33 protein-coding genes and 2 pseudogenes are annotated in these 41,108 nt (G+C 38.0%); 23 read left to right on the top strand and 12 right to left on the bottom strand.

Annotated features, from left to right (window positions below; translation table 11 throughout):
• From H6F62_RS10935 to H6F62_RS10895, 9 genes are all read left to right on the top strand, one after another.
• A partial coding sequence (locus H6F62_RS10935) for a calcium-binding protein (protein ID WP_242025975.1) occupies nt 1-3,053 on the top strand: 3,053 nt, incomplete at its 5' end.
• Nucleotides 3,054-4,080: 1,027 nt separating this feature from the next.
• A complete protein-coding gene (locus H6F62_RS10930) occupies nt 4,081-4,572 on the top strand; it encodes a DUF2141 domain-containing protein (RefSeq protein ID WP_137907132.1) in 492 nt (163 codons plus the stop codon).
• A 651-nt stretch (nt 4,573-5,223) separates the two neighbouring features.
• Nucleotides 5,224-5,952 carry a serine O-acetyltransferase gene (gene cysE / locus H6F62_RS10925; protein ID WP_190372036.1) on the top strand — a complete coding sequence of 243 codons (729 nt, stop codon included), beginning with the start codon at nt 5,224-5,226 and terminating at the stop codon, nt 5,950-5,952.
• Between the two features lie 31 nt (nt 5,953-5,983).
• The gene (locus H6F62_RS10920) at nt 5,984-6,241 is read left to right on the top strand and encodes an Asr1405/Asl0597 family protein (RefSeq protein ID WP_035367753.1); all 258 of its coding nucleotides are present in this window, start codon (nt 5,984-5,986) and stop codon (nt 6,239-6,241) included.
• Nucleotides 6,242-6,451: 210 nt separating this feature from the next.
• Nucleotides 6,452-6,649 (top strand): DUF2949 domain-containing protein, encoded by a 198-nt coding sequence (locus tag H6F62_RS10915; protein WP_028083314.1) that lies wholly within the window; start codon nt 6,452-6,454, stop codon nt 6,647-6,649.
• 358 nt (nt 6,650-7,007) lie between these two features.
• Entirely contained in the window at nt 7,008-8,138 is a 1,131-nt protein-coding gene (gene nifV / locus H6F62_RS10910) for a homocitrate synthase (protein ID WP_190372035.1), read from the top strand.
• Entirely contained in the window at nt 8,128-8,415 is a 288-nt protein-coding gene (locus H6F62_RS10905; protein WP_028083316.1) for a nitrogen fixation protein NifZ, read from the top strand. The genes nifV and H6F62_RS10905 overlap by 11 nt, the downstream gene beginning before the upstream one ends.
• Nucleotides 8,390-8,593 (top strand): putative nitrogen fixation protein NifT, encoded by a 204-nt coding sequence (nifT, locus tag H6F62_RS10900; protein ID WP_190372034.1) that lies wholly within the window; start codon nt 8,390-8,392, stop codon nt 8,591-8,593. The genes H6F62_RS10905 and nifT overlap by 26 nt, the downstream gene beginning before the upstream one ends.
• Nucleotides 8,594-8,725: 132 nt before the next feature.
• Nucleotides 8,726-9,277, top strand: a complete 552-nt coding sequence (locus H6F62_RS10895) for a (2Fe-2S) ferredoxin domain-containing protein (protein ID WP_190372033.1) — start codon at nt 8,726-8,728, stop codon at nt 9,275-9,277.
• A 17-nt stretch (nt 9,278-9,294) separates the two neighbouring features.
• On the opposite strand, the gene H6F62_RS10890 is transcribed toward H6F62_RS10895, so the two are convergent.
• A complete protein-coding gene (locus H6F62_RS10890) occupies nt 9,295-11,067 on the bottom strand; it encodes a methyltransferase domain-containing protein (RefSeq protein WP_190372032.1) in 1,773 nt (590 codons plus the stop codon).
• A gap of 727 nt (nt 11,068-11,794) precedes the next feature.
• Here H6F62_RS10890 and H6F62_RS10885 point away from each other — a divergent pair.
• From H6F62_RS10885 to H6F62_RS10855, 7 genes and pseudogenes are all read left to right on the top strand, one after another.
• Nucleotides 11,795-12,589 (top strand): annotated as a pseudogene (locus tag H6F62_RS10885) (formylglycine-generating enzyme family protein); the annotation flags it as partial.
• 531 nt (nt 12,590-13,120) lie between these two features.
• Entirely contained in the window at nt 13,121-14,293 is a 1,173-nt protein-coding gene (locus H6F62_RS10880; protein ID WP_190372030.1) for a formylglycine-generating enzyme family protein, read from the top strand.
• Nucleotides 14,294-15,340: 1,047 nt separating this feature from the next.
• On the top strand, nt 15,341-16,930 hold the full coding sequence (locus tag H6F62_RS10875; protein WP_190372029.1) for an AAA family ATPase: 1,590 nt from the start codon (nt 15,341-15,343) through the stop codon (nt 16,928-16,930).
• 87 nt (nt 16,931-17,017) lie between these two features.
• The gene (locus tag H6F62_RS10870) at nt 17,018-17,392 is read left to right on the top strand and encodes a DUF1257 domain-containing protein (protein ID WP_190372028.1); all 375 of its coding nucleotides are present in this window, start codon (nt 17,018-17,020) and stop codon (nt 17,390-17,392) included.
• Between the two features lie 39 nt (nt 17,393-17,431).
• A complete protein-coding gene (locus H6F62_RS10865; protein ID WP_190372027.1) occupies nt 17,432-17,644 on the top strand; it encodes a DUF2997 domain-containing protein in 213 nt (70 codons plus the stop codon).
• Nucleotides 17,645-17,821: 177 nt separating this feature from the next.
• Nucleotides 17,822-18,373: a molecular chaperone GrpE gene (locus H6F62_RS10860; RefSeq protein ID WP_190372026.1), complete on the top strand. Its 552-nt coding sequence runs from the start codon at nt 17,822-17,824 to the stop codon at nt 18,371-18,373.
• A gap of 357 nt (nt 18,374-18,730) precedes the next feature.
• A complete protein-coding gene (locus H6F62_RS10855; RefSeq protein ID WP_190372025.1) occupies nt 18,731-20,317 on the top strand; it encodes an Hsp70 family protein in 1,587 nt (528 codons plus the stop codon).
• Between the two features lie 110 nt (nt 20,318-20,427).
• On the opposite strand, the gene H6F62_RS10850 is transcribed toward H6F62_RS10855, so the two are convergent.
• A complete protein-coding gene (locus tag H6F62_RS10850; protein ID WP_190372024.1) occupies nt 20,428-21,837 on the bottom strand; it encodes a 1-acyl-sn-glycerol-3-phosphate acyltransferase in 1,410 nt (469 codons plus the stop codon).
• A 131-nt stretch (nt 21,838-21,968) separates the two neighbouring features.
• Here H6F62_RS10850 and H6F62_RS10845 point away from each other — a divergent pair, with 131 nt between their 5' ends.
• From H6F62_RS10845 to H6F62_RS20960, 3 genes are all read left to right on the top strand, one after another.
• Nucleotides 21,969-23,777, top strand: a complete 1,809-nt coding sequence (locus H6F62_RS10845) for a proline--tRNA ligase (RefSeq protein WP_190372023.1) — start codon at nt 21,969-21,971, stop codon at nt 23,775-23,777.
• Nucleotides 23,778-24,014: 237 nt separating this feature from the next.
• Nucleotides 24,015-24,419, top strand: a complete 405-nt coding sequence (locus H6F62_RS10840; RefSeq protein WP_190372022.1) for a hypothetical protein — start codon at nt 24,015-24,017, stop codon at nt 24,417-24,419.
• A gap of 56 nt (nt 24,420-24,475) precedes the next feature.
• Nucleotides 24,476-27,064 carry an SUMF1/EgtB/PvdO family nonheme iron enzyme gene (locus H6F62_RS20960; RefSeq protein ID WP_347238707.1) on the top strand — a complete coding sequence of 863 codons (2,589 nt, stop codon included), beginning with the start codon at nt 24,476-24,478 and terminating at the stop codon, nt 27,062-27,064.
• A 243-nt stretch (nt 27,065-27,307) separates the two neighbouring features.
• Here H6F62_RS20960 and H6F62_RS10820 read toward each other — a convergent pair whose 3' ends face one another.
• Nucleotides 27,308-28,054 (bottom strand): Uma2 family endonuclease, encoded by a 747-nt coding sequence (locus H6F62_RS10820; protein ID WP_242025974.1) that lies wholly within the window; start codon nt 28,052-28,054, stop codon nt 27,308-27,310.
• A gap of 609 nt (nt 28,055-28,663) precedes the next feature.
• Between H6F62_RS10820 and H6F62_RS10815 the strand changes: the two genes are divergently transcribed.
• Nucleotides 28,664-29,275, top strand: a complete 612-nt coding sequence (locus H6F62_RS10815) for a GerMN domain-containing protein (protein ID WP_137907111.1) — start codon at nt 28,664-28,666, stop codon at nt 29,273-29,275.
• Nucleotides 29,276-29,344: 69 nt separating this feature from the next.
• Here H6F62_RS10815 and accB read toward each other — a convergent pair whose 3' ends face one another.
• Both accB and efp read right to left on the bottom strand, forming a co-directional pair.
• Nucleotides 29,345-29,854: an acetyl-CoA carboxylase biotin carboxyl carrier protein gene (accB, locus tag H6F62_RS10810; RefSeq protein WP_190372021.1), complete on the bottom strand. Its 510-nt coding sequence runs from the start codon at nt 29,852-29,854 to the stop codon at nt 29,345-29,347.
• 144 nt (nt 29,855-29,998) lie between these two features.
• Nucleotides 29,999-30,556 (bottom strand): elongation factor P, encoded by a 558-nt coding sequence (efp, locus tag H6F62_RS10805; protein WP_137907109.1) that lies wholly within the window; start codon nt 30,554-30,556, stop codon nt 29,999-30,001.
• 233 nt (nt 30,557-30,789) lie between these two features.
• Here efp and H6F62_RS10800 point away from each other — a divergent pair, with 233 nt between their 5' ends.
• Nucleotides 30,790-31,899 (top strand): peptidylprolyl isomerase, encoded by a 1,110-nt coding sequence (locus H6F62_RS10800; RefSeq protein WP_190372020.1) that lies wholly within the window; start codon nt 30,790-30,792, stop codon nt 31,897-31,899.
• A gap of 108 nt (nt 31,900-32,007) precedes the next feature.
• Here the strand turns inward: H6F62_RS10800 and H6F62_RS10795 are convergent, their stop codons facing one another.
• The 6 genes and pseudogenes from H6F62_RS10795 to H6F62_RS10775 all read right to left on the bottom strand — a co-directional run bounded on the left by H6F62_RS10795 (nt 32,008) and on the right by H6F62_RS10775 (nt 37,021).
• Nucleotides 32,008-32,613 carry a hypothetical protein gene (locus H6F62_RS10795; RefSeq protein ID WP_137907107.1) on the bottom strand — a complete coding sequence of 202 codons (606 nt, stop codon included), beginning with the start codon at nt 32,611-32,613 and terminating at the stop codon, nt 32,008-32,010.
• A gap of 436 nt (nt 32,614-33,049) precedes the next feature.
• A pseudogene (locus tag H6F62_RS20955) lies at nt 33,050-33,139 on the bottom strand (type II toxin-antitoxin system VapC family toxin); the annotation flags it as partial.
• A gap of 15 nt (nt 33,140-33,154) precedes the next feature.
• A complete protein-coding gene (locus H6F62_RS10790) occupies nt 33,155-33,970 on the bottom strand; it encodes a hypothetical protein (RefSeq protein ID WP_190372019.1) in 816 nt (271 codons plus the stop codon).
• A 179-nt stretch (nt 33,971-34,149) separates the two neighbouring features.
• Nucleotides 34,150-34,845, bottom strand: a complete 696-nt coding sequence (locus H6F62_RS10785; protein WP_190372018.1) for a hypothetical protein — start codon at nt 34,843-34,845, stop codon at nt 34,150-34,152.
• 328 nt (nt 34,846-35,173) lie between these two features.
• Nucleotides 35,174-36,016, bottom strand: coding sequence for a hypothetical protein (locus H6F62_RS10780; RefSeq protein ID WP_190372017.1), 843 nt, complete (start codon nt 36,014-36,016; stop codon nt 35,174-35,176).
• Between the two features lie 111 nt (nt 36,017-36,127).
• Nucleotides 36,128-37,021 carry an aspartoacylase gene (locus H6F62_RS10775; RefSeq protein WP_190372038.1) on the bottom strand — a complete coding sequence of 298 codons (894 nt, stop codon included), beginning with the start codon at nt 37,019-37,021 and terminating at the stop codon, nt 36,128-36,130.
• 104 nt (nt 37,022-37,125) lie between these two features.
• On the opposite strand from H6F62_RS10775, the gene H6F62_RS10770 reads away from it, so the two are divergent.
• Nucleotides 37,126-38,097, top strand: coding sequence for a LysR family transcriptional regulator (locus H6F62_RS10770; RefSeq protein ID WP_242025973.1), 972 nt, complete (start codon nt 37,126-37,128; stop codon nt 38,095-38,097).
• A gap of 101 nt (nt 38,098-38,198) precedes the next feature.
• Nucleotides 38,199-39,236, top strand: a complete 1,038-nt coding sequence (thiL, locus tag H6F62_RS10765; protein WP_190372016.1) for a thiamine-phosphate kinase — start codon at nt 38,199-38,201, stop codon at nt 39,234-39,236.
• Nucleotides 39,237-39,566: 330 nt separating this feature from the next.
• Here the strand turns inward: thiL and H6F62_RS10760 are convergent, their stop codons facing one another.
• A complete protein-coding gene (locus tag H6F62_RS10760) occupies nt 39,567-40,580 on the bottom strand; it encodes a type I glyceraldehyde-3-phosphate dehydrogenase (RefSeq protein ID WP_137907105.1) in 1,014 nt (337 codons plus the stop codon).
• Between the last annotated feature and the right edge of the window lie 528 nt (nt 40,581-41,108).

Here is a 41,108-nt window from a genome sequence, read left to right as displayed (position 1 = left end):
ATGGGTTGACGACAAAAGAGATCAAAGAAATCGAAAGAATTTACCTAGTAATAGGTTCAGGTAATGATAACATTGATATTTCTGCCACTGACAATAGTTATTACTATTATGGTGATGGTAACTATTGGTACTATAACGACACCAAAGTTTACGCAAATAATGGTAATGATACCGTCATTGGTGGTTCTGGTGGCGATGAAATCTATGGAGGAGCAGGTAATGATATCCTCACGGGCAACGCTGGCGATGATAAACTAGTTGGTGGAGAAGGTGAGGATATTCTCAACGGTGGTGCAGGAAATGATGAACTCTACGGTGAAGATGGTAATGATACCCTCAATGGTGGAGACGGAGATGATTATCTCTATGGCGGCAGTGGAACCGATACCCTAAAAGTTGATTATTCTGCCATTACCACCGTCGGAATTAGCACCACCGTTACCTCCCCAGGTAGTGGGACAATTTCTGCCGCAGGTAATACCGTCAACTATAGCAACATCGAGAAATTTAACATTACTGGTACAACCCAAGCAGATAATCTCATTGGTGGCAACTTAGATGATACCCTTAATGGTGGTGCGGGTACAGATACCTTAATTGGTGGTTTAGGTGATGATATCTACATTGTAGATAGTACCACGGACACGATTACAGAACAGGCCAACGCAGGTACAGATACCATTCAATCTAGTGTCACATTGACTATTGCTACCAACCTGGAAAACCTGACATTAACGGGAACAGCAGCAATTAACGGCACTGGAAACGCAGGTAATAACGTCCTCACTGGTAACAGTGCTAATAACAGCCTGAATGGAGGGGATGGTAATGATACCCTTAATGGTGGGGCGGGTAGAGATACCTTAATTGGTGGTTTAGGTGATGATATCTACATTGTAGATAGTACCACGGACACGATTACAGAACAGGCCAACGCAGGTACAGATACCATTCAATCCGGTGTCACCTTGACTATTGCTACCAACCTGGAAAACCTGACATTAACGGGAACAGCAGCAATTAACGGCACTGGAAACGCAGGTAATAACGTGATTACTGGTAATGGTGGTAATAACAGCCTTGATGGTGGTGCAGGTACAGATACGTTAATTGGTGGTAGTGGCAATGATATCTACATTGTAGATAGTACCACAGATACCATTACCGAAAATGCCAACGCAGGTACAGATACCATTCAATCCAGTGTTACTTACACTATTGCGGCTGCTAACGTGGAAAACCTGACATTAACGGGAACAGCAGCAAACGGTACTGGTAATGCTGTTAATAACGTCATCACTGGTAACGCTGGTAATAACATCCTTAATGGTGGTGCTGGTAATGACACTCTTGATGGTGGTGCGGGGACAGATACCTTAATTGGTGGTTTAGGTGATGATATCTACATTGTAGATAGTACCACAGACATCATTACCGAAAATGCCAACGAGGGTACAGATACCATTCAATCTAGTGTTACTTACACTATTGCGGCTGCTAACGTGGAAAACCTGACATTAACGGGAACAGCAGCAATTAACGGCACTGGAAACGCAGGTAATAACGTGATTACTGGTAATGGTGGTAATAACAGCCTTGATGGTGGTGCAGGTACAGATACGTTAATTGGTGGTAGTGGCAATGATATCTACATTGTAGATAGTACCACAGATACCATTACCGAAAATGCCAACGCAGGTACAGATACCATTCAATCCAGTGTTACTTACACTATTGCGGCTGCTAACGTGGAAAACCTGACATTAACGGGAACAGCAGCAAACGGGACTGGGAACGCAGGTAATAACGTGATTACTGGTAACGCTGGTAATAACATCCTTAATGGTGGTGCTGGTAATGACACTCTTGATGGTGGTGCGGGGACAGATACCTTAATTGGTGGTTTAGGTGATGATATCTACATTGTAGATAGTACCACAGATACCATTACCGAAAATGCCAACGAGGGTACAGATACCATTCAATCTAGTGTTACTTACACTATTGCGGCTGCTAACGTGGAAAACCTGACATTAACGGGAACAGCAGCAATTAACGGGACTGGTAACGGTGGTAATAACGTTATTACTGGTAATGGTGGTAATAATACCCTTGATGGTGGTGCGGGTACAGATACGTTAATTGGTGGTAGTGGCGATGATATTTACATCGTAGATAGCACCACTGATACTATTACAGAACAGGCCAACGGTGGTACAGATACCATTCAATCTAGTATCACCTATACTATTGCGGCTGCTAACGTGGAAAACCTGACATTAACGGGAACAGCAGCAATTAACGGGACTGGTAACGGTGATAATAACGTGATTACTGGTAATGGTGGTAATAACACCCTTGATGGTGGTGCGGGTACAGATACGTTAATTGGTGGTAGTGGCGATGATATTTACATCGTAGATAGCACCACTGATACTATTACAGAACTGGCTAACGCTGGTACAGATACCATTCAATCTAGTGTTACTTACACTATTTTGGCTGCTAACGTGGAAAACCTGACTTTAACGGGAACAGCAGCAATTAACGGGACTGGAAACACAGGTAATAACGTCATCATAGGTAACGGTGCTAATAACAGCCTGAATGGAGGTGCTGGGAATGATAGACTAACTGGAGGAGTTGGAAAAGATACCTTAACTGGAGGGTTAGGAACAGACCGTTTTGACTACCGCACTTTAAGCGATTCTGTTTTCAGTAACTTTGATGTGATTACTGACTTCAATGCTACTGCTGATTTATTCGTCGTTTCCACTGCCCGCAGCGGATTCTCTAATGCAGGAACAGTGACAGCACTTAATACAGCAGGTATTACAGCTAGGTTAACTACTACTGTGTTTACAGCTAACTCTGCTGCTCAATTCACTTTGGGTACGGGTACTAATACCCGTACCTTTGTCGCTATTAATGATGCTACCGCAGGATTTAGTGCCACTACGGATGCAATTATTGAAGTGACAGGTTTCACAGGGACTTTCGGATTGAATAACTTTACCACAGCTTTAGTTCAGGAAATCCTGGTTTTAACCTAATTGGTAGTAATTTAAGTGAAGGTAGAGACGTTTTATATAACGTCTCTGCTGCTCTCAAAATTCCCAGATTCAAGAGGATTTACGCAAGTGTCACAATAAAAAATCTACTGGTTGGTGCGTCACACTGCATGAGTCACATTTAATTTAAGTGAGGTACACTTTATGCGGGCAAGATGCCCGCACCACAAGAGATTAATTCTCAAAGATACAGCAAATTCAGCTTGAGTGAGGTACACTTTATGCGGGCAAGATGCCCGCACCACAAGAGATTAATTCTCAAAGATACAGCAAATTCAGCTTGAGTGAGGTACACTTTATGCGGGCAAGATGCCCGCACCACAAGAGATTAATTCTCAAAGATACAGCAAATTCAGCTTGAGTGAGGTACACTTTATGCGGGCAAGATGCCCGCACCACAAGAGATTAATTCTCAAAGATACAGCAAATTCAGCTTGAGTGAGGTACACTTTATGCGGGCAAGAAGCCCGCACCACAAGGGATTAATTCTCAAAGATACAGCAAATTCAGCTTGAGTGAGTTACACCATTAGCGGGCAAGAATCCCGCACCATAAGGGATTAATTCTCAAAGATACAGCAAATTCAGCTTGAGTGAGTTACACCATTAGCGGGCAAGAAGCCCGCACCATAAGGGATTAATTCTCAAAGATACAGCAAATTCAGCTTGAGTGAGTTACACCATTAGCGGGCAAGAAGCCCGCACCACAAGAGTTTTATCATTAATATCTGTACTTTGTGAATACCGGGAACTGCTGTATTTAATAATTTTTAACGGTGTTTTTAATTGATATTTGTGAAATTAATACCATTTGCCTACTTGTCAAGTAATTTTTATGTCACCACATCAGACTTTAATCCCCATGATTTTTAATATCTTCTTAGTTCCTGTTATACTTGTAAAAGTGATGTTTTTGTAGCTATTACAGAATCGTAAAATCTACATTGACAAGATGGCTGGATAAAATATTATAAAATATTAGTTCTATTTAATGGAGGGTAAATTAGTTAATGAAAGAACAGTTAAAAATCGCCTTGCGGAAAGCATCAAGTCAGGGACTAATAGTGTTACTTCCTATTTTGGGAAGTTTCCTATTTTTAACTAGTGCGAGTGCCAATTTTAATGGTAATTTGACGATTAATGTGGCAGGCATAAAAAACCAATCTGGAAAAATTTGTGCTAGTCTTTTTTCTGGAAGTAAGGGATTTCCTAGTGATAGTGAAAAAGCTGTACAATCCGAATGTATCAAGATCACAGAAAATCCTCAAAAACTGAGTTTTAAGAACTTAAAACCAGGGAATTATGCCGTTGCTTTAATTCATGATGCTAATGAAGATGGTATGATGAATACTAATTCTTTTGGTATTCCCGTAGAAGGTTTTGGGTTTTCTAACAATCCAGCAATTCTGACAGGTCCACCTAAATTTAATCAAGCGGCTGTTTTGGTAGCAGGTTCAAATACTGATCTTCAAATCAAAATGCAATATCTTTTGGGTCGTTGATTTACAACAAGTTCAGCTTGAGTGAGGTAGACCTTATGCGGGCAAGATGCCCGCACCACAAGAGTTTTATCATTAATATCTGTACTTTGTGAATACCGGTAACTGCTGTATGTTGATGTAAATATTGGCGTTGCATAATAGCGGTATGAATTTAGCAACGCCTAAATATTCTGAGGTCATTATTGATAATGCTTGGAAATTTTGTATACCCAGCTACAGCTAACAAACCATAAAAGAGAATAAAGAAATCCAGCTTTGATCTCGCAAACCTATAAAATAATAATAGTATTAGGTAATACATAAAAACTATATTTACTGTCATCAAAGCAACGATTCTGAAGCAATGAGTACAACTTAATATATCTGAAAATATCTTACCTAAATAGCTGCAAAGTCTTACAGGTTAAGGGATTTGTTTTGAGTACAAAAATGCTGTATCCCTCAACCAAAAATACCAGTACCCCTATCATAAAAAGCTAGTACCCCTACCCCAACAGAAAATGTAAAGTTCTGTTAAAGAGGGGTTTAAACCCATTGAGTACAAAGGTAATAAATTTAATAAATCTAATCTGCGTTACTAATTTTGTCCCTTGGAAAGTTATCTGATATAAGCATGAAAACACTACAGGATCTTTTCACCTCACAGTATCAATGCACCAGTCTTTAAACAGTATCAGTAAAACCGAAAATGTCAATACAAAGCTGAAAAAACATGAACCTTCTGGACTATTTTTAGAACCGTTAATTAGTGATTTTCGGATGATTTTTGAGCGTGATCCAGCCGCTTCTAATTGGTTAGAGGTGATATTTTGTTATCCTGGGTTTCATGCCCTTTGTTTACATCGTCTTGCCCATTGGTTACACCTCCATAAAGTGAGTTTTATTCCTCGGTTTATCTCCCATTGGGGACGGTTTTTGACAGGAATTGAGATTCACCCAGGGGCAAAAATTGGCAAAGGCGTATTTATTGATCATGGTATGGGTGTGGTAATTGGTGAAACTGCGATTATCGGAGATTATGCTCTTATTTATCAGGGTGTAACATTGGGAGGAACTGGTAAAGAAAGCGGTAAACGTCATCCTACTTTAGGTGATAATGTTGTCGTCGGTGCCGGTGCGAAAGTATTAGGAAATATTCAAATTAGCGATCGCGTTCGTATTGGTGCAGGTTCAATTGTCTTGAGTGATGTGCCTCCAGATGCCACTGTAGTCGGCGTTCCGGGAAGGATTATTTCTCGTAAGTCGAATAACCACATTTCACCCTTAGAACATGACAAATTACCCGATCTAGAAGCAGGTGTAATTCGTTCTTTACTTTCTCGGATTGACCAACTGGAAAAACAAATACAAATTCTCACAAATCATCATCAAGATGATTAATCAAGTCAACTTTATCCAGTTTGAATTACTCATGCCACACAATTGTAATTTTTTAAATATTGGTGAACAAATTTTGCAAATTCCTCTGGGTGATAGATGGTGTATTTATCACCGTTTGCAAGAGTTAATGATTTCTTGTTCCTGTCCCCCGGATGGGTCTTTGCGTATCCAAGTGAATAACCTTCAAGAAGCGATTCTAGTTCGTAGTACATTAATGCAATTTTTTGCTTCTCGTCATCAATTAGTGACATGGTTAGAGAATTGTTTGTGTAACGGTGTGGAGTTTTGATCAGTATGAATGATGACTATTAATGATTTTGGGAATATCTAATCAAAAGCATATCAATCCTAAGTCATTGTTCGCTCACAAACTATCTTGCATATTCAAGATAATTCACCTAAGCTTAGGTTCACCCAGTTTGCTCAAACTAAAATAATTAGTCATTGCTTATGGGAATAACTTGTACTTTATATTGATTTCGATTGTCAATGTCCAATTATGGTGATTAATAGTAGTAATAAGAAGTTATTGCAATTCCTACAAAAAGAACTAGCACTTTCCACCGCTGATATTGCAGTAGCAACGCGACACCCTGAATTTAATCATTGTCCTTTACCGATGCTGCTTTGGCAATATGGTTTAGTGGATTTACAGCAATTAGACAGAATTTTTGATTGGCTTGCAGAACATTCTTAGTGAAGGTAGATGAAAAATTATCAGTGAACATCAGAGGTAAAATTATGATTACTAGCTTCATTGCTGGCTTGAGTATGTTATTTTTTACAGGATTTGTTAATGTTTATCTGGGTTATTGGCTGCTGACAAAATCCACAAATAATACCACCAAAAATATTTGAGAAGTGATACCAGTTTTTGGTTTCATACCATACAGATGCAACGGAAATATTGGAGTAATAATTAAGGATCGTAAATCATGATTCATGATTTATTCGCTCAATCAAGTATTTATTGCACATCTACCCTTACTCAGACCTTACTCAGAATTGTAGCGAACAAGGATATTACAAAAAAACTCCGCTAGAGGGATGTTAAAATGTATCAAATCATGATTAATGATACGACATTACGCGATGGAGAACAAGCGGCAGGTGTTGCTTTTAACTTAGAGGAAAAAGTAGCGATCGCTCAATTCTTAGATACCATTGGTGTCCATGAATTAGAAGTAGGAATTCCCGCCATGGGAGAGGAAGAAATTCGCGCCATTGTTGCCATTCGTAACTTAGATTTAAACGCTAAATTATTAGGTTGGAATCGCGCTGTATTATCAGATATAAAAGCTTCTATAGCCTGTGGATTGCAGCGAGTACATATTGCTATTCCTGTATCTGGAGTACAAATTGCGGCTAAATTTCATGGTCAATGGCGCGTAAGTTTACAAAGACTAAAAGACTGTATTAGCTTTGCATTAGATGAAGGTCTTTGGGTATCAGTTGGTGGCGAAGATTCTTCTAGAGCCGATGAAAATTTTCTCCAAGATGTTGCTCTTTTATCCCAAGAATGGGGAGCGTCACGGTTTCGTTTTTGTGATACAGTTGGGGTACTTGATCCCTTCAGCACTCACATAAAAGTTCAGCGTTTAGTATCAACCCTATCAATTCCTATTGAGATTCACACCCATAATGATTTTGGACTAGCAACTGCTAACGCCTTAGCCGGAATCAAAGCTGGTGCTATGTCTGTAAATACCACCGTTAATGGATTAGGAGAAAGAGCCGGAAATGCAGCCCTAGAGGAAGTAATTATGGCTCTCAAATGTATCTACGGTGTTGATTTAGAAATTAAAACTCAACACTTGTTAAAACTATCTCAATTAGTTGCTAGAGCTTCCGGTGCTAACGTTCAACCTTGGAAAGCAATTGTGGGTGAAAATACCTTTGCTCATGAGTCTGGTATTCATGCTCATGGTGTACTCCAAAACCCCATTACTTATGAACCATTTTCCCCTGAAGATGTGGGCTGGGAACGGCGTTTAGTCATAGGTAAACACTCTGGCCGCCATTCATTATCTAACTTATTAGAACAGCATGGAATCTTTCTTGATTCTCAAGAAACCCAAGCTATTTTGGATATAGTTCGTCAACAATCAATTCTCAAAAAACGTAGTCTCACTACAGAAGAATTATTAAATTTAGTCAGCGAAAAAAGGTATTCCCATGCAACGTGATGAAATAGAACTGAACTCGCAACCTATTTTTGAAATTGGTCAAAAAGTCCGAGTTAAGAAACTAATCAAAAACGATGGAACTTTTCCTGGTCGAGAAATTGGGGAAGTTTTAGCAAGAATTGGTGATGTGGGTTATGTATCCAGTATCGGCACATTTTTGCAAGCTTATTATATCTATGCTGTACATTTTTTGGAAACAGGGTACATCATCGGTTGTCGAAAAAGAGAACTAGAATCTGCTGAGGAAAAACATGAGAGTAATGTTGCGAATGAATGATGCTGGTACTTTAGTTGTCTATGTCGCTAAAAAAGACTTAGAAGAAGAAGTAGTCAAACAAACAGATAGTGAAACAGGTAAAATTTTGACTTTAGCTAATGGTTGGGAATTAGAATTTAGTGAAATACCAGATAAAAGCTGTTTACCTTTAACTGTGGAAGCTAAACGTCTTTCTTAAAAACTGAGAAAATATCAAGAAGGTAAAAGTTAGAAATCTCTTTTTTCCTCTTCCTTCTTGCTGGTAATTATCAATATTACCCCAGTAAAATGGGGTTTATTATTTTCTTTTACAAAGGTTGAGTTATTGAAAATGAGTGAAAAATATCTGACATTATCGGAATTAAATATTGAGGGACAATTTTTAGGATTTGTGGGTAAGGAAACAGGTAAATGTAAACATTTACAGTTGGGAATTGGCTCAGGAAATATCAAAATCAAAATTCCTAAAAATTTACGTTGTTCTCTCGGTTCATCTTTATTACCTGGTGAACAAATTCGCATTAATGCTATTAGTAAATTAAACCCCCACAGCCATAAGCTAAAACTCCAAGCTGATCACATCCAATCCGTTGGTTTTTGTCCTCTGAAAAATCCCCTTCTTCAACCCAAAGCCAAGATTATGGTATGTCAAAAATCTGGTTGTTTGAAACGAGGTGGAAAGGGTTTATTATCAGAGTTAGAAAAAACGTTGGGCGATCGCGGTTTATCTGATCAAGTCATAATTGAACATACTGATTGTCAAAAACGTTGTAGTAGCGCCCCTAATTGTGTTTTAATGTTAGGTAAAAAGCAATACAAGAAAGTTCATCCAGAAGCGATCGCCTCTTTGTTAGAGAATCATTTAAGTTGTCAAACCCCATAGCTTAAAAACTGAGTGAGTTACTTAAATAGTTCCGGCACTCGTATTGCCAACTCTTGATTTAACCTGGGTAAATCTTCGCACATTTGCAGATACCAATTGCGCCGCTGCCGATAATGTTGAGACAATAAACGATGGTCTTTGACCCATTGGTAAGCATTCTTGGCTAATTGCTGCTGCCACACCGTATCCTTGATTAATTGCCGTAGTTTTGTTTCAAACTCTAATTCTGAACGGTAAATCAAACCTGTCTGTCCTTCGATAATAGAGTTTTCATACACAGTAGGACTCGCTAAAACTGTGACACCATGACCAGCACACTCAATGAATTTTAGATCCGATTTCATACTATTAAATCGGTTAAAATTCAGTGGAAGCAAAGCAATATCACACTCTTTCATTAATTCCTGATATCGTTCGTAAGCACAGAAAGGTTCTAACTGTTTTTGTGAAGTTGCTAAAGCATCAAAAAATTTCTGGTCATAAATAACTTGTACAGAAACAGTTTCTGGATAGTCAGCTAAAACCCGATTTAAGGCTGGCATAATTACCGACCAATCTTCTTCTCGATTGATTGCGCCAAAAAACAGCCTGATAGTACCATCTGTTTTGTATTCCCTTGGTGGTGGTAAATGAGCCAGTTGATTTTGAAAAACCACAACATTGGGATTAATTTGGCGCAAAAATTCTGCTATTGGCTCCGTTGAAGTTTGGATACAGTGACAAGCTTTATAAGTAAAAAACTCATTATCTGCATAAGCAGGCCAGCGCATGGGGTCATCGTCCATTTCTGCCACAATCAAATAGTTCTGCTGCAGCAGTTTTTGAACTTTAGGAAGATCATCTGGATTTTGCAACAGGCCGCGTTGCCAAATAAATACTTTTTCTTCTCCTGGTTGGGAGATATCCAAATCAGCAGTTTTTACTGTTGATAGAGTGCGGATACCAGGAATTGTTAAACTGAGACGATCTGGTTCTAATACCCGCACTCTGTCACAGGCAGCAGGAGCCATCATCATAGTTTGAATTAATAGTCTGCGGGGTGGTTGTTGTGACTTCAACGCCCTAACTACATACTGCAACGCCCCCGTTTGGATGGCAAATTGGGCGGCATCAAGACCTAATGCTTGAACCACTGGGGATAAAATTTGTTGAAATGCCTGATAATTTTCCTCTTTGTGTCCCCGCCTCCGAATTTCATAAATTTGCAACCCGGCTTCGGCAAACCACTTTTTAATACTATTCAAGGTAAAAAAGCGTAAATGGGTACGGTCTAACAATCCTTCATCCTCGTATTCCCAGACACCGCGCAATATTTTGTCAATTAAACTCCAATGTTGGATGTTGGGGATACAAGCTAATATTTGCCCTTCTGGTTTGAGCCAAGCAATATGACGATTTAATACAGCCCAAGGATCTTGCATATGTTCCAGCACATCGCCATAAACAAGACAATCAACGCTATTAAGGTCAATTCCTGTGGCTAACGTGGGGTCGTCCGCATTGCCGACAATAACGCGGTCTAGTCTGGTAGTGGCAATCTCGGCTGCGGTGGGATTTAGTTCTAGCCCAATATATTGACAGTGGGGATTAATCTGTTTGTACTGTGCGCCTAATGCTCCAGCACCACAACCTACCTCGACTATAACCTTAGCATCTGCTGGTAATAATTTTAGTAAGTCTGGATTAATGCGATTGTAATATTCAATAGAGGTTTGAGAATTTTGGTTGATTTGTTGGTTGTGAACTGCTATCTCTGGCTTTGCTAAAGGCAGTTTTTCCTCTTTAACCATTTTTTGAGAGCCTTTTTCAATTTGATTTTGAGTTTAGTATACAATTTAATCGAACTAAGTAGGTTGGTGTTAAAAATAATCGTTATAGCAAGGCAAGGAGCCAAGACTTACGCAACTGGCACCAGCGATCGCTACAGAAGGAAGCGGATGATTTTAAATCAGACCAAATACATTTGAACATCTGGACGTTTTAGTGGCTGAATTAAATAATTAGACAGTAAATTGTGCTTGATTTTATAAATAGTTTGACCTGTTTGATAGGCTAAATTTTTTAATCTCAGCCAAACCAACATAGCACAAGCAAGTTTATAATATTTTGAATCTTAAAATTATGTAAACAAATAACGAAATGCCCTAAATATGCTATTTTAGATACAGCATACATGAAACCAACGATTAACGAATCATGAATCATCCACAACAACCGCGAGAATACGATGCTGTGCTTGGTGGTAATAGTCCATCACTAGAAGGTGCTGCGGTTTTAGGTGGTATTGAAGGGGTAAAGTTGCGGTTGCAAAATCCAGATGCAAAGGTGAGAATTGCTGCACTTGAGCAAGCTGTGAATTATGGAGAACAGGGTTTAGATTTAGTAATTGCAGGTTTAAAGGATGAATCTTGGGATATTCAAAATGCGGCTTATTTAATATTAAGTGACAGAACAGAACCAAGAATTAAGCAAATATTACAAAATCCTCGTCAATTAGGTTTTAAACTACAAAAAATTGAAGTAGTAACAGTTAATAAATTTGGGGAAATCATTCAACGACAGCCCCGTATAGCTAGATATTTTATGGAATATTTGGGTAATGGTGTGACATTGGAAATGGCTGCAATTCCTGGTGGTACTTTTATGATGGGATCACCGGAAAATGAAGCGGGAAAAGAAGATTGGGAAAGTCCCCAGCATCAAGTTACTGTTCCAGGTTTCTTCATAGGGAAATATCAATTGACACAAAAACAATATCAAGCGATCATGGGGAATAACCCTTCTTTTTTAAAAGGTAGTAATCGCCCTGTGGAAAGGGTTAATTGGAATAATGCGGTTAAATTCTGTGAACTGTTAAGCGAAAGAACAGGAAAAACCTACAGATTACCTAGTGAAGCTGAATGGGAGTATGCTTGTAGAGCCGGAACTACCACACCTTTTTATTTTGGAGAGACGATTACAACGGATTTAGCTAACTATCATGGTAATTATACTTACGCTTCTGCTCCAAGAGGTGAGTATCGTAAACAAACTACAGATGTAGGCCCTTTTCCCCCTAACGCTTTTGGATTATATGATATGCACGGAAACGTCTGGGAGTGGTGTTTGGATGATTGGGTAAATAGCTATAATAACGCGCCTACAAATGGTAGTGCTGTGACAAGATTAAGTGCCAAAAAGTTGCTGCGCGGTGGTTCGTGGTTCTTCAATCCTGGACATTGCCGTTCTGCTTATCGCGACGACTACAACCTCGCCTACAGCAACGACTTTATTGGTTTTCGGGTTGTATGTAGTGGTGCGGCGAGGACTTAATAGCACTATGCGCTTTTTCCCTCTTGCTCTTTTCTTGTCTTATCTCTCTCGCGTAGCGAGAAAAATTTTTTTGTCAGAATCAGGATAACCAGGATTAAAGGATTAACAGGATTGTTATTTGATGGTTAATGGCTGGTGTTTATGTATTTATTCTGACATCTCGCTTTGGAAATATTTACTTTCCTCTATCCTAATCATCAACAACTAACGAATAATTAAACAATCACATCCTGTACATCCTCAAATCCTGGACATCCTGATTCTGACAATAATCTTCTATCTCACTTCATAAATATTTATTTACTTTTCTCTATCCTAATCATCAACAACTAACGAATAATTAAACAATCACATCCTGTACATCCTCAAATCCTGGATATTATCTCGACTTACTTCGACAAGCTCAGTACAAGTCGCTCAGTAACCTTACATCCTGATTCTGACAATCTTAAAATTATGTAAACAAATAACAAAATGCCCTAAATATGCTATTTTAGATACAGCATACATCCAACCAACCATTAACGAATCATGAATCATCCACAACAACCGCGAGAATACGATGCTGTGCTTGGTGGTAATAGTCTATCACTAGAAGGTGCGGCGGTTTTAGGTGGTATTGAAGGGGTAAAATTGCGGTTGCAAAATCCAGATGCAAAGGTGAGAATTGCTGCACTTGAGCAAGCTGTGAATTATGGAGAACACGGTTTAGATTTAGTAATTGAAGGTTTAAAAGATGAATCTTGGGATATTAAAAATGCGGCTTATTTAATAATAACTAGAACAAAACCAAAAATTAAGGAAATATTAGAAAATTTTAATCAACTAGGTTTTAAACTAGAACAAATTGAAGTAGTCACAACTAACAAATATGGCAAAATTATTCAGCGTCAGCCCTGTGTAGCTAGATATTTTATAGAAGATTTGGGTAATGGTGTGACATTAGAAATGGCTGCAATTCCTGGTGGTACTTTTATGATGGGTTCACCAGAAAATGAAGAGGGAAGAAGGGATGATGAAAGTCCCCAACATCAAGTGACTGTTCCAGGCTTCTTCATGGGAAAATATGCAGTAACACAGGCACAATATCAAGCTATTATGGGAACTAACCCTTCTTACTTCCAAGGTGAAAACCGCCCTGTTGAAAGCGTTAGTTGGAATGATGCGGTTAAATTCTGTAAACTGTTAAGCGAAAGAACAGGAAAAACCTACAGATTACCTAGTGAAGCTGAATGGGAATATGCTTGTAGAGCCGGAACTACCACACCATTTCACTTTGGAGAGACGATTACAACGGATTTAGCTAACTATAATGGTAACTATACTTATGGCGATGATGGTAACGATACTTATGGCGATGATGGTAACGATACTTATGGCGATGAGATTGAAGGAATTTACCGAACAGAAACAACAGTAGTAAGCAGCTTTGGAGTAGCTAACAATTTTGGATTATATGATATGCACGGCAATGTATTGGAGTGGTGTCAAGACGATTGGCATGAGAATTATATAAATGCGCCTACAGATGGAAGCGCATGGTTAAATAATATATCAAGTAGTGATGAATATCTGCTGCGCGGTGGTTCGTGGAACTACTTTCCTGAGGATTGCCGTTCTGCTTATCGCGACTACTACGGCCTCGTCGACCTCAGCTACAATATTGGTTTTCGGGTTGTATGTAGTGGTGCGGCGAGGACTTAATAGCACTATGCGCTTTTTCCCTCTTGCTCTTTTCTTGTCTTACCTATCTCACGTAGCGAGAAAAATTTTTTTGTCAGAATCAGGATAACCAGGATTATAGGATTGACAGGATTGTTATTTGATGGTTAATGACTGGTGTTTATGTATTTATTCTGACATCTCGCTTTAGAAATATTTACTTTTCTCTATCCTAATCATCAACAACTAACGAATAATTAAACAATCACATCCTGTACATCCTCAAATCCTGGATATCCTGATTCTGACAATAATCTTCCATCTCACTTCATAAATATTTATTTACTTTTCTCTATCCTAATCATCAATAACTAACAAATAATCAAACAATCACATCCTGTACATCCTCAAATCCTGGACATCCTGATTCTGACAATAATCTTCCATCTCACTTCATAAATATTTATTTACTTTTCTCTATCCTAATCATCAATAACTAACAAATAATCAAACAATCACATCCTGTACATCCTCAAATCCTGGACATCCTGATTCTGACAATAATCTTCCATCTCACTTCATAAATATTTATTTACTTTTCTCTATCCTAATCATCAACAACTAACGAATAATTAAACAATCACATCCTGTACATCCTCAAATCCTGGACATCCTGATTCTGATAATAATCTTCTATCTCACTTCATAAATATTTATTTACTTTCCTCTATCCTAATCATCAACAACTAACCAATAATCAAACAATCACATCCTGTACATCCTCAAATCCTGGATATCCTGATTCTGACAATCTTAAAATTATGTAAACAAATAACGAAATGCCCTAAATATGCTATTTTAAATACAGCATACATCAAACCAACCATTAACTAATCATGAATAATAACAACTAACCGATAATCAAACAATCACATCCTGTACATCCTCAAATCTTGGTTATCCTGATATGGCTAACGCCACGCTTCGCTATCAGACAAAAAATTTTCTTCTTTGCGTCTTTGCTCCTTTGCGACTTGGCGCGAAATAAAAACCCAATAAACTAACAACTAATCCCCCCATTTATACATAATGAATAACCCCCATCAACAACTACTCCAACAAATAGACCTCATGCTTCGCGCCCGCTATCCCCTACTATATATAGTCGGAGTCGAAGAAGAACCAATAGAACAAGTCCTCCAACAACTCACCCAAATATCCCAGACACCACGACAACTATTATTATGGGATATCGTCACCGGTTGGGATGATAATGGAAGTGATAAAGGTTCAGTCATGGGTGCATTATCAAGAATTACCAAAACCTCAGAAAATACAACCACAATTTTTGTATTGCGAGACATACATTTTATCCTCAAAAACTCCGAAACAGAAAAAAATGCTCCCGTAATTCGGGCTATCAAAAACCTCACCCGTCAACTGAAACGCACACGCCAAACCCTCATCCTCACTAGTCATATATTAACCATTCCCCCAGAACTACAAGAAGAAGTTACAGTTATTGATTTTCCCTTACCCAACATCGAAGAAATTGATTATTTAATTCAGCAATTAATAGTCCCGGAAAAACTTAACTTAAATGGACTAGGAAAAGAACAATTAATCAAAGCCTGTCAAGGATTAAGTCGGGCGAGAATTAGAAGAGTTTTAGCCGCCGCTTTAGCAGCCAAAGGACAAGTTAACGAAACAGATATTGATAGAGTTTTAGAAGAGAAAAAACAAGCAGTTAAACAAACCGGAATTTTAGAATTTTACACGGCCAATGAATCATTAAAAAACGTCGGTGGCTTGGAAAATCTCAAACAGTGGGTAAGAATGCGTCAAGATGCTTTTACCGAAGAAGCAAGACGTTATGGAATACCCAACCCCAAAGGCGTTTTATTAGTAGGAATCCAAGGCACAGGTAAATCATTATCGGCTAAAACTATCGCCCATGAATGGCGTTTACCACTGTTACGTTTAGACGTGGGGAGATTATTTGGGGGTATAGTGGGAGAAAGTGAAAGTCGCATTCGGCAAATGATACAATTAGCAGAAGCAATATCACCCTGTGTATTATGGATGGATGAAGTAGATAAGGCTTTTGGTAATATTAATAGTGGTACAGATGGTGACTCTGGCACATCGCGCCGGGTATTTGGTACACTCATTACCTGGATGCAAGAAAAAACTAGTCCGGTGTTTATGGTGGCTACTGCTAATAATGTGCAAATATTACCAGCGGAGTTATTAAGGAAAGGGCGATTTGATGAAATTTTCTTTTTAAATTTACCTACGGAAAAAGAACGTCATGATATTTTTAAAGTCCACTTGCAAAAAATCCGTCCTTCCCGACTGCGAGATTTTGATTTACAGAAACTTGCAAGTCATAGCGAAAATTTTAGCGGTGCGGAAATTCAACAGGTAATTATTGATGGTATGCACCGCGCTTTTGGTAGTTTAATTGATGGTAATAGGCGGGATTTTAGCACGGAAGATATTTTAGCTGCGGTATCGGAAACTGTTCCTTTGGCGGCTATTGCTAAGGAACAAATTACTAGTTTAAAACGCTGGGCTGCGGAAGCTGGCGCAAGAACGGCTTCTATTGATACGCTGTTAATTGAGGAGTTGAAGGTTTATTCTCAGCAGCAGGGTTTGGGTCCTTTGGAGGTGGATTAAATTCAATATTTTTTTAACGAACCACAGAGGCACAGAGGACGCGGAGGGAAGAGGTTTTGGAGAGATTTTTATAGGAGTTGATTTTTTATGTCTCATTTTACAACTATCAAGGTGCAAATTAAGCAGGGTGAAGTTTTGCTTGAGGTTTTGCAGGAGTTGGGTTATCAGGTTGAACAAAATACTCAAGTTCGCGGTTATATGGGTGATAAAACTAATGCTGAATATGTTATTAAGCAATCTAATGGTTATGATTTGGGTTTTCGTCAAAATGGAGAAGGTTATGAGTTAGTGGCTGATTTTTGGGGTGCGAAAATTAATCAGCAGGAGTTTGTTAATCATATTAGTCAAAGATACGCTCATAAAACTTTGATGGAAACAATTCAAACTGAGGGTTTTAATGTGGAGGAAGAGGAAGTTTTAGCAGATGGTACGCTGCGGGTTATTGTTGGTAGATGGGTTTAATTTCTGATTTATTGACCTTATTAAAAAGGAAAAATCATTATGGCTGAATATCAAAAGATTGAATATCGCATTGGTAAAGATGGTAAAGTTGTGGAACGGGTTTTAAATGTCACTGGTTCTAGTTGTGTGGAAACAACAAAGGGGTTAGAAAAATCCTTGGGAGAAATAGAATCTCAGGAATTGTTACCGGAATATTATCAAGATGATGAGTTAATCACAATTTCCGAAAATCAATCTTTACAACAACAATAATTCCTCTATAAGTAGGGTGTATTAGTGATAGCGTAATGCACCATCTCCATTTATTACGGTGCGTTACGGTTTGCACCTAACGCACCCTACAATATACTATCTCCATTTATTACGGTGCGTTACGGTTTGCACCTAACGCACCCTACAATATATTCTGTATTGGACTAAAAAAACAATATGTTAGCACAAATTAATCAAGTCGCTTTTGCTGTAATTCTCGTAATCATTGTTTATCTTATTCTGCGGTTTTTATTCCCAGCAAATAATCAAGATATACCTATTAATAATGAATCTGTAACTTCTCCAGACACAGAACAGAAGATTAAAGAGTTAGAATTTCAATGTCAACGACTTAGGGAGGAATTAAAACAACAATCTCAACAATTACAAACTGATTTTCAACAGGAAACTTTTACCCACTTACAAACTTTACTCGCTAACTATCCTACAGTTAAAAAAATGGCTTTAGCTAAACCAGAGTTACCAGCTAAAAACCTGGTTTCTCTATTTACAGCTTTAGATAATCTAATTACCAATTGGGGTTATACTGTTATTGGGGAAACTTGGGAACAGGTTAATTATAATCCCCAATTACATCAAGCTGATAGTGATGAAATTCAAGAGGGGGAATTAGTCTATATTCGTTTTATTGGTTATCAGGATGGTGATAAAGTTCTCTATCCTGCAAAAGTTAGTCGCACTTTACCAGCAGGGTTTAATAATAATTAAATTATCATACAATTATTATACAATTAATATACAATCTTGTGGGGTGGGCATCCTGCCCGCCCAAATATTCGTTTTATTGGTTATCAGGATGGTGATAAAGTTCTCTATCCTGCAAAAGTTAGTCGCACTTTACCAGCAGGGTTTAATAATAATTAAATTATCATACAATTATTATACAATTATTATACAATCTTGTGGGGTGGGCATCCTGCCCGCCCAAATATACAAATATCATAGCAGGTAAGATGATAATAGCAGGCAAGATGATAATAGCAGGCAAGATGATAATAGCAGGTAAGATGATAATAGCAGGCAAGATGCCTGCTCCACAAGACAACCACAATATGATTAATAATTATGACAACTATTGCAATTGATTTTGGTACAAGTAATACTGTAATCAGTATTTTGGAGGCTGATACTCAACAACCTAAAAGTTTACGTTTTCCTAATTTATCCCGTTTATTTTTGGGTGTCAATCCTGATGGTGAAAGAGTAGAATATCCTGTTATTCCTAGTTTAATGTTTATTAAACCAGGTAATAATATTATATTAGGTGAAGGTGTGAGAAGTCAACGTTTAGGACTTTCTCAAAGTTATCCTCCTGAACGGTTATTTAAAAAGTTTAAACGCGATTTGGCGGGAGATTATCAACCACCAGCAATCCAAATTGATGGTATAAATTATCATACTGTCTCTGTTTGTGAGTTATTTATGCAAACTATTTGGACAGAAATTAAACAGCAAAATATCGAGCCTAGTCATTTGATTTTTACTGTTCCCGTTGGTGCTTTTGAGCGTTATTTAGATTGGTTTCGAGATTTAGGAAAAAAGTTAAATGTTCCAAAGGTATCTATCGTTGATGAATCTACTGCTGCGGCTTTAGGATATGCTATAAAACACCCTGGTAAGTTAATTTTAGTAGTAGATTTTGGTGGGGGAACTCTTGATTTAAGTTTAGTGAGAACTGTTGCAAATTCTGATAATAATGGAAATTTAAGTGCTGAAGTTTTAGCTAAGTCGGAAGCATACATAGGTGGGGAAGATATTGATGTTTGGATAGTTGATGATTATTTACGTTCTCAAAATTTAACAGCGGAACAAGTAGGAAAAATTGGTTATCAGAATTTATTAGAAATTGCTGAACGGTTAAAGATTCAATTATCAAAAAATCAATCTGTGGCTGAAAGTTGGTTTGATGATGAATCTTTTATGTCCTATGAGTTAAAAATTAATCGTGAAAAATTAGAGGAAATTTTAGAATATAGACAGTTTTTACAACAGTTACGAAATACTTTAGATGAGGTTTTAGCTTCTGCTTTGCGAAAGGGTATTAGTAAAAATGATATTGAACAGGTTTTATTGGTGGGAGGAAGTTGTTTAATTCCCGCAGTTCAACAACTAATTATATCTTATTTTGGTAAAGCTAAGGTAAAACTAAATAAACCTTTTGATGCTGTCTCTCATGGTGCATTAGCAATAACACAAATTACTGAAATAGATGATTTTTTACGTCATAGTTACGCAATTCGTTTATGGGAAAGTTACAGCAAAAGTTATATTTATCATCATTTATTTACTAAAGGTGACAAATATCCTTGTCAACGTCAAGAATGGTTAACTTTACAAACAGCAAATAATGGACAAACAGAAATTCGTTTAGATATTGGTGAATTAGCTGATATGACACAAACGGAAATAGCTTTTGATGCTTGGGGAAGAATGACTTCTAGCACTCTTCAACATCAAGAAAGTTACCGTTCTCTAGATACTCAACATCAACAGGTATGTGTTGCTAAACTTAACCCACCAGGTGAGGCAGGTATTGATAGAATATCTGTGTTATTTGAGGTAGATTCTCGACGGACTTTATTAGCAACTGTGAAGGATTTATTGAGAGGAGAGATATTAGTTGATAGGGGAGAAATTTATAAATTGAGCTAAAATTATAAGAGAATTATATTCTCATTATACAGCAAGTAGCTTTGAGTGAGATACACTTTATGCGGGCAAGATGCCCGCACCACAAGAGTTTTATTATTAATATCTGTACTTCATAATACCGGGAACTGCTGTATATTAGCCACTGTATCTATCAAACCCTCTAAAACTTGTTGTAAATCACTCGTCAACTCAGCCACACATTGTTTAGCAGCAACTCGACTACTTTTATAAACAGGATAACGTTCAGAAACAGAAATCGGTTCACCCACAGTTATCTTCACCTGCTGCTTACCCAATTGGGGACGATTTAAGGTCATATTTCCCTTAATTTTATTAACCATATCCCATAAAAGTAAAGTTGTTTCGGCAAATCTTTCCACCGTTGGTTTTTCGCGGATATAAGTTCCAGAAACAGCTACAAAACTCTCAACTAATCTCATGTGCCACATCCGAAAATTTGCTTCTTCAGCAATTCTATCTCCTAAACTTTTCTCAATGGTTGATATTAATTTAAGATCCTTAAAATCTTCCCTAAATATGTAATTCCAACCGGCTTGTTCTACTCGTCTACATCTATCATTCCAATGACCTCTAGATGGTAAATCAAAATATTGTTCTGCAATAAATAAAGCAATATTCATCACAGATTGTAACCGATAAGCTAAAGCCTCATTTCTATCTGTAATTTCCCCATTGGTAATTTTTTCATCTGGTAATTTTTGATGATAGAACTTAGTGTAAAATTGCTCCATTATCCCTAACAAATGTTCGGCTAAACTTAATAATCGGGGATAAAGTACAGTAAAAGTAGCCTCTGTTTTTTCCTGATTTATCAATAAACCACTGGCTGCTTCTAATTCAGTTAATAAATTTGCTATATTATCCCAAGGCTCATTCACATAACTATATTTAATCCCAATTGGTAAAATTAAAACTTCCTCTTCTCTTCCGGCTTTTTGTAAATCCTCTACACACCAAAAACCCATCTGGGCTATACCCGGTTCTAAAGGACTAATAATCTCTGATAAACCATTTGTACCACCTTCCGGCGCAGCAGCCATGGGAAACTGACCATTAATATACAAATCTCGCGCAGAACGCAACCCAGTCCAGTCAGCTTTACCACGTTGAATGGGAGTTCCCCCCAAATGGGAAATGACCCAACCTACATGATCTCCTGCCCAGAGGGGAATGCCCCGATCATAGATAAAATGAGCATGAGGTGGATATTGTAGCTGTATACCCCCAATTCGTGCTACTTTAGGCAAGATTTGGGACAGTAAATAAGTTAAACAAAGCGGGTCTGCTGTTTGCGGATGACGAAATGCTAACATAAACCGGATTTTACCATCCTGAAATCGTTGATAGCAATTGGCTAAAGTTTCAACGTTGTTTGCTTCAATGTTGCTAATGGGTGTTTTCCACTGCATCCAGTTAGGTAAAACTAAATGTACCAATTTTAACAATAAAGGGTTAAAAGCGGGCGGGATAAATTCTAAAGGTGGTTGGGCTTGATACATTTTATTGGTAATAGGTAATGGGTAATAGGTAATAGATAAACATTTTCTGCACCCTGTTCCCTATTTTCTTCTGACGTGGAAACATTTTAAACCTACGCGATTTGAAAAGTTAGTAAGTAAAGGTAAAAACAATGCGATTATCACAGATGTTATTTGTTACACTAAGAGATGATCCGGCTGATGCGGAAATCCCTAGCCATAAATTACTACTCCGTGCTGGTTATATCCGTCGCATTGGTAGTGGGATTTATGCTTATCTTCCCCTAATGTGGCGAGTTTTGCAAAAGGTTTCTCAAATTGTGCGCGAAGAAATGAATGCTACTGGCGCACAAGAATGTTTATTACCGCAGTTACAACCGGCGGAATTATGGCAAGAGTCGGGAAGATGGGATACTTATACTAAGGCTGAAGGAATTATGTTTTCTTTGGTTGATAGAAGAGAACAACAATTAGGATTAGGTCCAACTCATGAGGAAGTAATTACTACTGTTGCTCGTGATATGATTCGTTCATATCGTCAATTACCTGTACATTTATATCAAATCCAAACTAAATTTCGTGATGAAATTCGTCCCCGGTTTGGTTTAATGCGCGGACGAGAGTTTATTATGAAGGATGGTTATTCTTTCCATGCTGATGAGGAAAGTTTGCAGAAAACTTACCGGGAAATGTATACTGCTTATAGTAATATGTTGCGGCGTTCTGGTTTAGCTTTTCGGGCTGTGGAAGCTGATTCTGGCGCTATTGGTGGTTCTGGTTCTACCGAATTTATGGTGTTAGCAGATGCAGGAGAAGACGAGGTTCTCTATACTGAAGATGGTAAATATGCAGCCAATGTAGAAAAAGCGGTTTCTTTACCAGCAGCAGCGGAAATTTCACCTTTTACAAGTTACGAGCAACGGGAAACTCCGGGAACTGATACCATTGAAAAACTTTGTAGTTTCTTAAAATGTTCTCCTACCCAAGTGGTCAAAAACGTTTTATATCAAACTGTTTATGATAATGGTTTAACGGTTTTGGTGTTGATTAGTATTCGTGGAGATCAGGAAATTAACGAAGTTAAATTACAAAATGAATTAACTAAATTAGCTCCTGGATTTGGTGCTAAAACGATTCTGACTTTAACTGTACCAAATGTTGAAGCTCAAGCAACATGGCAAGCTAAATCTTTACCTTTAGGTTATATTGCACCTGATATTGCTGATGATTATATTGGGGTTAATAAACAGGTAAATTCTCAGTTTGTCCGGTTGGTAGATAAAACTGCTGTGGAGTTAAAGAACTTTGTCACCGGTGCTAATACTAGCGGTTTCCACGTGGTTGGTGCAAATTGGGGTGAGCAATTTACATTACCTGCAATAACCGTAGATATTCGTAAGGCTAGACCAGGCGATCGCTCTGTGCATGACCCAAACCAAAGCCTACAAACAGCTAGAGGTATCGAAGCTGGTCATATTTTCCAACTGGGTACAAAATACTCTCAAGCTATGGGTGCAACTTATACCAATGAACAAGGGGAAGAAAAGCCTTTAGTTATGGGTTGTTATGGTGTGGGTGTGTCACGGTTAGCACAATCAGCGGTAGAACAATCTTATGATAAAGATGGCATAATTTGGCCAATAGCGATCGCCCCCTATCACGCCATTATCACTATTCCTAACATTAAAGATGCTCAACAAATCGCCGTTGCTGAAAAACTTTACACAGAACTTAATCAAGCAGGAGTAGAAACCTTATTAGATGATAGAGATGAACGAGCGGGTGTTAAATTCAAAGATGCGGATTTAATTGGTATTCCCTTCAGAATTGTCACCGGTCGCGCCATTACAAATGGTAAAGTCGAAATAGTCAAACGCGCAACTCGTGAATCTCAAGAAATAGCCATTGAAGAAGTCGTTAATACATTACAACAATGGATTAAAGACGCAATAGCAGGTTAAGACTCAAATCTTGTGGGGTGGGCATCTTGCCCGCCATATCAAGTCAAGACTCCAACCTTGTATGGTAAGCATCTTCCCCGCCATAGCTAGTCAAGACTCCAACCTTGTGGGGTGGGCATCTTGCCCGCCATATCAAGTCAAGACTCAAATCTTGTATGGTGGGCATCTTGCCCGCCCTTTGATAAATATGACCATTTGTGGTAATTTATTTTTGTAACCATACAAGTAGTAAGTTTTATGTCAGCAGAATTTCCTACCCCAGACAGTTTATGGATTATTACTGAAGAAGTCGCGGAAACCTCAACGACGACCATTAGCGGTGCTAGAAGTAGTGGTGATACAGGTGGATTATTAGGAGGTAAAACTACAGAAGAACAAATAATATTTACCAAAGAAAAAGACAAATTAGTAATTACTAGGCGTAAAGTTGAAGTCACAAAACTCAAGCAGGAAATGAGGGGATTTATACAAGCTATGCGAGAATGTTTAGATGAAGCAGATGATCCTGACTCTAAAATCCGCCTAGACGAAGTGGAAGTTTCTGTAGAAGTGAATGGAGAAGGACAACTGAGTTTATTCGGAACAGGGGGAAAAGTAGGCGGTAAAGGCAGTCTGACCTTTAAATTCAAGCGACAATCATAGATGAAAATATATCTGATTAAAATAGACCTCTCCGATAAAGATTGTAGAGACGTTCCATGGAACGTCTCTACAAAGAACGTCTCTACAAAGAACGTCTCTACAAAAAACGTTTCTACAAAGAACGTCTCTACAAAAAACGTCTCTACAAAAAACGTCTCTACAAAGGTTTCAACTCACGCATATTGAATTTTCGGAGCTTTCTAATGGGTAAGAATTGGGCAATTAGTATCGGTATTAATCAATATGATAACCTGCAAGCCCTCAACTTTGCTAAACGGGATGCAGAAGCAATGGCCGCTTGGTTTCGGGAAGAAGCCAAATTTGATCAGGTGTTTTTGTTTACAGAGGACTCTCCAGCTATTAACACCAGTCCACCAATTCCCACTCAACCAACTTACGGACGGTTGCGGCGATTTTTACAAGCACAATTTGAACAACCCCTATTAAAACCAGAGGATAATTTATGGTTCTTTTTTGCTGGACATGGTATGCGTCATGCTGACAAAGATTATTTAATGCTTGCAGATAGTGATCCTGGTGATATTGAACATACAGCTATTTCCGTTGAATACATTACTGAAAGATTGCGTCGTAGTCGTGCTGATAATGTAGTTTTGTTATTAGATGCTTGTCGAGAAGAAAGAAGTCGTAGTGGTTTAGGAATAGGTGAACAGAAGCATCAAGGAGTAATTACCTTTTATTCCTGTGCTGCTAACCAAAAATCTTGGGAAATTACCGAATTACAACATGGTTCATTTACACATACATTATTAACAGGTTTAAGATTACATGGTGAAGCTAATTGTGCCACTGTGGAACGATTAGATAGATATCTCAATTCTGCTGTTCCTCAATTAAATACTAGATATCAAAAAGAAATTCAAAATCCCTATCTCAAGGCAGAACCGCCATATAAAATGTATTATATCTTGTTGGAGCAATCTGCTACAATGAGAGATGTTGAATCATTAAAATTACAGGCATCCTTATCCGAAAATGCTGGAAATTTTGAGTTAGCAGAACAAATATGGATTAGAGTTTTAGGCGTGTCTCGTGCTGATTTAGATGCAGTATCGGCTATTAAAAGAATTGCAATTAAAAAAAATAATTCAACACTATTACCAATTTCTCAACCTGTTCCTAATCCTGAATCTCCTGGTTCATCTAGAGGTGAGGATACTATGTCACCAACACAGATACTTGAACTTGCTGAAAAGATTAAAGAAAATAATCGTAAACAAGAAGAATACCGACAGGCTGTTTTAAAAGAAGTTGAACAACAGTTTCCTCTAAATCAAAAAAGTATTGATAATTTATCTAATTTACAAAAATCTCTGCAACTCAGTGAAGAGGAAGTATCAGGAATAAAACAACCAATTTTTATTCAGAAAGAAGCAGAATATAGAAAACGCGAAGAAGAAGAGAGAATCAGAAGAGAACAACAGGCTGAAAGAATTCGTCAACAACATCAGCAAAATTTAGAGCAGTATCAACGGGAATTTTCAGCAAAAATTGAGAAAGAATATCCCTTTCATCAAGCAAGTAGAAATAAGTTCAAAAAACTACAAATCTCTTTGCAACTCAGTGAACAGGAAATATTGCAAATAGAACAGCCAATTATTGCTAAAAAAGAAGCTGAATATCAAAAACTTCAGGAGGAAAATAGAAAAACATCTGGAAATCCTTCAGGGTCAAACTCACCTCCTATAAAACGCAGACAATTTTTAATTTATGCTGGTTTAGGAGGAACAGGTTTAGTTACTACTGTTGTATTTAGTCAGATATTGAAGCCTACAGTACAACCTAAACAAGTACAACCTAAACTACTTGAATTATTAACAGTTACATTTACAACTAAAACAGTTAACAAAACAGGGAAAATAGTTAATCAAGAGAATCATCAAGCTAAATATTTTAAAGAAGATTTAAGTAATGGTATCACCCTGGAAATGGTACAAATCCCTGGTGGTTCTTTTATGATGGGTTCACCAGCATCAGAAAAAGGTCGGAGTGAAAGTGAAAGTCCACAACATCAGGTAAATGTACCTGGTTTTTCTATGGGTAAATTTGTTGTGACTCAAGAACAGTACCAACAAATCATGGGTTACAATCCCTCTAGTTTATCAGGAGCAAAACGTCCTGTAGAACAAGTATTTTGGAATAATGCTGTAGAGTTTTGTCAAAAGTTGAGTCAAAAGACAGGACGGGAATATCGTCTACCCAGCGAAGCAGAATGGGAATATGCTTGTCGTGGGGGGACGACTACACCCTTTCATTTTGGGGAAACGATTACAACTGAGTTAGCTAACTATAATGGAACTGACACCTATGCTTCTGAGCCAAAAGGTAAATATCTTGGACAAACAACAGATGTAGGTAGTTTTCCCCCTAATGCTTTTGGATTATACGATATGCACGGGAATGTCTGGGAATGGTGTCAAGACGATTGGCATGATAATTATATAGATGCGCCTAAAGATGGTAGTATTTGGACAAGTCAAAGCGGTAATAATAAGGTGCTGCGCGGCGGTTCTTGGTACGATATTCCTGAAAGTTGCCGTTCGGCGCGTCGTAACTCTTTTGATGTGGGCTTCGGCAGCAGCAACGTCGGTTTTCGTGTTGTCTGTGGTGCTGCGTGGACTTAGTAGCCCTTTGCACTCTTGCGCTTTTGCTCTTTGCTCTTCTTTTTTTTACCCTTGAGAGGGTAGTGGAACGAAGCGATCTAAAAATTTTTTTTGAGGATTATCCTTGGAAACAGAATCTAAGTAGGTGGGCGTTAAAAATTGTCGTTATGACAAGGGAACAGGGAACTCTTAACTGGGAAGAGGTTTTGGGCAACTTTACTTTTCGTTACTTATGTCGGTTTTTTTTCCGTTCACCTACTTAGTTTAAACTTCAATTCCCGCATCTCGCAATCGTTTCTCCAATTCTGCTAAACGTTGTAAAGCAGCTTCCTTTTCTTGTCGTTCCTGCTCAACCGACTCAAACCCCCACAATAACAAATTACCCTGTTTATCCCACCAGCGCAACCAGTAACCATCACGGTTTTCGCGCTTTCCTGACCACACACCAATAAATAATTCCATCTCCTCTAACCAATAACGGTTATTTTCATCAGGAGAACGTAATTCATATTTTCCCGAATTTTGTAACCGATGTACCTCCAAAATGCCCGTGTCAGGTGCAAAAATCAGGTAATTGGCAACTTTTAAAACTTCTTCATAAAAAAACCATTTACCGGGGGGAAAAGTCCGTTTACTGGAATATTCACTCCCATTTGTATCCGAAAGAAATTCCATCACCACAATCGGTATTTCACCCTGTTTGTGAGGAGTATAACTACGTTGTATTTGCTCTCTAGATACGGTAATTTTCGGTATATAAGCCCAATCAGGTGCTTTGATCACAATTTTGTTGTTAACTGTAGCACAGATGCCATAATTAGTCGTAGCCAGGGCTGTTTCTGGTAGTTTCCCCGCCAATTGTAGACTTTCGGTTAGCGCCGCAGCTAAAGAGGGTTGATTGACATTATCCACAGGTTCATCTTCTAAAACAAAATCTTCAGGTAAGAGTTCCCAGGTAATCTTGCAGGTCGAAGCAGTAACAACCATAGCCACCACATCAGAGGGATTCATGAATTATACTATAACTAGTCAACTTATTTTTCAGGAAACCTGCAAAAATTACATTTCTTAAACTTTTACCCTAACTCTTACCCTCTGCGCCTCCGCGCCCCTGGGTGAAAAAAACATAAATTATACTTTTTAAGCTGGTAAAATAACTAATATTTGTCACCAACTGACTTGTACAAGTAGGTGAATGGAAAAAAACAACACAAGTAACGAAAAGTAAAGTTGCTCAAAACCGTTCGGCTGACGCTCACGGCGAAGCCTCTTCCCTGTTCCCAGTTAAGAGTTCCCAGTTAAGAGTTCCCTGTTCCCAGTTAAGAGTTCCCTGTTCCCTTGTCATAACGACAATTTTTCACGCCAACCTACTTACCACATTTTGCCCAATTTTAATTTAAATCTTTTTTCAAGAAATCATGGAATTTAGATCAAGAGATAGGTGACAGACCCCAAAGGATAACTCTACAATTGGAGTGAAAAGGGGCAAAACCAGCAAGAGTAGTTTATGTATAAATCAAAGCCAAAGATTTGTACCAGAGATATAACCTCTATAAACAGGCTACTTATATACTTATATTACGAATACTATTTCAGTCCTTAGTCAACTAGGTTTTAGATATGAATGACCAACAAAGAACTAACAGTATTTCTTCCGGTCTAGTAGCAGCCATTTCGGTAGCAGTGGTAGCGGTAAGCGGTGGAGTAGCTTGGTTTTCTTCCCAGAGCGCCAATACTCCCACACCTACCAACCCCTCGGAAATCATTAAAAAGCCAATACAGGAATCGAACAGCCAACAGGGTAATGAACAAACTGCTAATATATATTGGCTCAGGTCTAAGGAAAATCGTTTTGATTTAGTTCCCCAACCTCTGAAAATTGCTGCTACCCAACCGGACCAAGTTTTAGAAACAGCATTTAAAACTTTATTAGCCGGACCTCCTCAAGGAACAGACTCTACTACTATTCCCCAGGGGACCAAACTACTGGGACTCAAAGCCGAAAATAATGATGTTCACGTCAACTTATCTGAAAACTTTACCACCGGTGGCGGTAGCAGTTCCATGATCGGAAGAATTGGACAAGTTGTATATACTGCTACTAGTTTAAACCCTCAAGCTAAAGTTTATATTGAAGTCAACGGTAAACCCTTGGAGGTTTTAGGTGGTGAAGGTGTGGAATTAGAACAACCACTCACCCGGGAAAGTTTTCAGAAAAATTATCCCCTTTAGTCAGTTACCCTGTTCCCTGTTCCCAGTTAAGAGTTCCCAGTTAAGAGTTCCCTGTTCCCTATTTAATAATTAATCGGGGTTAATTCTCATCAAAGGTTGACCATATTCCACTGGTTCACCATTTTGAACTAAAATTTCCATCACCTGTCCAGAGACTTCGGCTTCAATTTCGTTCATTAGCTTCATTGCTTCAATAATACACACACTTTGACTAGATTTGACGCGATCGCCCACCTCCACAAAGGGACTTTCTCCTGGTGCTGGGGCGCGGTAAAATGTCCCCACCATAGGAGATAATACCTCAACCAATTTTTGATTAATGGGTGAAGGAGAAACAGCAGGTTGAATTATGGAATTATCCACAACTTTATTTATGACCATTTCTGGTGAAGTTGTAGATCCCAAATGGGTTACACCAGCACTCACCACACCACTAACTATTCCTTGGGCATTATTGCTAAAACTGATAGCTTTGCGTACCGTTAATTCAAACTCATTATTTTTGAGTGTAACTTCCGCAATATCAGTTTGGGCAATAGTTACCAGTAGTTGGCGGATTTCATTAAAGTCTAATGTCACAATTATTTTACCTCGACCTAACCGTTAAATTAAAATTCTAAGTAAGGCAGGGATTTAATCCCTCTATAAAAAAGGGATTCAAATCATGATTACCAAGGGTTTTAGTCTTCACTACTCCCAGTTGGTATCAAAAAAATAGGAAAATTATTCCCTGCCTAAATACTTATCTTCTCTGGTATCAATTTTGATGCGCTCCCCTTGAGCAATAAACAAGGGAACCATGATAGTTGCTCCAGTTTCTAGAATTGCAGGTTTAGTACCACCTGTGGCAGTATCACCCTTAACACCAGGATCTGTTTGCACAATTTCCAAGACTACAGAATTAGGTAGTTCAACTTCTAGCACCTGTTCGCCCCAGCGAATCACATTCACTTCCATACCATCTTTAAGGTACTTGACGCGATCGCCAATTTGCGCTGAAGTTAATCTACCTTCTTCATAAGTCTCCATATCCATAAAGATAAACTCATCACCTTCTTTATAGGTATGTTGCATCGTTACTTTTTCCAGAGTAGCCTGGGGGACAGTTTCCCCAGCCCGAAAAGTTTTTTCTAATTGTTTCCCAGTTTGGACATTTTTCAGGGTTGTCCGCACGAAAGCAGAACCCTTACCTGGCTTAACATGAAGAAAATCTATCACGCGCCAGACCGAACCATCTAATACAATTGAAACACCAGGTCGAAAGTCGTTACTAGAGATCATGAAACTTTCAAATTTTGCAAGACAATCGGCATTCATTGTACCCTTCTAGGGTCATTAATGGTTAGTTATTCAAGAAGAGGTCATGGGTCATGGTAAATTCTCCCCTGCAACTCCTGTGCTTCACCTAATTCTTTTGCTTCCCCACTGTCTTCAATCTCCAGACTCCCAATGTGGGAAGATAATCAATAAGTTACTTCCAATCAACACTTTGATACTAAAGAAAGAGAAATTTGATGTTGAACTTATTAAAGTCCTGGGTGAAGAACAGTCTCAAACTAATATTGTTATTAACAATATTTTTAGGCATAAGTACGGCTGGGTGGACTCCCACTAGTAACGCCGGCTTACCAGCGGGAAACGCAATTACCGACGGAAAGGCCTTGTTACGCTATGCACTCCCGATAGATAATCAACCTGTACGTAAACTACAAGCCAGTTTAGAAGACATTTCTAACCAACTGCGAGCGAATAAGCGGTGGAGCGCGGTTAATAATGATCTCAAGCAAGCATCGCGGATACTCGATAAACCTTCCCAAATATTAGCAAGTATTCCGGAAGAACGCCAAGCTCAAGCTCAAGCTTGGATGACTGAATTGAAATCTGGGATAACAGAACTGCAAGAAATAGTTAAAACTAAGCGAAAGGAAGCAGTTCTTGAGGGAAGAGCCAAATTACTCGATCTTGTCAGCTTGTTAGAAGAATCAATGGTCAAGGAATTTCCCTTTGCAGTTCCGGCTGAGTACAGTAATTTACCCCAACTCAAAGGACGCGCTACCATTGCTTTTAAAACTAATAAAGGCGATCTTACCGTAGTGGTAGATGGCTATAGCGCCCCTGTCACTGCTGGTAATTTTGTAGATTTAGTACAACGCGGTTTTTATAATGGTTTAGAATTTACCCGTTCGGAAGAATCTTACTTTTTACAAACTGGAGATCCTGTTGGTCAAGAAGTTGGTTTTATTGACCCGGAAACTAGCAAATATCGGGCTATTCCTTTAGAGATTTTAGTCCAAGGTGAAAAAGAACCAACCTACGGTATTACGCTCGAAGAATCTGGACGTTATTTAGATATGCCAGTTTTACCTTTTTCTTCTTTTGGCGCTTTAGTTATGGCCCGGCCAGAAAATGAACCTAATGGTGGTTCTTCTCAAGTTTTCTTCTTTCTGTTTGAACCAGAACTTACCCCCGCAGGACGTAATCTTTTAGATGGTCGTTATGCTGTATTTGGTTATCTGACTGAAGGGAGAGAGATTTTAGATAAACTCAAAGCTGGTGACAAAATTGAATCTGCGACTGTTATTCAAGGTGTGGAAAATTTAGTTCAGCCGCAAGCAGTTTCATAAAAGATTAAAATCAAAAGGTAGGGATGTTTGAATTTGGTAAACATCTCTACTTTCTCAAAGCGACTTTAGCTCTTTCCGCTTGCGGTTAGTAGTAATAACGTCTTTCAATTAATTTTTGAGTCTATCCATTATTTTCCTTAATTTAGCTAGAACCTTTTTTTCTAAACTTGTAGACCAACGATAGTTATAATCTTTATGCTGGTATATACTAACCTTTTCCTTGAGGTTTTCTATATATTGGATCAGTTCTACCAAATCTTTTTCAGTTTTAACACCCCTAATAATACCAGCAGTCTTGAGGTAATAACTCGCTATTACATCTGCTTCTGCTTCTGAAGCATTATGATCTTTACGGTAATGGCGGATTTTACCATTCATTTCTTCAAAATACGAGGCTAGACTTCTGATAAGAGCAAAATCTAGTTCATCTAGTTTTTTAGGTTCATAATTAATTTTTTCCTGAACTGATTTAGGAGGAGTGTCTGGTTCATAAATAAAAGCAGAAGTTTGGATTGGATCTGAATTTTGAGACTCAGCATTACTAAAGATATACTCTAGAGTTTTTACGCAGTCCAAGAAAGATGAGATATTGCGGGCAATTACCTGTTTTGTGTGAGTAGTGATAATGGCATAGCCAGAACCTTCATTGACTACAGCATATTGCCCTTGTACTGTCACATAGGCGTTTGTGTCTATTCTTTTGGTGTCGCTCATTTGGGAAACTAAAAAGACAACTGTTTTTTAATATACTCTAATTGGAACATGATTTGGCATAACTAGATATTGAAACCAGGTGCAGATAAATTAAGCTATCATGGGTTCTCCTAATCGTTTTAAAATTTGTGGGTTTGATCTAAATTAATATGCGTAAGCGTTGCGCTCTGTAGGAATCACCTATTTTTGAAAATATAAATATTAAAACCTCAAATCCAGTCAGTGTAAGCTTGTTAGGGATATTTTACCGAAAATATCATCAAGGGAGCGGTAGAGCCATTTATATTTTTAATATAAGTAGGTGAACGGAAAAAAACCGACATAAGTAACAAAAAGTAAAGTTGCCGAAAACCTCTTCCCAGTTAAGAGTTCCCTGTTCCCTGTTCCCTTGCCCCAACGACAATTTTTAACGCCCACCTACTTAAGCAAATTAAAATTAAACTTCCCAATCTTCAAACTGTAAACCATTTACCCGGCTAAATTCCTTGACATTATGCGTCACCAAGATCAAATTATTTGCGATCGCAAATATCATTTGTAATTAGTCAACACCACCTGAATCACCCTCAGTATCAATAGGAATTATTTCAACTTTTTTGTCCTGGTGAGAACAATGGCGGCAAGTATAGACAACTAATCTTTGTCCTTCATTTTCAGTTGTAGCCTTTCTTATAATTTCACTAGAAGTTACAGTCATGGTTAATCCCCCACAATGACTACAAGTTTTAAATATATCTGATAAACTAACATAGCCCCGTAGATGGATAGAATTACGATCAATTTTTGTACAACAGCTTTGACAATACCATGCCTCAAAATAAATACTTTTAATTCGCATAGCGGTGATTTGTTTTTCATTTAAAAAATCAACTACCGATTTTATTAGTTTGAGTTCTTTTTTGCATTTATCACAATATATTGGTCGTAAAGATTTGCGTTTATTAATTTTTCCTAAAATTCCTATTAATCCTTGATAGATTATTTGTATAAAACATAAGAAACTAAAACATAGGAAACTAAAACATAAGAAATCACCAAAACTAATACTGAAAGAAAAATCAAAAAACCTAGTAATCATACCGAAATTCGGATAATTATTTGTGTATGACTCACTAGCTAAAGTGTACAAGAAATTAAAGAAAGGAAGTGATATGCAAAAAGATCCTATATAAAAGGCAAAATGAATTATGCCATCATGCTCATCATTACCTTTAATTTGTATACCTTTCGTCGGAGGAATAAAAACAGGTCTTGAGGATAATAATATTCCTGCTATAAAACTCAAAATGCCTAGAATATATAAAATATAGTCAAATTTCAACTGTAGTAGAGGCTTGATAGATATCCAACTTAGCATTATTTTTATCTCCTTTGTTTTTCAGAAATATTCAAAATTGCTTTCATGTATAATGCCAAAAATAAAAATTTATCTTTAGCATTCAGATAGAAATATTTGCTATTCCAAACCTACCGTAATTGATGATGTTTATGGCTCTGATAACATCCAATTTTCGAGATTCAAATATCAGATATTAATTATTTTTTGCTTTCCCATGATTGTAGGATAGTAATCACGATTGACAACCCCATAAAGAAAGAAAAAATCGAAGCAAGTAAACCTGATAGATGAATTCCAATATCACTTTGAAGGATTGTAAATAGGTTTAATAAACCTACGATTAGGTTGGCTATCCCAAAGATAGCAGCATAGACAAAATATACTTTGCCTCTTGGCTCTTTTCTCCAGGCTATTATTACTGAATAAAGTATTCCCCAGCCTAAGCAAAAGTTACCTAAACCTGGATTGAATTTAAATAAAGGTAATGGATTGTGATAACCTGATATGTAGGTGAACGATGCTTGACCTCTGAGGGCTGATGAAATACTTGACCAAATCATTAAAGAGCCAACCACTATTCCAGAAATTTGACCTGCCAATGTTACTAATAAAATTGCAGCCCCTACTAACCAGACAGGCAAACCTACTAACAAGCCAAACAAACCTATTAACAATTCACACAAAGCAAGAGAAGTTTCTTTTATTCTTTTGTAGTATTTAGTATCTTTGTTAGGTTTTAATCTTCTTTTAGATATTGGTGGTTCAGGCATACCACGCCTGCGTATTTCGGCTCGAATTACCTGTTCAGCTTCTTCTGTATAGTTAGAAAGCTCTTTAGCTGCAACCTCAAGCCGGTGATCGCTTTTCTGTCTCCATAATTCCTCTAAGCTCATAAATCCTCCCTGATTATTTGTTAGCAATAGTCAAATTTGTTTTCATGTATGATACCAAAAAAAATTTATCTTGAGCATTCAGCTAGACAAGTTTACTAATCTAAACTCACGATAATTGATGATGCTTCTAACTTTGAAAACTTCCAGTTTTGGCAGATAGACTTTTTCAAAAAACCAACCATATAGTAGGGTATATTGAGCTAAAGAATTATCTTTCTACCAAAAGTGGATACTGCTAGTTTTCATGAAAAATTTTCGTTTCAGATGATTGAAATTCTCTTAGTAGACAAAAAACCTTTTTTGGTATGGTGAAGCCAGATATGGCTTTTTAAGGACAACAAGCACAATTATCATTATTGTCACCGCCATTACCGCCATTACTGTTATTGCCACCGCCCAATAGACCCAACAAAGTTAATAATATTGGTAACCACCACCACCAAGGCCACTCGGAAGCTTTGTCCGAGGTAGTTTGATTATTCTCAAGGTTAGATGTTGGTGTATTGCCAGAACTTGGATTATTTTCGGCTACCTGAGATATTACAAATTCAGAGCTATTCCAATTATTGGAATAGTTATGAGTATTAGCCAGCAGAGGGAAAAAGCTACTCATTGCTAGGACTAATATAAATGATAACAGTGCAATTAGTATTGCTTTCAACCCAGGCAATCGAAGAAAATTCAAGGCTGGTTTGGGTATAATCCAGTAACCACGAGTGTTTATTCGTTGGTACTGAACATTCTGAGCGAATCGGATATTTGATGGCGGCCAAATATCAATTGGTGGGAGTTCATTAAATATTTTTTCATAGCTAATTAGCGTTTCGTTATACCATCTGCGATATTTTTCCTGCTCGCCATAACCGCCACTACTAGGATTATGATGCAATGATTTATGTAAGATTTTGCCACAAAACTCATCCCAGTATGAGTGAGTATAGGTTAAGTGCAAATGCCAAGCTTGATCCACTTGAGAAGAAGGACTAACAGGATGCCCAGCGATCATGGCAAGAAAGGCAAACTTTTTGTATTCGTTAATAACACGTTGGGTGTATTCAATTGTCCAACCGTTGTCTTTTGCTAATCGTTGAGTAAATGATAAAACTGCATCAGCATCATCTAGAGAAAATTTTTGAATATTTTGATAAAGCTCTTTCTGTTGAGTATTCATTAGTAACTCCTTTAAAGTGTTGAAAGTTAAATTGTCAAAACTAACCAATAGGTAATAGAATCAACGACGGATGAGTTCTTGAAAGTTATTTGTGTAAATCCTAATTTTGGCTTACTCAACAGTAATCATCCGTTTTTCGGTAAAACACATAGCAGTACCTTTCTCGTAATAAGCAGCTTCATTGATAAAGATGGGATAGACACTAGAGTTTCCTTGATAGCTAATTATCTGACCATCAAATGTTAAGAACATAGGATCACCAGGATGCAAAACTTCATAATCTTGAAACTGAAGATGAGGATGGATCATAGCTTGAATTTCTCCCTGTTCGTTTCTCGGATAATCAATTTTTTCTAGATATTCATAGCAGATTAGGTTATTTGAAAAAGATGGAACTTTTTCCTGGTTGTACAGTTCCAAATAATCTAAAATTGTGTATATTATGGCTTCAGTTTTCAGAAAAAACTCTGCATTTAAAACACCTTGAGGAACAGATCCCACCTCAATACAAATTCCAAATCTGCCAAGCGATCGCAGTGAATCATGACTGCGACCAGAGTTTCCCAAATTACAAACCTTGATTGCAGGATTAATATAATTAAGATAAGCGGCTAATTGCAAATTGAATGGTTCATCATTATCTACAATTATGGTTATGCCCATATTAGCAGTGGTACTATGTAAATCAACGATAAAATCAACAGGAGTTTTACCATTTTTTCCAAACAGATAGTTAATCTCTTTAGCTCGTAAATCTTCATAACTAGATAGTGTTAAATCCTTTAAATTTTCGGGTAGGAAGCAGCGATTCAAATCTTTATTGATGTATCGTCTTACTGCTGTAAAGGCTTGAGGATTAGCCAAAAAAGTCAGTGTTTCAAAACCGGATCTATTAATTAATTGCGGGAATTGCTCAAACTTTTTAATCAAGTATACTCCAGTAAACTCATTCCCGTGAGTTCCACCGACAATTAACACCCGACTGAGTTGATGATCAGACTTCATTTTTGGTTCTCCAGTGACAATTGGTTGTGTTGTTCTGAATATATCCGAGAAAACCATGATACAATCACCTTATTTATGCAACATTCCATGACTAAAACGTCATAATGCTGAAACAACAAGAATCTTTAGCCATGATGATTAACCTCAAACTGCACGATGATCACAAATGGTCGAATTGGGATCAACTCGAACTGTGTCATCTGAAATATGCGATCGCTGTCAATGATAAGCAGGGATTTACCAACGCTGCTGCATATCTGGAAATTGATCAGGGATTTCTGAGTAAGCAAATAAAATGGCTGGAGAAAAAAATTGGATTTCAAATATTTGATCGTCACCAGCGCCCATTAAAATTAACAGATGCTGGAAATGAGTTTTTGCAAACAGCCCGTCAAATTCTCCATCAGATTGAACAATCAATTGAATTAGGTCAACGATTAAATCGTGGCGAAAAAGGACGATTAATTATAGGAATTAATACCTCAATTGCTAACAGTAAATTACCCGACATTCTTAGAGTATTTCATAATAAATTCCCAGAAGTAGAACTTGTATTACAGGAGTTAGCTTCTTATGAGCAAATTGAGAAATTGCGAACACGACAAATTGATTTAGGTTTCTTTCACGTCCATAATATCCAGAACAATAATGATAATGTCTTGACTTTTATACCTGTTCTGCAAGAATCTTTGGTGATTGTTTTACCTGAAAATCATCGTTTCGCAAGACGAACTAGTATTTCACTTGCAGCACTGGCAAATGAGGAATTTATCCTCCCACCACATAACCTGTTATATAATTTGCGTGAGCAAATTAATGATCTTTGTCTGGATGCAGGTTTTCAGCCAAAAGTTAAACAAGAAGCTGCATGGATATCAACTGTTCTCAGTTTAGTTGCCGGTGGAATGGGCATTTCGCTACTTCCAGCAAATGTACAAAATTTGCAACGACATGGTGTAATCTATCGTTCTATACAAGGAAAATCCCCATTATTAGAACTTGTTGCTGTTTGGAGAAGTGATAATGTGTCTATAATTTTGAAAAATTTCCTGGAAGTAATTTCTAATTTAGCCTAAATTATCATCATTAAGGCTAAATAAAATCTGACATTATTTGATCAATATTGAATTGATCAATATTTAACAATCGTAAATCGAAAATCCAAAATAGTAAAATTATGAATAGTGATTTATCTTCCTTACAAATTCGAGATATTGGTGAACAAGGTCTTTTAGAAAGATTACAACGCTTTTGTCCACCAGGTATGATTGGTGATGATGGGGCAGTATTAGTAACGGATTCTGATAAATGTTTAATAGTTACCACTGATATGCTCGTTGACGGCGTGCATTTTAGTGATGTTACCACCTCTGCTCAGGATGCTGGTTGGCGGGCTGCGGCGGCGAATTTATCTGATTTAGCAGCAATGGGGGCAACTCCCATGGGGATAACTGTGGGATTGGGTTTACCCGGAAATGTAACTGTAAGTTGGGTTGAGGGATTATATGCGGGCATGACAGAATGCTTGGCAAAGTATCATATTCCCATAGTTGGTGGTGATATTGTGCGATCGCCTATTACTACTTTAGCTATTACGGCATTTGGTCAAGCTCACCCTAATTTGATTATTCGTCGTGGCACTGCTCAGGTAGAAGATGCTATTGTCCTGACAGGGGTACATGGAGCGTCCCGTGGGGGCTTAGAATTACTTTTACATCCCCAAATAGGTCAAAATCTCAAAGCTGAAGCCAAGACGGCTTTAATTACCGCCCACCAGCGTCCCAACCCCCGGTTAGATGTCTTACCTATTTTGTGGGAAATTGTAGAATCCCAATGCAAAATCCCAAATCTCAAATCTCAAATTACCGTTGCTGGTATGGATAGCAGTGACGGTTTAGCAGATGCAATATTACAAATTTGTCGAGCCAGTCAGGTCGGTGCAGTGATAGAATCCAGTAAAATACCATTACCAGCAGCCTTTGGAGGATGGTTAACTGAGGAGAAATGCTTAGAATATGCCCTTTATGGTGGGGAAGATTTTGAATTAGTCCTGTGTTTACCAATAGAACCGGCATTAAAATTGGTAGAACAACTGGGAAATGGTGCGGCAATAATCGGTAAAATTACCCCAGGCTCAAAAGTAATTTTAGAAGATCAAAAAGGAGAAATACCCGACCGAGTTCTTAACCTCAGTCAGGGATTTCAACATTTTTAATTAGTTAGGGAATAGGGAATAGGTAATAGGTAATAGGTAATAGGTAATAGGTAATAGGTAATAGGTAATAGGTAATAGGTAATAGGTAATAGGTAATAGGTAATAGGTAATTTGCTTTTTTCTCTGTCCCCGTGGCGTAGCGCCTGTTCCCTGTTAAGAGTTCCCTCTCACCTGTCACCTCTGGCCTGTCACCTCTGGCCTGTCAACTATCACCTCTGGCCTGTCACCTGTCACCTCTGGCCTGTCACCTCTGGCCTGTCACCTCTGGCCTGTCACCTCTGGCCTGTTCCCTGTTCCCTGTTAAGAGTTCCCTGTTCCCTGTCACCTAAATTAAACCCATTTTTCAGCTACTAACTCAGCCAAATCGAGAACACGTTGGCTATAACCCCACTCATTGTCATACCATGCCATGACTTTCACGATGTCACTGCCCATAACGATAGTCAAATTGGCATCAACAATAGAAGATTCGTCTGTACCTTGATAGTCAGAAGAGACAAGTTCCAATTCGCTGTAACCCAAAATGCCTTTTAGAGGACCTTCAGCGGCAGCTTTAAGAGCTTGGTTAACTTCTTCAGCAATGGTGCGCTTCTCAGTTTGAACTACAAAATCCACCATAGAAACGTTAGGGGTAGGTACGCGCAAAGCCACACCATTGAGCTTACCCTTCAATTGAGGAAGAACCAAAGCCACCGCTTTTGCAGCACCAGTGGAGGTGGGTACAATATTGATAGCTGCTGCTCTTGCCCGACGCAAATCACGGTGAGAAGCGTCTAATAAACGCTGATCACCTGTGTAGCTGTGGGTAGTAGTCATTACGCCTTTGATGATCCCAAATTTTTCATCTAATACCTTAGCGATGGGAGCTAAACAGTTGGTTGTACAACTAGCATTACTGATGATGTTATGGATGTTGTGGTCATAATCATGATGATTGACACCGACGACAAAAGTACCATCTTCATTTTTGCCAGGGGCGGTAATCAAAACCTTTTTAGCTCCAGCATTTACGTGCCTCATTGCCCCTTCTTTGCTGGTAAAAACCCCTGTTGATTCGATAATCAGGTCAATTTCCCATTCTTTCCAGGGTAAGTTATCTGGGTTGCGATCAGATACACATTTAATGGTTTTACCATTAAGAGTGATGGAATTATCATCAGCGGCAATGTCCACACCTTGTAATTTGCCTAGCATAGAGTCATATCTAAGCAGGTGAGCATTAGTTCTGGGATCAGATGTGTCATTAATAGCAACCAATTCGATCTTGCTATTTTCTCTGCCCACCCAGCAGCGTGCAAAGTTGCGTCCAATGCGCCCGAAACCGTTAATTGCAACTCTAATCACAGTGTGTTCCCCTCTGTATTTATGCCTATAAGTTGATATCGTTGACCATAATCATATCGCAAAGGGGGAATCTGTTTATAACGATAAAGTTTTAGATTCACAAAAAATTACAGAATTTATTTATAAATTGTTGGAGGTGAGGGAGCGGCTGGTAGATTTCTGACTTATGACTAATGACTAATGATGATTTCTCTAAATTGAATAATAGTTGCACTACCAATGTAATATTGTAGTCAATTCCGACAGAGGCTTTAGGCAAGTGATGCAAGTTGCTGTGCTTCAAGCTATTTTACTTAGTTTTAAAAAAGACACAATAAAATGTATTTAAATTTACACAATTTTCTTTCCCGATGTAGCAGAAATTTTCAGAATAATCTTATGAGCAGATTAGAATTGGTCAAAATGTTCGGATGGGGGATCATTTGGCTTAGGAGACAAAACCAAAACCAAAGTCAAAATTTAATCATTCAACAGGAATGAATATTTTGGATGGGATAGTTAGTTTCTGTAAAAATCAGAATCCTGTTA

The sequence above is a fragment of the Anabaena sp. FACHB-1391 genome, from assembly GCF_014696755.1.
Classification (GTDB): Bacteria; Cyanobacteriota; Cyanobacteriia; order Cyanobacteriales; family Nostocaceae; genus Dolichospermum; species Dolichospermum planctonicum.
The sequence above is the reverse complement of the archived record's forward strand: the minus strand, read 5'-3'. Positions and strand labels throughout refer to the sequence as shown.

Bases quoted from the DNA above. Each gene is read 5' to 3' on its own strand.
- H6F62_RS10915 (WP_028083314.1), top strand. From the start codon at position 6,452: ATGGTGATTAATAGTAGTAATAAGAAGTTATTGCAATTCCTACAAAAA.
- efp (WP_137907109.1), bottom strand. From the start codon at position 30,556: ATGATCTCTAGTAACGACTTTCGACCTGGTGTTTCAATTGTATTAGAT.
- H6F62_RS10850 (WP_190372024.1), bottom strand. From the start codon at position 21,837: ATGTATCAAGCCCAACCACCTTTAGAATTTATCCCGCCCGCTTTTAAC.
- H6F62_RS10790 (WP_190372019.1), bottom strand. From the start codon at position 33,970: ATGCTAAGTTGGATATCTATCAAGCCTCTACTACAGTTGAAATTTGAC.
- nifV (WP_190372035.1), top strand. From the start codon at position 7,008: ATGTATCAAATCATGATTAATGATACGACATTACGCGATGGAGAACAA.
- H6F62_RS10855 (WP_190372025.1), top strand. From the start codon at position 18,731: ATGACAACTATTGCAATTGATTTTGGTACAAGTAATACTGTAATCAGT.
- H6F62_RS10820 (WP_242025974.1), bottom strand. From the start codon at position 28,054: ATGAATCCCTCTGATGTGGTGGCTATGGTTGTTACTGCTTCGACCTGC.
- H6F62_RS10930 (WP_137907132.1), top strand. From the start codon at position 4,081: ATGAAAGAACAGTTAAAAATCGCCTTGCGGAAAGCATCAAGTCAGGGA.
- H6F62_RS10860 (WP_190372026.1), top strand. From the start codon at position 17,822: ATGTTAGCACAAATTAATCAAGTCGCTTTTGCTGTAATTCTCGTAATC.
- H6F62_RS10905 (WP_028083316.1), top strand. From the start codon at position 8,128: ATGCAACGTGATGAAATAGAACTGAACTCGCAACCTATTTTTGAAATT.
- H6F62_RS10815 (WP_137907111.1), top strand. From the start codon at position 28,664: ATGAATGACCAACAAAGAACTAACAGTATTTCTTCCGGTCTAGTAGCA.
- H6F62_RS10800 (WP_190372020.1), top strand. From the start codon at position 30,790: ATGTTGAACTTATTAAAGTCCTGGGTGAAGAACAGTCTCAAACTAATA.
- H6F62_RS10770 (WP_242025973.1), top strand. From the start codon at position 37,126: ATGCTGAAACAACAAGAATCTTTAGCCATGATGATTAACCTCAAACTG.
- cysE (WP_190372036.1), top strand. From the start codon at position 5,224: ATGCACCAGTCTTTAAACAGTATCAGTAAAACCGAAAATGTCAATACA.
- H6F62_RS20960 (WP_347238707.1), top strand. From the start codon at position 24,476: ATGGAACGTCTCTACAAAGAACGTCTCTACAAAGAACGTCTCTACAAA.
- H6F62_RS10890 (WP_190372032.1), bottom strand. From the start codon at position 11,067: ATGGTTAAAGAGGAAAAACTGCCTTTAGCAAAGCCAGAGATAGCAGTT.
- nifT (WP_190372034.1), top strand. From the start codon at position 8,390: ATGAGAGTAATGTTGCGAATGAATGATGCTGGTACTTTAGTTGTCTAT.
- H6F62_RS10780 (WP_190372017.1), bottom strand. From the start codon at position 36,016: ATGAATACTCAACAGAAAGAGCTTTATCAAAATATTCAAAAATTTTCT.
- H6F62_RS10845 (WP_190372023.1), top strand. From the start codon at position 21,969: ATGCGATTATCACAGATGTTATTTGTTACACTAAGAGATGATCCGGCT.
- H6F62_RS10870 (WP_190372028.1), top strand. From the start codon at position 17,018: ATGTCTCATTTTACAACTATCAAGGTGCAAATTAAGCAGGGTGAAGTT.
- H6F62_RS10875 (WP_190372029.1), top strand. From the start codon at position 15,341: ATGAATAACCCCCATCAACAACTACTCCAACAAATAGACCTCATGCTT.
- H6F62_RS10865 (WP_190372027.1), top strand. From the start codon at position 17,432: ATGGCTGAATATCAAAAGATTGAATATCGCATTGGTAAAGATGGTAAA.
- H6F62_RS10775 (WP_190372038.1), bottom strand. From the start codon at position 37,021: ATGAAGTCTGATCATCAACTCAGTCGGGTGTTAATTGTCGGTGGAACT.
- H6F62_RS10920 (WP_035367753.1), top strand. From the start codon at position 5,984: ATGCCACACAATTGTAATTTTTTAAATATTGGTGAACAAATTTTGCAA.
- H6F62_RS10795 (WP_137907107.1), bottom strand. From the start codon at position 32,613: ATGAGCGACACCAAAAGAATAGACACAAACGCCTATGTGACAGTACAA.
- H6F62_RS10880 (WP_190372030.1), top strand. From the start codon at position 13,121: ATGAATCATCCACAACAACCGCGAGAATACGATGCTGTGCTTGGTGGT.
- H6F62_RS10785 (WP_190372018.1), bottom strand. From the start codon at position 34,845: ATGAGCTTAGAGGAATTATGGAGACAGAAAAGCGATCACCGGCTTGAG.
- H6F62_RS10840 (WP_190372022.1), top strand. From the start codon at position 24,015: ATGTCAGCAGAATTTCCTACCCCAGACAGTTTATGGATTATTACTGAA.
- thiL (WP_190372016.1), top strand. From the start codon at position 38,199: ATGAATAGTGATTTATCTTCCTTACAAATTCGAGATATTGGTGAACAA.
- H6F62_RS10895 (WP_190372033.1), top strand. From the start codon at position 8,726: ATGAGTGAAAAATATCTGACATTATCGGAATTAAATATTGAGGGACAA.